Raw genomic sequence first — 55,048 nt, forward strand, 5'->3', positions numbered from 1 at the left:
AGGAGAAGCTGCTCAAGAGCGTGCGGTCCACCCGCACCCGCGTGCAAGACGACCTGAAGCGGGCCCCCGACGGCAGCGCCACCGAGTCGTCGCTCACCGAGGCGCTGGTGCAGCTCCAGCTCAAGGAGTCGGAGGCGACGATCGACCTCGCCCAGTTCGGCGGCGGGGTCCGGTTCGTCGACCAGGCCAACCCGCTGAAGATCACGCCGAGCAAGGTGCCGACCAACATCGCGATCGGCCTCGCGGTCGGCGCGCTGCTGGCCATCGTCATCGCGTTCCTGCGCGCCACCAACCCGATCGGCACGATCCGCGAGGTCACCACCCCGACCGGCCAGCGCCACAAGCCCGCCCAGCCGCGCCGTCCGACAGCGTCCCGGCCCGAGATCAACGGCACGGCCCCGGTCAAGGCCGAATACGACGACCGCCCGACGGCCGCCTTCGAGCGCATCAGCCTGCCCGCCAAACCGCCGGAGCCCGCGACCCCCGCGATCGAGAAGGCGCCGGCGGAGAAGCCCGCGCCGCCGCCCCCGATCCGGAGCTGGCCCGAACCGCCGCCCGCCAAGACCCCCGCCAAGGCGCCCGCCAAGACGCCCGCGTCCAGGAAACCCGCGCCCACGGCGCCCGCCGATCCGCCCGACGACGACGCCGAGCCCGTGGTGACGATCGACACCGGCGCCGCCTCCTGATGGCCGGTTCCCTCCGCAGGCTCGTCGCGCGGGCGGGCGGCTCCGTCACCTCGCAGGCCGTCACCGCGGGCGGCAGCGTCGTCTTACAGCTGATCGCGGTCCGGTTCCTCGGGCCCGAGGCGTTCGGCGCCTACGCGATCATGATGGCCGTGCTGGTCGCGGTCACCACCGTCTTCTCCTCGTGGGTGGGCGACTCGCTCACCGTGTTGGACCGTTTCAATCCACGGGTGCGGGCCGCGTTGTGCGCCTCGATCCTCGGGCTGACCGCCGCCGGGACCGTCGTCGGCGTGGTGTTCGCGCTGGCGCTCCACCTCGCCGACACACCGGGTGTCGTGGCGTTCGCGCTGCTCACGGTGTTGTGGTTGCCGCAGGAGAGCGCGCGGCGGCTGCTCAACGCGCGCCTGGAGTTCGGCCGGCTGGTGCTCAACGACGTCGTCTACGTCGGGGTGACGCTGGCGATCCTCGCCGGGCTCTGGCTGACCGGCGTCCCGTTCACGCTGACGTGGATCCTGGGCGCGATGTGCGCCGGGCAGTTCGTGTCGCTGGGGCTGACGCTGGCGCTGCTGCCGTCGGCGGAGTACCGGCTGCCGCGCCCGAGCCTGGCCGGGCTGGGCGAGGTGACCTCCTTCGCCGCGTGGCGGTCGGCGCAGGCGTCGCTGCGGCCGGTCGCGCTGCTGGTCATGCGGGTGGCGATCGACACGTTCGCGTCGCGTACGGTGCTGGCCGCCGTCGAGGCCGGGCGGTTGCTGATGTCGCCGGCGCTGACGGTCGTCCAGGGCGCGGGCTCCTATCTGCTGCCGACGTTCGTGCGGCGGCGTGACGCCGGGGTGCCGATCCGGCCGCGCAACGCGCTGGCCGCCTCGCTGGTGCTCATCGCCGGCACGCTCGCCTGCGGGGTCGCCGCCATCGCGGTCCTCGGATACGCCGGCCCGCTCATCACCGGCGGCGCCTTCACCCTCGACGCGGTGACCGTGGGCGGCTGGGTGGCCTACACGGTCAGCTTCTCGGCCACGCTGCCGCTGTCGATGATGGCGGCCGCCTACACCCTGTCCCGCCTGGTGTTCATGGTCAGGGCGGCCGAGACCGCCATCGGCCTGGCGGCCATGCTGGTCGTGCTCGCGGTCGCGCCCGAGCTGGCCCACCTGGCGCCCTACTGCATCGGTTTCGGCGGCCTGGCCTCGGGATTCCTCCTATGGTGGCACCTTCGCCGCACGGCCCCCGTCCCGTCACGGAATGAGATCCCCCATGAGACGCACGCTGCTGAGTAGCGCCGTTCTGGCGTTCGCCCTGACGGCGGCGGTGCCCGCGTACGCCGAGCCGGCCCCTCCGGCGCCGCTGAAGGCCGCCTGGAAGCAGGACCGGGTCATCGACAACCCGAAGATCAACGAATCCAGCGGCCTGTACGCCTCTCCGCTCCACCCCGGCGTCGTCTGGACCCACAACGACGGCGCCGGACCGGCCACCCTCTACGCCATCGGCCCCGACGGCTCGACCGTGGCGACGGTCACCATCGAGGGCGCGGCGGCCGTCGACACCGAGGCCATGGGCGGCTTCGTCGACCAGCGCGGCAACGCCCTCATCTACCTGGCCGACACCGGCGACAACGACAAGACCCGCCAGGCGGGGGTGACCCTGTTCGTCCTGCCCGAGCCGAAGGTCCTGGCCGACACGACGGTGACCGCCGAGCGCTATCCGATCGTCTACCCCGACGGCCCGCAGGACTCCGAGGCCGTGCTGGTCAACCCGGCCAACGGCAACCTCTATTTCGTCAGCAAGACCCCGACCGGCGGCGCCGTCTACGGCGCGCCCGCCTCGCTGGTGCCCGATGTGGCCAACCGGCTGGAGCGGCTGGTGGCCGTCCCCCACGTCATCTCCGACGGCCTGATCGGCTACGACGGCCGCATGTACCTGCGCGGTCTCAACAAGATCCGCATCTTCACCGACGTGACCGGTCACGTGGTGCAGACGATCGACGCGCCGAAGCAGCCGCAGGGCGAGTCGATGGCGCTCAGCGCCGACGGCAAGACGCTGCTCGTCGGCAGCGAGGGCGAGAAGAGCGCGGTGTTCGCGTGGGCGCTGCCCAAGGAACTGGTGACCGGCCCGATCCGCAAACCCGGGCCGCAGCCCGACCCCAACGCGATCCAGCAGACCGCCAGGGCCAAGGAGCCGTCGCGGTTGCCGCAGTTCATGCTGGGCGGCGTGGCCGGGCTCGTGGTGCTGATCGGGGCGGGCGCGGCCATCCGTCGACTGAGGCGGTAATCAGGTTCATACTCCGGCCATGCGCAAACGCACGATCCTGGCCGTGTTATCCCTCACGTTCCTGCTGACCGGGCTGCTGGCGGCCCCGGCGTGGGCGGCCGACTACTCGGCCCAGCCCCGCGCCGGCTGGTTGCCGAACGGCCGGGTCCTGGCCATCGCCCATACGGGCGACCGGGTGGTGATCGCGGGTGAGTTCACCAGCCTGCGTCACTCCACGACCGGCGAGACCGTCGGCCGTCAGCGTGTCGCCCTGCTCGACGCCGCCAGCGGCGACCTGATCCGCACCTGGTCGCCCGCGGTGAACGGCGCGGTGCACGTTCTCGCGGTCGCGAACGGCCGGGTGTTCCTCGGCGGCGACTTCACCACGGTGGCCGGGCAGGGCCGCACCCGGCTCGCGGCGATCGACCTGGCCACCGGCAACGTCGTCGGCGGCTGGACGCCCGCCGCCAACAGCACCGTGCGCGGGCTGGCCGTGATCGGCGACACCCTCTACGCAGGCGGGGCGTTCACGCAGGTCGCCGGGCAGAACCGGACCCGGCTGGCGGCCGTCGACCTGGGCAGCGGCGCGCTGCGCGCGTGGAACCCGGGAGCCAACAACACGATCATGGCCATGGCGGCGGCGCCCGACGGCGGCAGCGTGATCGTCGGCGGGCAGTTCCGCACCCTCGGCGGCGCGACGCGGCTCTTCCTCGGGTCGGTCGGCCTCAACGGCGCGGTCACCGGCTGGGCCCCGCCCCCGAGTTGCGACCTGCCGAGCAACCAGTGCTGGGTGCTCGACCTGGCCGCCGACACCGACAGCGTCTACGCCGCCATCGCCGGAGTCGGCGGACGGCTGGCCGCCTACCGCCTGAGCAACGGGTCGCGCCGCTGGGAGCGTACCGCCGACGGAGACGTGGAGTCGGTCGCGGTGCGCGGCTCCTACGTGTACGCCGCCGGCCACTTCTGCCCCGACTTCGCCGGCTTCCAGCGGTGTGACTTCGTTGCCGTCGACGCCGGGACCGGCGCGGTCGACACCGACTTCGCGCCCACGGCCAACGGCCAGGTGTTCGCGTTGCACGCCGGACCCGACGCGCTGCGCGCGGGCGGCGGCTACAGCCAGCTCAACGGGGTCTCCCGACCCAACTACACGGAGTTCCCGCTGATCCCGCCGTCGGGCGACGTGACGCTGGTGTCGGCGGGTTCCTCGTGGCGCTACCTCGACGACGGCAGCGACCAGGGCACGGCCTGGCGGGCGGCCGGGTTCGACGACTCCGGCTGGCCGCAGGGCCTGGCCCAGTTCGGGTTCGGCGACGGCGACGAGCGGCAGCAGGTCGCGCCGGGCCGGATCACCTACTACTTCCGCACGACCTTCGGCGTCGCCGCCGCGTTCAGCCAGGTCACCATGAGCGTGATCCGCGACGACGGCGCGGTCGTCTACCTCAACGGGAACGAGATCTGGCGCGACAACCTGCCGACCGGCACGGTCACCGCCGCCACCCGGGCCCTGTCCACCGTCTCCGGCACGGCCGAGTCGCAGTGGACCGACGTGTCGTTGTCGCCCGGCCAGCTCCAGCAGGGCCAGAACACGATCACCGTGGAGATCCACCAGGACCGGCCCGACTCCAGCGACATCAGTTTCGACCTGCGCCTGCGGGCGCGCTGACGACGGGGCGGACCCGCCCTGGAGGGAGGGGCGGGTCCGAGTTCTTCTGATCGAATTGGGCCCCCAAAAGTGACCATGGTCACCCTTATTGTGGGTCGACACCTTTTGCCCCGATTCGAGAGAAGTCCATGGCCGAAAAGCTCTCACCCGTATTACGCGCCCGGATGCGGGCCCGGGAACTGCTCTCCCGCGCCCTCGTCGTGGTGCCGCCCGGAGTGACGATGAAGACCCGCTCGGGATTCCACTCCTCCTCCGGGGTCTCACGCACCCTGCTCGGACAGGTGGTGAAGGTGCTGCGGCACCGCCCGCTGGGCTTCGTCACCGACTTCGCCCTGCCGGACAACCCCCGCATCCGGCTGGCCGCCGTCGAATCGCGGCTGGTGCGCATCCTGTTCTGGTACGGCGAGCGCGGCTACGAGGGCATGGAGACGGCCTGCTGGCGCGACCTGTGCGCCAAGGCGACCTCCATCCTGGAACTGGGCGCCAACATCGGCTACTACACCGTCCAGGGCGCCGAGGCGGCCGGCACCACGCCGTACGTCGCGGTGGAGGCCAACCCCGAGGCGGCGGCGATCGTGTCGCGCAACGCCGACCTCAACGGGCTCGCCAACGTGAAAGTGATCCAGGCCGCCGTGGTGCCCGACGGCGCCCCCGCCACGCTGGAGTTGTCGCTGCCCGACCAGGAGAGCTACGTCGCCCCCACCGGGGCCTACCTGTCGGAGGGCGGCGAGGGCATCAGCAACCGCCCGGCCTCCCGGACGATCACCGTCCAGACGGTGAGGATGTCGGACCTGGTCGAGGGCGTCGACCTCATCAAGCTCGACATCGAGGGCTACGAGGCCGGCGTGCTGCGCGCGGTCTGGCCGCAGTTGCTGGCCTCCCGGCCCACGATCGTCGTCGAGGTGCTCAGGAACGTTCCCGCGCTCCGCCAGGTGCTGCGCGACCTGCGCGCGGAGGACTACGAGATCCGCGCCATCGGCCACGACGCGCTCCACCTCATCACCGACGCCGAACTGGCCTCCGAGGAGCCGCTGCCGCGCTACGGCTCCCGGGACGTGATCGTCGTACCGGCCGAGAAGGCCGGCGCCCTCTAGAGCTCGGGCCAGGCCTCGTGCAGGGCCTCTCGCCAGTCGCGCATCGGCTTGAGGCCCGCCGACGCCCACGCGCCGTGGGCTAGCACGCTGTTCTTCGGGCGGGGCGCCGGTCGGGGGAAGGCGTCCGAGGCGACCGGCCGCACCCGTGCCGGATCGGCGCCCAGCAGGCGGAAGACCTCCTGGGCCAGGCCGTGCCAGGTGGTGGCGCCGGAGTTGGTGCCGTGGAAGACGCCTCGGGCGCCCGAGCCGACCAGGTCGACGATCCGGCGGGCCAGGTCGTGGGTCCAGGTGGGCTGGCCGTGCTGGTCGTCGACGACGGTGACGACCTCGTGCGACCGTTCGAGGCGGGCCATCGTGCGCACGAAATTGGGGCCGTGGGCGCCGTACAACCAGGCGGTTCTGACGACCGTCCCGTGGTGGGCGAGGACCACCTGCTCCCCGGCCAGCTTGGTGCGGCCGTAGGCGTTGATCGGGCCGGTCGGGGCGTCTTCCGGCCAGGGCTCGGCGCCCTCGCCGGAGAAGACGTAGTCGGTGGAGAGGTGGACGAGCTTGCGGCCCGCCCTCTCGGCGAGCGCGTGCGGCGCGTTGACCCTGAGGGCCGCCTCCTCGTTGGTCTCCGCGTCGTCGACCGCGGTCCAGGCCGCGCAGTTCACGACCACGTCGGCCCAGTCCACGGCCTCGGAGACAGCGGAGACGTCGGTGATGTCGAGTTCGGCCCGGGTGGGGGCACGGACCTCCGCGCCGTCGAGGACGCGTACCAGATCGGAGGCGAGCATGCCCCCGCCGCCGGTGACGAGCCAGCAGGTCACGCCCAGCCCCGCAGCGGCTTCCACCAGGTCGGGTTGTCGCGGTACCAGGCGACCGTCTCGGCCAGGCCCTCGTCGAAGGTCCAGCGGGGGGCGTAACCGAGGGCTCTCAACCGCGAGTCGTCGAGGCTGTAGCGGCGGTCGTGGCCCTTGCGGTCGTCGACGAAGTCGACGCTGTCCCAGGTCGCGCCGCACGCGGCGAGCAGGTGGCCGGTGAGCTCGCGGTTGGACATCTCGGCCGTGCCGGCGATGTGGTAGACCTCGCCCGGTTCCCCGCGTTCGGCCACCAGGCGGATGCCCTGGCAGTGGTCGTCGACGTGCACCCAGTCGCGGATGTTGCCGCCGTCGCCGTAGAGCGGGACCCGCCGGCCTTCGAGCAGGTTGGTCACGAACAGCGGGATGACCTTCTCGGGGTACTGGTAGGGCCCGTAGTTGTTGCCGCAGCGGGTGATCGAGACGTTGAGGCCGTGGGTGACCGCGTAGGCCCGGGCGATCATGTCGCCGCCGGCCTTGGCCGCCGAGTAGGGCGAGCGCGGGTTCACCGCGGCGCTCTCGTCCCAGGAGCCGGACTCGATCGTGCCGTAGACCTCGTCGGTGGAGACCTGCACGACCTTCGGCACCCCGGCGTCGAGGCAGGCCTGCATGAGGGTCTGGGCGCCCAGCACGTTGGTGCGCACGAAGTCGGCCGCGCCGTCGATCGAGCGGTCGACGTGGCTCTCGGCGGCGAAGTTCACCACCAGGTCGTGGCCCGGCACGACCTCCGCCAGCAGATCGGGGTCGCAGATGTCGCCGTGGACGAAGTCGTGGTCGACGCCCTCGATGTTGGCGCGGTTGCCGGCGTAGGTCAGCTTGTCGAGGACGGTGATCTTCGCGTCGGGCAGCGTGCGCACGAAATGGGAGCCGATGAACCCGGCGCCGCCGGTGACCAGGACACGTGTCATGCGGAGATCTGCACCTTACTGTGGTCGCCGAGCACCAGCCGGTGGGCCCGGGGCGTGTTGGGAGCCGGGGTGACCTCGACGTCGTGGCCGATCAGCGACGCCTCGACCCGGCGCACCCCGGTGATGGACGAACGCGCCAGCAGGATCGAATATTCGATCTCGCTGTCGGCGATGACGCAACCGGCCGCCACCGAGGTGAACGGACCGACATAGGAGTCGCGCACGAGCGCGCCCGGCCCGACGACGACCGGCCCGACGATGCGCGACCCGGTCACGACCGCGCCCTCCTCGACGACCACGCGCCCGATGAGCTCGGAGGCGGCGTCGACCTCACCCCGTACCGCCGGGGTGAGGGATTCCAGGACGAGGCGGTTGACCTCCAGCATGTCGGCGACGTTGCCGGTGTCCTTCCAGTAGCCGGAGATCACCGTCGACTCGACGCGGCGGCCGTCGTCGATGAGCCACTGGATCGCGTCGGTGATCTCCAGTTCGCCGCGCGCCGACGGCTTGAGCTCGGCCACCGCCTCGTGCACGGCGGCGGTGAACAGGTAGACGCCGACCAGCGCCAGGTCGCTCTTGGGCTGCCGCGGCTTCTCTTCGAGGGCCACCACCCGGCCCTGGGGATCGAGTTCGGCCACGCCGAACTGCGTCGGGTCGGGGACCTGCGTGAGCATGATCTGCGCGGCCGGGCGGTCGTGTTCGAACCGGGCGACCAGCGAGCGGATGCCGCCGACGATGAAGTTGTCGCCCAGGTACATGACGAAGTCGTCGCCGCCCAGGAAGTCGCGCGCGATCTTCACCGCGTGCGCGAGCCCGAGCGGCGCCTCCTGTCGCAGGTAGGTGACGTTCAGGCCGAAGCGTGAGCCGTCGCCGACCGCCGCCTCGATCTCGGCGTGGGTGTCGCCCACGACGATGCCGACGTCGCGGACGCCCGCGTCGGCGATGGCCTCCAGGCCGTAGAAGAGCACCGGTTTGTTCGCCACCGGTACGAGCTGCTTGGCCGACGTGTGCGTGATGGGCCGCAGGCGGGTGCCCGAGCCCCCCGCCAGAACCAGGGCCTTCATGGTGTCAGTACGCTCCCCGCCCGCCGAACACGGCCGACCACGTCTTCCAGAGAATGAGCACGTCGAGGGTGAGCGACCAGTTCTCGACATACCGCAGGTCGAGCCGCACGGACTCCTCCCACGTCAGGTCGGACCGCCCGCTGACCTGCCACAGGCCCGTCATGCCGGGCTTGACCAGCAGCCGCCGCCGGACGTCGTCGCCGTACTGGGCGACCTCCTCGGGCAGCGGCGGGCGTGGGCCCACGAGGGACATCTCCCCCTTGATGACGTTGATGAGCTGGGTGAGCTCGTCGAGGGAGTAGCGCCGGAGCCACGTTCCGAGCGGGGTGACCCTTGGATCGTTCCTCAGCTTGAAGAGCACCCCGTTGCCGTCGTCGCCGAACGTTCGTAACGTGATCTTCCGGTGTTCGGCGTCGACCGTCATCGTGCGGAACTTGTAGACGGTGAACAGCTCGCCGTCCTTGCCGACCCGAGCCTGCCGGAACAGCGCCGGCCCCGGGCTGCTCACCCTGACCGCCGCCGCGATGACCAGCATGAACGGCAGCAGCATCAGCAGCACCACGCTCGCCACGACCCGGTCGAACACGCTCTTCACGGCCTGCCGCATGCCCCTGATGTCGGGGTGTTCGACGTGCAGCAGCGCGAGCCCGGCGACCGGCCGGATGTTGATGCGCGGCCCGGCCACCTCCATCAGCGCCGTCGCGACGAGCAGCTCGGTGCCGCGCTCCTCCAGCTGCCAGGCCAGCCGCCGCAGCGCGTGGCCGTCGAGCTCGGGACAGGCGAGCACGGCCACGCTGTCGGCCTGCGACGCCACGACCACTTCCGGCACGTTGCCGAAGTCTCCCAGCACCGGGAACCCGTCGACCTGCGCGGGCAACTGCCCGGCCTGGTCGGGCGGCACGCACGCGGCCACGATCCGCATGCCGTGGTGGCGTTCGCGGGAGAACTGCGCGTGCAGGTCGAGCACCGAGGTCCAGTGGCCGACCACGACCACCCGCCGCAGGCACTCGCCGTTGCGACGGCGGTGGTGCAGCCGCTTGCGCAGGGCGTAATGGACGCCGAGCGTGAGCAGCGCGCAGATCGGGATGCCGGCCATGACGTAGGAACGGGCGATCGACGTCTGGGTGACGTACGCGCTGATCGCGACGACCGACGCGAGGATGGCCGCGGAGTGGATGATTTTGCGGTACTCGTCGGCGCCGTCGCCGATGTGGCGGCGGTCGTACCCCCCGACGAGCCCCACCGTGAGCGGCCAGGCGGTGGCGATGGCCAGCCCGAGCGGCACCTCGATGGGATGGGCTTCCCCCAGCGCGAACCGCGCCAGCAGGACGCCCTGAATGGCCACGGCACCACTGACGGTGTCCATGGCGACAGCGGCGCGGATGTAGCGCCGTGACCAGCCGGGATCACTGACCCCGGAACGAACCACCTCTTCAAGAGCAACATCCATGTCGCAGATGCGCCTTTCCCCCACACTTGTTACCTGACGGACGCCCCACCTGTACCGTTGGTTTACCTAGATCACTGACCGATCTTGTTGACCTTGAAGTCTGTGAGCGGTGGAACGATCGTAAGATCGCCGCAACATAGAGGAAAGTTCATCTGAATGTCCACATAAGGCCATTTATACTTCAGGCGCGGCTCTGGACAGCTGCGCTCATACACGCTTCGACCTGGATATTTTCGGCATCTTCGCAGCTCTCCACCCGGGACGTCCTGACGTGAGCCAAACCACAGACGAGCCAGTACCGAAAAAGCGTTCTACACGCAGACGTAACATTTTCATTGTTTCCTTACTGGTTCTGTCACTTCCGCTGGCCGCACTCTTCACCATCGCGATGGAGCGGCAGTACACCTACGACCGCAACATCACCCGCATCGACGACGTCTTCCCGGCCGAGCCGGAACGCCCCGCCAAACCCGTGGGCGACGCCCAGAACTGGCTGCTCATCGGCTCCGACGCCCGCCCTGGGGAGAAGGGCTTCAACCGCGCCGACTCGATCATGCTGGTGCACCTGCCCGCCGACCGGGCCCAGGTCTTCTTCATCGGCGTCCCGCGCGACTCCTATGTCCCGATCCCCGGCCACGGCACCGACAAGATCAATTCCGCGTACGCGTATGGCGGCCCCAAACTGCTCATCTCGACCCTGGAAAAGCTCACCGGAGTGCGCGTCGACCATTTCGCCGCACTCGACTTCAGCGGTTTCATCGCCATGAGCAAGGCCATCGGCGGAGTGGAGGTCGAGGTCTCGAAGGAGACCTACGACTCGGCCAACAAGATCACCTGGCCGCAGGGAACGGTGCACCTGGAGGGCGAGAAGGCGTTGTTGTTCGTCCGCCAGCGCTACGGCCTGCCGGGCGGCGACTTCGACCGCATCAAACGCCAGCAGGCCTTCCTCCGCGCGGTCGCCGACAAACTCATCAACGGCGGCGTGCTGACCGACCCGTTCGCCCTGAACGACTTCCTCGGCGCCCTGACCAAATCCATCAGCGTCGACTCCGGGGTGTCCATCGGCACCCTGCGCGACCTGGCGATCGAACTGCGCGACATCCGCGGCCACAGCCTGGTGGCCTCGACCGTGCCCCTGGCCGGGACCGACACGGTCAAGGGGGCGAGCATCGTCCGCCTCGACGAGAAGGCGGCCAAGACCATGTACGCGGCGATCAGGGACGACAAGCTGGATCAATACTTCGAGGACCACGGCGGCACGTCGAACACCAAACAGGTCAACTGACGGCCCGGATCCGCACCGGTGGCTCCAGCCACCATGAACGCTTCTCCAACACGACGACGCCCGAGGCGACCACAGGCCGTCTTTCGTCGTGGGCCCGAAGCGCGAGCCGGTAGTCGTCGCCCGCCAGCCGCATCTTCACGCGGCGCCGGGTCCGGCCCAGCGACCCGTCGACGACGACGACCCCTTCATCCTGCCCTTCCGCCCGCTCCAAGCGGACGACCTGCCCGACGACGTCGTCCTGTTCCACGACGGGTCGTCGGCGTAGGGCCTCGCGTACGAGTTGTACTCGCTCGGGGTGGGGGCGTCGCAGTACGACACGGCTCGCCGCCTCGGCGGGCTGCGGCTGACTCGGCGACCATCGGAAGGAGACGTCCAAGGCACGCAGGCCAGGGAACTGGCTCATTTTGTCGATGGAGTCGATCAGTTCGGCGCTGGCGCCGTTCTGTACGGCCTCGTCGAGTTCGATCGGCTGATCTTCTTCCAGCAGGTCTCGTGAGGCGGCGAGCCCCGTTGCCAATGTGGTCATCACTCGTCGCGTGTAGGTGCCGATGGCAGCCGTGTCGGAACCGCTCTGGACGGGCAGTTCCTCCGACATCTCCTCGTCGTGCCGGGCGAGGATCGTGAGCACGAAGCTGCCACGCAGGGTGTGCCCCATGCGTACCTCCTCGGCTAGGAACTCCTTCACCGCGTCCGGTCGGCGGCCCTGGTTGAAGGCCCGGGGACGGATGGCGCTGCAGGCCGCCGCCGACAGCATCTGGTTGATCCCTGTCAGCAGGTTCTGGGCCTCGGCCAGGGGAATCGACCCGTCGACCGTCGCCTGGTCGGCCCGGACGAGCAGGATGTCGCTCCTGGCGCCGGCTATCTCCAGTGCGAGGTCCTCGTCGTTCCTGAGTTCGTAGACGTCGGCGATCGTCGTGAGAGCGTCGCGGAGGCGGGCCGGGAAGTCTCGGTAGGAGCGGTCGAAGGGGAGCATCAGACTGGCCCGTTCGGTCGTGCTCTCCCAGATGGAGTAGAGGTTCTCCCGCCAGTCGGTACGCAGCCATCCCCTCACTCGGAGAAACGTCTCGACCGCTGTGGGGGACAGGTCCTCCACCCCCACCAAGGGCCGGGCCGAGAAGTCCCGGGCTGTGGTCATGGCGCCCCTCCGTCACCTACGCGCTGCAGTATCGCCAATAGTTGTCCGACCGTGAAGACACGCTCCCTGGGGAGGACGACGGTCTTCGAGTCGGTGTCGATCGAGGCACCGCCCTCGAGGCACGTCCAGTAGGCGCTTCTGCGGAGCAGCATGCCTTCGTCGCTCACTTCAAGCCACTCCCCCAGCCGCGACGGCACAAGAAGGACCACCAGGATTTTGCGGTTGTAGGTATGCGGGTCCCGCAGCGCGTCGTAGTGGTCGCGGCTGAGCCGCCAGTGCACCCCGTCGTCCTTGAGCACGTCCTGCTCGGTGCATTTCATCTGCACGTCGACCACCGCCGAGGAGTAGACCCGATGGTTGGCCGTCTGGCGGACCGTGAAGTCGACGCGTTCGTCATCCACCCGCAGGTCTGAGATCTTGCACCGGGCGGCCGCGGTGATCGCGTGGACGAACGCGAGGCTGAACTGCTCTTTGCAGTGGGTCATATGCATGGTGCCGTAGGGGGCGCCTTGGGGTGTGCGCAGCTCATCCCAGGGATCCTGCGTGGAAAGCACCACCGATGTTTACCATAGGAAATCAATCGATTACTGAGAGAAAATGGATCTGTGCTCCGCCACGAACCGCTCGACCGTCTGCGCCGGCTGCCGGGTGACGCGGAAGACGTCGTCGGTGGCGCGGTCGTAGCGGTTCTCGCGGTGGAGCCGGGCCATCGTGGCGACGTGCTGCTGGGTGTGCGGCGGCAGGCCCGTCTTCGGCAGGACGTCGGCGATCCACTGGTCGAGCGGGACGTCGCGGTAGGTGACCGAACGGTCGAGCGCCTTGGCGAACTCCTCGGCCACGCCGTGCATGTCGAGGGTGTGCGGGCCGGTGAGCTGGTAGACCTCGCCGACGTGCGGGGACGGGTCGCGCAGGATCACCGCGACCACGCGGGCGACGTCGTCGGAGGCGATGGGTGAGGTGCGGCCCGAGCCGAACGGGAGCGCGATGGTGCCGTTCTCGCGGATCGACCGGGCGGCCAGGGTGGTGAACAGCGGGTTGTCGAGGAAGACGGTCGGCCTGACGTGGGTCACCGGCAGGCCCGACCAGTCGAAGACCCGCTCGGCCAGGTAGTGGAGGCGCTGCTGGTCCGACTCGGCGGTGCTGGTGGCGGTCATCTGCGACACCGTCATCTGCGACAGGTCGACGAGTCCGTCGAGCACCCGCATGTCCTTGGCCACCGACGCCACGACGGCCGCCGCGAGGAGATGGTCGGGCGAGACGGCCATCCCGAAGTACATCCGCGAGACGCCGTCGAGCGCCGCGGCGACCGTCTCGGGCCTGGTCAGATCGCCGATGACGACCTCGACGCCGAGGGCGCGCAGATCCTCGGCGCGCTGGTCGTTGTGGCGCACCATGGCCCGGACGGGCACGTCCATACGGTGCAACCGCTCCAGGACCTTGCGCCCGAGGCCCCGCGACCCTGGGACGAGAACCAGCCTTCCGGCCACCACAACCCCCTTATGTCACTCTCTGTGATCATACGGAAACGAACTTCGGGGGTGTCCGGGGCGTCTACCCCTGCATGATCTCGCCACCGTTGTGCCCGGGGTGCGGCACGGGCCGCCTGGTTCCGATCGCGTACGGATACCCGCACTTCACCGACGAACTGAAGCGGGCCCTTGAAGAGAAGCGGCTCGTGCTGGGCGGGTGTGCGGTCCGCGACGAGAGATGGGCCTGCCCGTCCTGCGAGAACCGCTATCCGGAGCCTCAGGGGGCGGCGTAGACGCCGCCCTCTGAGAGCACGTGGATGATCGCGGGGTAGATCGCCGGGCTCCACGCCGATCCGTCGAGTCGTTCGCGGTGGGCGCGCAGGGCCGTCTCCAGGAGGAACAGCCAGGCCACCAGTGGGCGGGCCTCTCTCGGCACGCCCAGTTCGCCCAGCAGTCGCACCGCCGCGACGCCCGCCGCCGACGACGCCTCGTGCAACGACGCGCCCCGTGCCGACAGGGCGGCGTGGAAGTGCCAGTGGAGGATGTCGAAGCCCAGGGGCACGTCCGGGGCGCTGTGGCCCCAGCCGTCGAGGTGGGGTCGGCCGGCTGACCACAGGACGTTGTCCGGGATCAGGTCGCCGTGCCAGCGGCCGAAGGTCAGGGGGACGTCGCCGTAGCAGCGTTCCAGGCGGTCGGCCAGGCGGTCGGCGACGGTGGCCAGGCGGGGGGCGTCGCGGAGGGCGGTGATCTCGCCGCGCAGGCGTCTCCAGTACGCCGACTCGCCGAGGATCACCCGGCTGCGGGGGCCGCTGAAGGCGATGTCCCTGATGATCTGGGGCGCCGGGGCGGGGTCGCCCTGGCGGTGGGGGCGGCCGGTCCACGAGGTCACGGTCACCGGGTGGCCCTGCCACTGCGACTCGGCGAGCAGGCGGGGGGCCAGCCGGTGGCCGGTCAGGGCCGACACGGTCACGGCCTCGTTGACGGCCAGGACGCTCGTCGCGGTGTTCCAGCCGACCGTCGCGCGGGCGACGGCGCGGCCTCGGGAGTGCAGCCACACGTACGGGCGGTCGGGGCGCAGGGAGAACGTCGCCCGCAGCGGGCCGCGGCCGAGGAGGCCGGTGAGCCAGGAGACGAGCAGCGTCTCGCCGGGGTCGGCGTCGGCGCGGACGCTGACGACCACCGGGTGGAGGGCGAACACGCCGCGTGGACGGAGCTTTCCGCCGCTGTACGAGTAGCGTTCGGCCTCTCGGTAGCCCGGCGGGATCTCTCCCGTGGTGACGCGGACGACGTCGCCGGCCGGTTCCCAGACGCGTGCGATGAGACTGCGCAGATCGCCGTTCATGATCTGAATCCAAACCCAGGTGACAACAGACGCTCTTTGTCACCCTATGTCGGATTCAGGGGTGATCTTGGCTAGTCGTATTCCAAATCTGGAAGCGGATGGGGTGGATCAGGGCTGCGCCAGACCACGACGAAGCCGTCGTCGGCGTTCTCGACGGCCCACGAGAGGCGTTCGAGGTCGAAGTCGGGGAGGTAGCGGAGGCGGGCCAGGAACGTCGCGTCGGTGGCCGAACGGGGCACCACGCAGTTCTCGCCGGCGCGGTCTTCCAGGACGATGAGCACGTCGGACTCGGTGACGCCGCCGACCCTGACCTCTATGACGTCCTCCCACGCCAGCGCCTCGACGGAGCCGTCGGCGTAGTGGCGGGTCACGCCTTCTTCGGTGACGTACACGTAGGTATCCGGCACGTGCATGGGCGCGATTGTGTCGGGCTTTGGGTGGTCCGGCAAGATGGCCTGCCGCCCCGGCCGGCCGCGGCTTGCTCAGATGCGCCAGACGAGGTGGTCGCGGGCAGCTTTCGCCGCTGCCTGCGGGGTTCCCGCTTCCAGTCGTTCGAGCAGTTCGCGGTGCTCTGTCACCATTTCATCTCGATCTGGGTACGCCTCCCGGAGGCGCACCACCCCGAGACGGGTCTCGGCCGACAACGACAGATAGAGGCGCAGCAGCCGAGGGCTCCCGGCGGCTCTGGCGAGGGCCTCGTGGAGGGCCATGTGCTGGGCGACGATGCCGGCCCAGGGGGCGTCGTCGGGGAGCGCGGCCATGGTGTCGAGGGCCCGGCGGGCCTCCTCGATCCGCCGCCCGGCCACGGCGGCGCCGACGAGGTCTTCCAGCGGGCGGCGTACGTAGAGGAGGTCGTCGAGATCGTCTCGGGTGAAGTCGGGCACGTACGCCGACTTGTTGCGCTCCCGTCGCAAAATGCCCTCGTGGACGAGGGTCGCGATGGCCTCCCTGACCGTGGGGCGGGCCACGCCGTAGGTCGCCGAGATCTCCTGTTCGGGGAACTGGGTGCCCGGAGCGACGTCACCCGACAGGATGCGGGTGCGCAGGGCGTCCGCGAGGGCTTCCACGGTGGAGACGGGGCGCAGCTTCACGCCGGAGAGCCTACTTTTTCCGGCCGGGCCACCACGATCAGACTGACCGCGAGCATGGCCAGACCGGCCCATGACGTGGGGCTCAGGGTCTCGCCCAGGACCGCGACGCCCAGCAGGGCCGCGACGGCCGGTTCGGCCAGGGCCAGGGTGCTGGCGGTGGCGACGGGGGTGCCGCGCAGGCCCCGGCCGTACAGGACATAGGACAGGGCGGTCGTGGCCAGGCCCAGGTAGAGGACCGTGGCCAGGCTCGCGGGGTCAGCGAGCCAGGAGAGGTCGCCGGCCAGCAGGACCGGGAGCATGATCAGGGCCGAGACGCCGAACATGACGGCCATGACGTCGTCGCTGGGGTGACCGGCGACGATGGCTCGGGCGGCGATGACGGCGTACGAGGCGTAGATGAAGCCCCCGACCAGGGCCAGGCCGACGCCGAGCGGGTCGACGGTGCCGCCGCCGGGCAGCAGCAGCACGGCGCAGCCCACGATCGCGGCGGCGGTGCCCCACATCCACTGGCGGGAGGGCGCCTGCCGGTCGAGCGCCCACGACAGCAGGCCGGTGAAGACGGGACCGCTGCCGATCAGGATGACGGTGCCGATCGCGACGCCGGTCAGGTTCACCGCGACGAAGAAGCAGAGCTGGTAGAGGGCCACGCACAATCCGCCGAGCAACAGCGTTGGGCTGGGCCGGACCCTCCCCCCGGATCTGAGCAGCACGAACCCGGCCAGCGCCGAGCCACCGATGACCAGCCGCGCGGCGGCCAGCGCGACCGCCCCGGCGGCGGCGAAGGTCCCGGCGGTGCCGGCGGTCCCCCAGAGCACGGCGGCGAGCACGACGAACAGCGCGAGAGGCGGATCGCCGAAACCCGCCCGAGCCCCGCTCATGAGCCCACCCCGGCACCAAGCAGACACAGACGGCCGAAAACCGACCGAGTCCCGCACGGTGAACCCGCCCACGCAGACACGAGACGCCGACCACCACAGCCCGCCCGCGACCCGCCCGCTGAACCCGCCCCACCAGACACGGGACGCCGACCATCACAGCCCGTCCGCGACCCGCCCGCTGAACCCGTCCGAGCAGACACGAGACGCCGACCATCACAGCCCGCCCGCGACCCGCCCGCTGAACCCGCCCGAGCAGACACGAGACGCCGACCTCCGAAGAGGGGCCGTGACCAGCTCGGGGCACCTGCCCCGGAAGACCAAGGAGACGGACGGCCGGAAGTCGGCGCGGCTGGGGAGTCGACTCTGGAAGGGGGCTGGTCTGACCGGGATGATCCGGGACGCCCTGAGATGTGCATGCGTCAGATTGTCTGACAACTAGACACGGGATCGCAAGCGATTTGCCGCCGACTGGCATAGATGACGCGCAGTAAAGATCTGACAGGAATCATTGACTTTCCAGGCCAGAGCCAATGACAATGCACCGAAAAAGCGGTGCATAAGTTAATAGGAACCGTTGTTTTTACCCGGAAGATTCCCGGAGACGTGGGAAGCGCCTCTCTCGGGGAAGACCGCAACCATGTTGAGTCGGTTTGTACGGGCACCCCGGACCGTCGGGGTCGCCACCGCCATCGCCGAGGTCAAGGAGCGGGGAGGCATCCCCCACCCCCTCGACGGCGCCGAGATGGTCACCTCCGCCGCCGCCTTCGAAGCCATCGCCCGCGCCCTCGATTTTCCGGCGGGTTTCGGTCACTGCCTCGATTCCCTCTACGACCACCTGACGGACCTGTCGTGGTTGTCGCCGGGCGAGCACGTCCTCATCTGGTCGCGGCCGTCGGTCCTCCGCAAGATCGACGCGACGGCCTACGACGGGCTCGGCTCCGTCCTCTCGGACGCCGCCACCGACGGCACCAAGGGCGACGCCACCCTCACGGTAGTCATGCTCGACAACTGACCGGATCGCCGGCCAGACGGCCATCCGGAGGTCGCCGCTGACCACATGCGCCCATCACGTAGACCGAAACGTTGCTTTCGGGTGGTGTTCTACCTCACATTCGCAACCGGCGGGTCACACAGCGGAGTGTGACCGCCGTCACCCTCAATGGGCATCGATTTCTTATCGACGCAGGTGGCGAACAGATTCGAGGACGACGGAGCGTCATCGTCGACCGGAACTTCAGTCGGCGCCCCGACACAGAAAGCCGCGAATCGGTGTCAAACCTGAATAGCCCCCATTTTGTTGCGAACGCCACCTAGTTCCACAGCTCACGCGTTGCTATTGTTTCGCCACTATTAACGCATGTGTTCGCCCTCTGCTGAGGTCCCATGGCTGGCCGCAAACGCTCCATCCGGTTCAAGATCTTCGCGGTCTTGCTCGCCCCCGTGACCGCTCTCGCGGTCATCTGGGCGTTGACCGCGGCTATTACCCTCACATCCGGCCGGGAATACCTCCGCGTCGGGATGGTCTATGAGCACATCGTCCTGCCCTCACGCGCCGTGCTGACCGAGTTACAGCACGAGCGCCTGATGTCGGTCACCTACCTCGGTGGCGGCTCCTCCTTCCACGCCGACCTCGACGCCCAGCAGAAGCGCACCGACGAGATCGCGGCCGGCCTCGCCGGGCACGCCGTCTCCGGGCGCGAGTACGCGCCGCCGGCGCTCTGGGACCGCGTACAGGAACTGCTCCGGCAGCTCGACCGGCTCGACGGGCTGCGCAGCCAGGTGGAGAACCGGGAGATCGGCCGCCTCGACGCCCTCACGCAGTACAGCGAGATCGCCGAGGTCGGCTGGCAAGTGTACGACCGCATGATGATCGCCCCCGACCTCGACCTGATCGGCCAGACGAAGGCGGTCGTGCTGGTCGGGCGGGCCCGCGAGATCGTCAGTCAGCAGTCGGCGCTGCTCGCCGGCACCCTGGGCACCGGCCGGATGAGCGAACGCGAGCAGGACGTGTTCGTCGAGATGGCCGCCAAGCGCTCCCTGCTCTACAGCCTCGGCTTCAGCGGCCTCGAAGGCTCGATGCGCGACCCGTACGTGAAGCTGAACGGGTCCCCGGCCTACCTCGACTTCGTGAAGCTCGAAGGGGCGGTCCGCGACAAGATCCGGCCCGAGGCGCCGCTGCCGCCGGAGGCGGGCCGCTGGCAGGCCACCACCGAGGCCCTCTCGATCACCCTCGACAAGCTGGGCGGCCAGGCCAGCGTCGAGATCGGCAACCGCATGCAGCCGGCCGTCATGAACGTGCTCATCCGGCTCGGCGTGCTCGCCGTCGTCGGGTTGATCGCCGTCGTGGTCACGCTGCTGGTGTCGGTCAGGTTCGGCCGCCGGATCTCCGCCGAGCTCGGCGCGCTGCAGAACGCCGCCGTCGACCTGTCGGACCGGCGGCTGCCCGACATCGTGCGGCGGCTCAGCCGGGGTGACGACGTCGACGTCAAGGCCGAGACCCCGCCGGTCGAGGTGCCCGGCAACACCGCCGAGGTCGCCACGGTCACCAACGCCTTCACGTCGGTGCAGTCGACCGCCGTCCAAGCGGCGGTTGGCCAGGCGCAGCTGCGGCAGGGCGTCAACAAGGTGTTCCTGAACCTGGCCCGCAGAAACCAATCGCTGTTGCACCGGCAGCTCGGCATCCTCGACGGCCTGGAGCGGCAGACCGAGGACCCCAACCTGCTGGAGCAGCTCTTCGGCCTCGACCACCTGACCACCCGCATGCGCCGGCACGCCGAGGGCCTCATCATCCTGTCGGGCGCGGTCCCGGGGCGCGGCTGGCGGGAACCGGTCGCCCTGTTCGACGTGGTCCGCGCCTCGGTCGAGGAGGTCGAGGACTATCTGCGGGTGGACGTCAACGTGCCGCACCACGCCAAGCTGGTCGGCCCGGCCGTCACCGACGCCATCCACCTGATCGCCGAACTGGTCGAGAACGCGACGATCTACTCCCCGCCGCACACCCGGGTCACCGTCCACGGCGACCTGGCGGCGCGCGGGTTCGTCCTGGAGATCGAGGACCGGGGGCTCGGGCTGAGCTCCGAGGAGATGGCCGCCATCAACGAGCGGCTGGCCGATCCGCCGGAGTTCGACCTGGCCGACAGCGACCGCCTCGGCCTGTTCGTCGTCGGACGGCTGGCCAAGCGGCACGACATCACGGTCAACCTGCGGCCGTCGCCGTACGGCGGCACCACGGCCATCGTGCTGATCCCGGCCGAGATGGTGGTCGTGCCCGACCCCGCGCAGATCGCGGCGGCCGAGCGCCTGGTGCCGGCCCAGCCGAATGAGGGACCGGTGTTGTCGCCCGTGTCGGGCCGGCACTCGTCGGGCGCCCAGACCACGGCCGAGACCGACCTGCCCCGACGGGTCCGCCAGGCGAACCTGGCGCCACAACTGCGGGAGGAGCAGGGCAAGTCTGACTTGTACTCTTCCTTCCAGGCCGGTTGGCGCCGAGCGGAGGAAGACGAAGCGTGACCGAAGAACCACCTCTGCTGCGGCCGTACACCCTCACCCGGGGGAGGACCCGGCCCACCGGGCCGGAGTTCGAGCTGATGACGATCATCCGGGCGGTGCCGGGAGCGCCGCTCGGGGGGCTCACCCCGGAGGAGCTCCGGATCGTCCGGATCTGCCAGTCGCCCTCGTCGGTCGCCGACCTCGCCTCCGACGTGGGCCTGTCGCTGAACGTGGTCAGGATCCTGCTGAGCGGTCTGCGCGACCGGAACGTCATCAGCGCCCGCGCGCAGGCCACCGTGGCCCAGCTGCCGGAGGAGCGGATCCTGCGTGAGGTCATCCAGGGTTTGCGAGCCCTCTGAGGGCCTCGTCGAGATGCCGTCGTGCCGGTTCGAGCACCTGCTCGGTGTAGTCGCCGAGCAGGTCCGCCGGACCTTCGGGTAACAGAAGTAACTCCTCGCCGTCGAGGTCGACCGTACCGTTCACGGTCCAAACGGGACCGTCGGGGCGAAGCCGCACCTCACAGACCAGTTCGCGGCCGTCGGGAAGGGTGTACGAAACCCCGAGGCGCACCGTGCCCACGAGATCGGTGATCGGCGACCAGCGCCGGACGTCGGGATGGAAGTCGAGGTAAAGGTCGCGACCGGCCTCGGAAAAAGCGCTGGCAGCGGCCATGACGGCCCGGAGAAGATCGTCGTGCACGGCTCGGTTAATCCTCGTTAATACAGGCATTCGCTGTGACCTGAGGGACTCAGGCCGTTTTTGTAACTTCTGTGTACACGATCACGACCCTCTCGGTATGAAAGGGCCTATGCCTCTTCGTTATAGAAGATTCGTCATCTGTTCGCTTGCCGTCAGCGGCGCGATCGGAGTCGACGTGGCCACTCAGGCGATCGCGGCCCCGCCCGCGTCAGACGCGATCCACGTGTCGGCGAGCACGGGCGACGACGCCAACCCGGGAACCGAGGGCGCGCCGCTGCGAACCGTCGCCGCCGCCCTCAAGCGTGCCAAGGGCGGGGTGATGACGACCATCATCCTGCGTGGCGGCGAGTACCGGGAGTCCCTGGGCAGCATCGCCAAGCCGGTGACGATCCAGTCGTCGCCCGGGGAGCAGGCCTGGTTCAAGGGCAGCACCGACATCCCGGCCGCCAAGTTCGTCCGCGACGGCACCGCCTGGCGCCTCGACGGCTGGAACCCGCAGATCTGCCGGAGCGCCTGCGTGTACCCGCCTGACATCACCACGGGCAACACCGTCGGCGGCGACCCGGAGATGGCCTTCTACGGCGGCAAGCCGCTCCAGCAGGTGACCTCCCGCGCGGCCGTCACCGACGGCACGTTCTACTGGGACGGCCGCGGCACCGTCTACGTCGGCAGCGACCCCGCCCGCGCGCGGGTCGAACTGGCCTCCATCCCGTACGCCGTGCACTTCCTGCCCGGTTCGGAGAACTCCGTGCTGCGCGGCCTCGGCTTCGCCCACTACGCGACCAGCCAGGACTACCGCAAGAAGCCGGCCGCGATCATCTCCCAGGCCAGGGGCGTCGTGCTGGAGGACAACACGATCACCCTCAACGCGGCGGCCGGGGTGTCGGCGCTCGCGAACGACATGCGCCTGGCCGGGAACACGATCACCGGCAACGGCTTCACGGGCGTCAGCTCCCACAAGGCCGCCAACCTCACGATGTACGGCAACGTCGTCTCGGGCAACAACACCGAGAAGATCGGCCTGGTGGCGGTCTCCAGCCTCGCCGGGGCCGGGATGAAGGCGACCTTCCTCGTCAACGCCAACATCCGCGACAACGTGTTCGACGGCAACCAGGGCGCGGGATTCTGGTGCGACCTGTCGTGCGAGAACGTGCGGCTGGTCCGGAACGTGGCCCGGGGCAACGCCAAGCACGGCATGTACTACGAGGTGTCCTCGCGTGCGCTGATCGCCTCGAACCTGCTCGCCGGGAACGGGCAGTTCGGGCTCAAGATCAGCGGCTCGAACAAGGTCCGCGTCTACAACAACACCATGGCCGACAACGCCTCGCCCATCCAGGTCGCCGAGGACCCCCGGCCCCATCTCGACCGCTGCAACGCCGACAACTGTCCCGCCCCCGACGCGGTGGCGCGCGGGGTGACCTGGGACACCGCCGACGTGACCCTGATCAACAACATCTTCTCCGGCCGTTCCGGCGGGGGCGCCCTCGTGGACACGGTGGACGCCAACAGCGCGTCGTCCGGCAAGCGGGTCGGCGCGGCGAAGATGATCCCGGCCGGGCAGATGGACAACAACGGCTACTACCGCCCGACGACCGCCTCCCAGGTGGCGAAGTGGGCGCTCCCGGCCGGCAACGACCAGGCGTTCACCAGCCTGACCCAGCTCAGGTCCACCGGCCGCGAGAACAACGCCCACTACCAGGAGGGCACGGAGGGCTTCTTCGCCGGCGGCGACTACAAGCTGAAGTCGGGCTCCCCGGCGGCCTCGGCCGGCGCCCCGCTGCCCGAGGACGTCGCCGCGGCGATCGGCGTCGACCCCGGCAAGAAGGTCCCCTTGGGCGTGTTACGCGGCCCGAGCGTGGCGACCACGCCCCCCACTCCCACACCCACTGCCACGCCCACGCCTACTGCTTCGCCGAGCGCCAGTCCGTCCGTCACGCCGTCGAAGTCCCCCTCGCCGACGCCCTCCCCGTCGCCGTCGCAGACGGTCGCGCCGGTGCTGGATCTGCTGCGCAGGCAGTTGTACGTCGTCACGCACCCCACCGAGGGCCACTCACTGCTGACCCTGAGCAGAGGCGAGGCCGACAAGGCCGTGGCCCGCTACGGCTACGTCGACCAGGGGGTGACGCTGTTCGTCTCCGGGCGCGCGGCCACCGGCCTGGTGCCCATCCACCGGCTGGTCCACCCGACCACGGGTGACCGCCTGTTCGCCCGCAACACCGTCGAACGCGACAACGCGGTGAACCGCTCGGGCTACGTCTACGAGGGCGTCACCTTCTACGCCGTCAACCAGAACACCCCGGGCACGATCGCCGTCTACCGCCTCAGGAAGGGCGCCTACCACAACTACGTCGTCGGCCCGCAGGCCCGCGACGCGGCGGTCGCCGACGGGTGGACGTACGAGCACATCGCCTTCTACGCCCGCCCGGCCTGACGCACTCCGAACAGCTCCCGCAGGTAGGGAACCCGCCGCACGATCTCGTACGCCGCCAGCGTCACCGCGAACGACACCGCGACGACGGCGGCGTACTTGACGGGGATCGGCGCCTGCCACCGCACCACGTGGTAGGCGGCCACCACCACGACGGGCTGGTGGACGATGTAGACGAACAGGGCGGCGGTCATCAGGTAGCCGCCCTGTTCGGTCCAGGTGCGCCGGTCGAGGAAACCCAGGATGGCCACGCACAGGCACCAGGAGGCCGCGCCGTAGAGCGCTCTGGCGGCGACGTGGGCCGGCACCATGTCGGTCATCGGGTCGCCGGGGACGAGCAGGAAGCCGATCGCCCCCACGGGGAAGAGGACGCCGCCGATCAGGGCGGCGAGAGGGGCGTCTCGCCGCATGGCCGCCCTCAGCCGGTCGTCGGCGGCGACGATGTAGCCGTACACGAAGAACAGCAGGTAGGCCCACCGGTTCCAGGCCGCGAACTCCTGCTCAAGGCCGAAGAGGGCGCAGATCAGCGAGATCGGCACGAAGGGCAGCAGGACGAAGCCCCGCCGCGCGAGGAAGCCGTAGTCCGACGGGATCCAGCGCGCGGTCGCGGCCAGGATGAGCGACCAGGCGACCAGCATGACCACGAACCACAGGTGGCCGACCTCGAAGTGCTCGCCGTCCAGCACGAAGGGGAAGTCGGCGAGGTTCAGGTGGACGTCGAAGAACTCCGGCAGGAACGCCCAGTAGCTCTGGGTCATCCCGGACCTGATCCACTGCGGGATCGGCACGATCGTCACGACGGCGACGACGAGCGGCAGGCCGAGGCGCAGCAACCGGTCTTTCACGAAGCCGCCCGCGCCGCGTTTGCGCAGCGAGTGGAAGGCCGCCACACCCGAGACGAGGAAGAGCGCCGGCATCGCCCAGATGACCACGAACCCGGCCAGGATCGTCGTGATGGAGGTGGTGTCGGCGTTCTTCACGTAGAAGTCGTCGTCGGCGTCGAACACCAGCGCCGCGTGGCCGAAGATCAGCCCGAAGACCACGACGGTCCGGATCAGATCGAGTTCCGGTCGTCGGGTGGACGTCTGGGTGACCATGTCCGCCAGTGTCGGCCCTGGAGTGGCCGCGCGCCAGATCAGGGCACGGTGAGAACGATCTTCCCCGTGGTGCGGCCGGACTCGCCCAGTTCCATGGCCCTGCCGAGTTCGTCGAGCGGGAAGACCGCCGCGATCGCGACCCGCAGCCGCCCGGCGTCGATCAGCGCGGCGAGGCTCTTCAGCGCCGACAGGTCGGGTTCGCAGATCATCGACTCGACCCGCACGCCCTGGTCGACGGCCTGATCCCGCAAGTCGGCGACCTCCATGGAGGCGACCAGGGAGACCAGGACACCGCCGGGCCGCAGCACCGTGAGCGACCGCGGCCCGTAGTCGCCGCCGATGGTGTCGATGACGGCGTCGAGCCCGTCGCACACGGTGGTGAAGTCGGTCGACCGGTAGTCGATCACCTCGTCGACGCCGAGGTGGCGCAGGAAGTCGTGCTTGGCCGCGCTGGCGGTGCCGTAGACGTAGGCCCCGCGGGCCTTGGCGATCTGCACCGCCAGGTGCCCGACGCCACCGGCCGCAGCGTGCACCAGCACCTCGTCGCCCTCGCGGACCTTGGCGACGTCGACCAGCGCCTGCCAGGCGGTCAGCCCGGCCAGCGGCACCCCGGCCGCCTGGACGTGGTCGAGCGCGGCCGGTTTGGGGGCGAAGGTGCGGGCCGGCGCGGCGACGTACTCGGCGAAGGCGCCGTGTCCGACGGGGTAGCGCAACATGCCGAAGACCTCGTCGCCCGGCTTGTAGATCGCCACCCCTCTGCCGACCGCCTCGACGACCCCCGAGACGTCCCAGCCGAGGACGAACGGCGGTTCGCCGATCAGATAACCGGTCGAGCGGTGTTTCCAGTCGGTCGGGTTGAGCCCGGCGGCGTGCACCCTGACCAGCACCTCGGTCGTTCCGGGCACCGGTTTGGGCAGGTCGACGGCGTGCAGGACCTCGGGCCCGCCCAGCGTGTCCTGGCTGATCGCTTTCATCCGAGCTCCTCGAACAGGGTGAGTTGCAGCCCGTCGGGGGCGGTCAGCCGGGCGTTGAGCGAGTTCCACGGGGTGCGGGTGGGCGGCGCGAGCACGTCGGCGCCGTGCTCCTCCAGCAGCGCCGTCGTCGACTCGGTGTCGGGGACCTCCAGGGCGACCCTGATGTGCCCGGCCACCCGCCGGCCGACCTCGACGCGGTCGATGAACTGCGCCTGGCGGACGTCGACGATCTCCACGGTGGCCCGGCCCGCCGACAGCAGGCGGACCCGGCCGTCGTCGGAGGAGAAGTCGGCGATCTCGTGGAGGCCGAGCACGTCGCGGTAGAAGTGAAGGGCCTCGTCGTAGTTCTCGGCCGTCACGACCAGCCGCAGTTCCCGAACCTCAGTCACATGATCCACGTTACCCGTCGATGATCTAACGGCGGGTGAAGTCCATGGTCCAGTTGGTCAGCCAGGTCTCGCCGCCGTCCCGGGAGAAGGCCTGCTCCCAGTGGGCCGACTCGGGGGTGATGGCGTTCCAGATGAACCGGGCGTCGATCTCCTCGCCGGCGTAGTGGTCGCGGCCGAAGAACTCGCCCACGCCTCCGGTGAAGGTGCCGACGACGGGAGGCTGGAGCACGCCGTACCGGGAGTTCGACCAGTAGAGGGACCACTCCTTCCTCTCGACGTCGAACAGGCGCAGGGTGATGCCGCTGAAGGTCAGGCAGACCATCTCGTCGATGTTGGCCGAGCCGTCGAACAGCGGGCGGCAGGTCGAGTGGCCGGTGAACTCCTCCCACGCGCTGTCGGGGTCGACGTAGTTCAGGCGGCGGCGGTTGGCGACGGTCCAGTCGCCGATGAGGAAGTCGAAGCCGGTCATCCGGTCATCCCTTCGGGGAGCGAGTCGGTCAGGTAGGCGGCCAGGTCGGGCCGTTCGGGGGCGAGCACGTGCCGTACCCAGGCGTCGCGCTCATGGGTGATCGGCGGCAGTTCGTAGACGCAGCCGATGAAGTCGGGGGCCAGCCGCACGAAGTGGGCCGGGTCGTCGTCGGGGCAGCCGAGGAAGCGCTGGCCCCCGGCCGCGCCGGTGAAGCGCAGGGCGTTGTCCCAGGCCCAGGAGTAGACGTTCAGATAGGCGCCGGTGTCGCCGCCCCGGTGCAGCACCACGAACGAGGCGGGCGGGGTGCCGTCGGGTTCGGGCAGCAGGTCGGGCAGCAGCGCGTAGGCGGCCCTCTCCACGTGGGGTTCCGGGGAGCCCACGTGGTAGCGCTTGACGTGGCGTCCGCCGACCTCGATCGGCGGCGGCACGGTGAGGATCTTCTCCGCGAAAACCATGCCTGGACGATAAGGAGGCTCCACTGCCAAGGTGTGTCAGTGAAGTCGAGCCGACTGCTCGCGATGGTGCTGCTGCTCCAGACGAAGGGCCGCCGCACCGCCGCCCAGCTCGCCGAGGAGCTCGACGTCTCGGTGCGCACCGTCTACCGCGACGTCGAGGCCTTGCACGCCGCGGGCGTCCCGATCTACGGCGACGCCGGCCACCAGGGCGGCTACCAGCTCGTCGCCGGCTACCGCACCCACCTGACCGGCCTGAACCCGGCCGAGGCCGAGGCGCTGTTCCTGTCGGGCCTGCCCGGCCCGGCGGGCGAACTCGGCATGGGCGACGCGCTGGCCGGGGCCCAGCTCAAGCTGCGCGCCGCCCTGCCGCCCGACCTGCGCGCCCAGGCCGACCGCATGCGGGCCCGCTTCCACCTCGACGCGCCCGGGTGGTACGCCAGGGACACCTCGGTCCCGTTCCTCGGCGCGGTCGCCGACGCCGTCTGGCGCGGACGCCTGCTCCACGTGCGTTACCGCAGGTGGAAGGCGCCCGAGGAGGTCGATCGGGTGCTGGAGCCGTACGGGCTCGTGTTGAAGGCGGGCCGCTGGTACCTGGTGGCCGGGCCGGGGCCGCGTACCTACCGGGTCGACCAGATCCTCGCGCTGCGCACCTCGGCCGAGGAGTTCGAGCCGCCGGACGACTTCGACCTCCCGGCCTACTGGCGCGACCATCAGGAACGGTTCCACGCCTTCCTGCAGCAGGGCGAGGCCGTCGTCCGGGTCGACGGCGCCGAGCGGACCGTCCCGATCGAGTCGATCCCGAAGGCGGCCCGCCACTTCCTGTCGCAGGGCCCGTCGGTCGAGGTGCTCGAACCCCGGGAACTGCGCGACGAGGTGGCCCGGCTGGCGGCCGAGGTGGCCGCGCTCTACCGCCCTACCCCGTAGCCCGCGACACCAGCGCCACGATCAGCGACGCCACGCCCCCCTGAACGATCGACAACACGGCGTCCTGCGCGCCGCCCGCGACCGCCGTCGCGAGCGCCCTCAGCCGTCCCGGCTGCTCCTGTACGGCCGCCACCACGGCCCCCGGGTCGGCGACCGACCCGTCGGGGGCGATGGCCCCGGCCCGGCCGAGCTCCGCGATCAGCGCCCGCAGCTCGGCCACCGCCGCGCTCACGTCGACCGAGCCGTTGTTGACGGTCACATTGCCCTGGTCGTGAACGTTGAAGGTGTCGCGACCGTAGTAGGTGTCGCCCATCCCCGGCTCCTAGTTGTTGACGGTCGCACGGCCACTGCCGCTGACGTTGAAGGTGTCCCGCCCGAAGGTGTTGCCGACGTACACGGGGCTGTTGAACGTGTACGACCTCTCCGTGGGCGGCGGGTCCTCGATCGCGGCCACGACGAGACCCTCGATGCGGCGGATCTCCTCCAGGTCGGTGCCCCACAGGGCGGTGTACTGCGTCCCGGCGGTCTCGATCGTCAGCGCGTACCTGTTCCGCCGGAAGATCAGCCGGTAGAGGAACTGAATCGCCAGCAGCCCGCCACAGACCCCGGCGACGGCGAGCGCGACGGGCAGGTACTCCCGCGCCTCGGGGAACACCTCCTCGGCCACGAACGCCGCCGCGGCCGCCAGCGCCGCCACGACCACGAGCTGACCGAGAGGATGGAAGGTGGAGAGCCGTCCCTTGTAGACGATCCGCAACGTCTGCACACGGGAGATGTTCGCCAGCGGATACACCTCGTGCCCGATCCGCACGATCCGCTTGCTGATCCGAATCTCGCCGACCTTTTTCTTGGCCATGCCCGCCATGGTCGGCGCCGTTCTCCTCGGCGCGCTTGAGTAGCCCCCTACTCATCTCGTTCTAGCGTGAACCCGGTGCAGACCTTCCTGCCCTACGCCGACTTCACCGCGACCGCCGAGGTCCTGGACGACCGCCGCCTGGGCAAACAGCGGGTCGAGGCCATCCAGGTGCTGCGCGCGACGTCCATCGACGACTACGGCTGGCGGCACCACCCGGCGGCCAGGATGTGGCGGGGCTACGAGGAGGCGCTGGTCCGGTACGGCCTGGAGATCTGCGACCGATGGTGCTCGACCGGCCGTGCCGACACCTGCGCCGCCACGCTGCGGCAGGACCTCGTCCGATTCACCGGCGTCGAGACCATCCGCTCCCAGGCCGCCCTGGCCGAAGCCGGCGAGCTGCCGCCGTGGCTCGGCGACCCGGGTTTCCACCTGAGCCACCGGTCGGCCCTGCTGCGCAAGGACCCGCTCTTCTACCGCCCGCTGTTCGGCGACGAACCCGACGATCTCCCCTATGTCTGGCCCGATTCCGACCGGCCCTAGCCTGGTGGCGTGACGGAGATCGAACAGGTGGCGGCCCGCCTGCGGGCCTTCGCGGCGGCCCGCGACTGGGAGTCCTTCCACACGCCGAAGAACCTCGCGATGGCGCTGGCGGGAGAGGCGGGCGAACTGCTCGCCGAGTTCCAGTGGCTCACGCCGGAGGAGTCGGCGTCGCTGGGCGAGGAGGAACTGGGCCGGGTGAAGTCGGAGATGGCCGACGTGGCGACCTACCTGATCCGGCTGGCCGACGTCCTCGGCGTCGACCTGATCGACGCCATCCACACGAAGATGTCCGAGGTCGAGATCAGGTATCCGCCGACGGCGTAGTCTGCCGGGCCAGCATCTCGACGACCGCCTTCGGTCCCCGCCGTCCCGCCCGCCGCTGCCGGTCGGCCCCCGTGCCCTCCCGCCGGATCCACTCCAGCAGCCGCCGCGCCTCGCCGATCTCCCCCGACTCCTCCAGCGCGTCGCGTACGTGGGCCAGCAGCCGGTCGGCCAGTTCCGTCGCCGGGACCTCGCGCCCCTCGGCCGGGCAGATACCGGCCCCGGCCAGCCCGTTGCGGGCCGCGTTGAACAGGGCCGCCGTGCAGACGGGCTCGGGCAGGTCGGGGCCTTCCCGGCCCGCCGCCAGGTCGGTCAGCGCGGTCGTCACCAGGGCGCGGGTCAGTAGCGCCTGCATAATCGCGTCGTCCACGGCACCGGCCGCGTCGGCGGCGCGGATCTCGATGGTGGGGGTGCGGACGCCGAGGCGGGCCACCCAGAACGTCATGGCCGGGTCGACCAGGACGCCGCACTCGACGAACTGGGCGACGGTCTCGTCGTAGTGGGCGAGGTCGGTGAAGCGGGGCGGCAGGCCGGCGCCGGGGAATCTCAGCTGTTCGGCGATCCGCCAGCTCGCGAAGCCGGAGTCGCGGCCCTTGTCGTACGGGGAGTTGGCCCCCAGAGCCACGAGCGTGGGCAACCACGGACGGACGTGGTTGAGCACCGCCACCCCGGTCTCGCGGTCGGGCACGCCCACGTGGACGTGGCATCCGCAGCACTGGTAGTCGCTGATCGTCGCCCGGTGGGCCTCGACGATGTCGGCGTAGCGGTCGCCCTCGGAGACGGGCGGGGTGGAGCCGGGGAGCACGGGGGTGCCGACCGAGACCAGGCGCAGGCCGTGGGCGTGGGCGGCCTCGGCCAGGCGGGTGCGGGCGCCCGAGAGCTGGTCGCGCAGGTCGGGGAGGTCGGCGCAGACGCCGGTGGCCGCCTCCACCTGGGTCTGGAACAACTCCGCGCTGAAGGCGCCGCCGGGGCCGGGATGGGGGCCCGCGTCGGCCAGCACCTTCTCGACCTCGGGGGCGGGTTCTCCCGTCACCCCGTCGACCAGCAGGAACTCTTCTTCGACACCGAATGTCCGGCCCATGGCGGTCCCCTACCCCCTCTGCGAGGGTTATGTAACGCGTAACCTATGAGTTACGCTTTTTCGTATGGACCAGGCCGCGGAGGCGATCGCCGACCCGATCAGACGGGCGATTCTGCGTATGGTGCGTGACGAGCGGCTCACCGCCGGTGAGATCGCCGCCCGGTTCCCCGTCAGCCGGCCCGCCGTCAGCCGGCACCTGCGGGTGCTCCGGGAGAGCGGGCTGGTCGACGACGATCTGTCCGGCCGGCACCGCTACTACTCGCTCAACCCCGGCGGCCTCACCGAACTGCACCGATGGTTGACCGACCTCATGACACCCGCGGGCTGGGAGCAGCGCCTCGACGCGCTGGAGACCGAGGTCTACCGGGCCCGCCGCGACAACAGGGAGACCGCGTGAACCCGACCGGCCGCCTTCTCGGCGCCGACCTTCACCTGATCCGCACCTTCAAGGCCCCGGCCGCCGACGTGTGGGCGAGCATCACCGAATCGGAGCGCACCGCCCGGTGGTTCGGCCCCTGGCGGGGCGACGCCGACCCGATGATCCAGATCCAGCTCACCTCCGAGGAGGGGGCGCCCTGGGTCGACGTGCGGGTCGAGGCCTGCGAGCCGCCCCGGCGGCTGGCCCTCTCGTCGCTCGACGAACACGGCGCCTGGCACGTGGAGCTGACCGTCACCGAGACCGACGGGGTGACCGAGTTGCTGTTCGTGCACCAGAGGATCGACCCGGCGAGCGCCGGGGAGGTGGGGCCGGGCTGGGAGTACTACCTCGACTGCCTGGTGGCGGCCCGCGAAGGGGCGCCCGCACCGGATTTCGCCGACTACTACCCGGCGATGAAGCCCTACTACGACGGCCTGGGCTGAAATGAAACAGACGGGGAGCCGCGGCTCCCCGTCTTGGTCGTCTCAGTGGTCCGGTGGTTCCTCTGCCAGTCCGCCGGCCGGCGGTTTCGGGGTGCGCGGTTCACGGACTCCCGCCGAGCCGCCACCGCCGTCTCTCATCCACACCTTGACGGTGCCCCAGCGCGACACCCGGGCGCCGGGAAGTGGTTCCTGTCTGGTCACGATGCCGTGCATGACCGATTCGGGGCCGTCGGGGGACGGGCCGATCAGGAGAACGCCCGCGTCGTGACCCACCAGCCATGCGTTGAGTGCCTGCATGCCCCGGAAGTCCGGGACTTCCACTTCGATCAGGTTCATGCAACCTCCCGAACCCGATCGTAAGTGGCTATTACGAACATGCACCCTTTTTGAGTAGTGGCCCGCCGGTCACCTTGTTGTCACACGCGATGGTGTTTCCGCCGACGGTGTCGTTGATTCCGACACCCTTCGCGCCGGAGAGGTTGATGACGTTCCGCCGGAAGATGTTTCCGGTTCCCCAGCCGTCGACGATCTCGTGGGTCTGGAATCCGTCGAGCGGCGTCCGGCGGCCCCGGTTGTTCTCGATGACGTAGCCGTTGCCCTTGACGTCGACCCAGGAATCGTTGGTGCCGTCGTTCACCAGCGCGGAACCGTCGAAGACGTTGCCGACGATCCAGCCGCCGCTGGTGCCCTCTTTGACGTCGATCGCCTCGGCGGTCGATTTGATCTCGTTGCCGCGCACCCAGTTGCCGTCGCTGCGGTCCATCCGGCCGCCGGTGTATTTCTTCCAGTTCGACTCGGCGGTGCCGATGTAGACGCCCTCGCCGAATTTCGGTTTACGCAGACCGGTGTTGTAAATGCGGTTGTACTGGACGATGTTCTTGGTGCTGAAATCGCGCAGGTGAATGGCCTCGTCGCCGATGGAGTGCACGGTCAGCGACTGGATGACCGAACCGCGGGTGCGGTCGGCCATCACGCCTTTCTGGCTGTTCCTGACGGTGAAGCCGATCAGGCGCCAGTAGTTCCCCTTGTTGATGTGGAAACCGTAACCGCCCTTCGGGCCGCCGCCCTCGATGACCGATCCGGCGGTGCCGCAGACGAAAATGGGGCGGCTCTGCGTGCCCGATTTCTGGGCGACGAAATTGCCCCGGTAGAGGCCGGGCCGCAATTTGATCACCTCACCCGGCCGCGCCTTGGCGAGCGCGGTCTTGAGCTGGCTCGCGGTGCCCACGGTCTTCGTCGCGGGCGGGCATTTCACCATCCCCGGGCCGGTCGGCGCAGCCTGAGCTGGGCCGGCGACTAAAACACCACTGGCGGCCACGAGCAACGCGCCCACCGCATATCTGATCTCCACCTTGACCATCCTGTCAGTGGAGTCACAGGTGTCACAAGTTTCGCCGGCCCGCTCTAATGATCAAAAGCCGGGGAAAACCTGTCGGAGTTCCGCCAAAGTGATCGAACCGGTGAGTTCGACGACCGGCGGGGTGTGCTCGGGCGCGTGCCGCCCGGTCACCAGCCGCAACCACCATTCGGCCGGGGCGGTCAGCACCGCGTCGGGCTCGGCCGGGACGTCCACGATCTCGGCCTGCTCCCCGATCACCAGGCCGAACGACCGCTCGGGCGCGGTCACGTGGACGGCCAGCGTGGCCGCGCGGCCCAGCCGGTCGGGCTTGGCGGTCCAGCCCAGCATGCCGCCGATCCGGTCGAGCAGGATGTCGGTGGCGTCCGGGCGCAACCCGGCGGCCTGGTCGAAGGTGACCTGGACGTCCCAGGCGTGCAGGGCGAGCTCGCTCAGCCGGAACTTGGCGAAGGTCTCCACGTCGAGCGGGTCGATCGGGAACCACAGGGCGATGCGCAGGCTCTCGCGGGTCGCCGGGTCGAGGCCCTCCAGGCGAGCGATGTGGTTCTCGTTGGCGTCGAGGAAGGCGTTCGCGCGCTCCGCGGGCGACATCGCGTCCCAGCGGGCCCAGATGGCGCGGATCGTGTCGTTCTCCGGGGAGCCGGTGCCGTTCAGGGCGCCTTCGAGGGCGGCGAGGTTGATCTCGGCGCCGCTGCCGAGATGGCTGAGCACCTGGGAGACGTCCCAGTCGGAGGCACCCGACTGGCGGACGAGGTCCTCCGGGGCGAAGGCGCGGACCTGCGCGGCGAGCTCGTCGAAGGTGGAACGCAGGGTCTTGGTCGCCTGGTCGGTCATGAGTGGGGTTCTCCGTGTACGCGGGGTAAGTGGCGTCGACAACGCGAACGCCACGAACCTCACGGATCATCCCTGTTTCACCGTCCGAGGGCGGCGCCGATCTTCGCCCGGGGGTCGGCCGCCCCCGCCAGCACGCCGGAGGGCAGCACGTCGATCAGGTGGGCGTGCCCGAACCCGTCGCCGTAGTTCTCCCGCACGGTCCGATGGCCCCGCTCGGCCAGGCCCGCCTCCCAGGGGGCGCCGTCCTCGACCTCGACGACCTGCTCGGTGCTCCGCCAGGTCTCGAAACCGGTCTCCGAGCCGAGCACCCAGCGCGGGGCGTCGATGATCTCGCCGGGGGTCTGGTCGTGGACGAGCAGCCGCGTCACCAGTTGCAGGAGGATCTGCGGCTGGGCGTCGCCGCCCATGGTGCCGATGACCGTGCGCAGCGAGCCGTCGGGGCGGGTGATCAGGGCGGGCGCGAGGGTGTGCGGCGGACGGCGTCCGGGGCCGTACTCGGCCGGGTGGCCTTCGGCCAGGGAGAAGCCGATGCCGCGGTTGTGCAGGTTGATCCCGGTCGACGGTTCGAACAGGAGGCTCCCGAACCCGGCCGCGTTCGACTGGATCAGCGAGACGCCCATGCCGTCCGCGTCGACGGCGCAGAGGTAGGTGGTGTCGCCCTTCTTCGCCGGAGCGGTCAGGCCCGGAGTGCCGACCAGGGCCCGGCGGGCCTCGGCGGTGTCGAGGGGGGCGGTGGCGTTCTCGTACAGGACGTCGAGCCGGTCGTGCCCCGCGGCCACGGCCACGTCGATCAGCAGAGCGGCCCAGGCCGGGTCGGCGGGGTCGGCCGGGACGTCGAGGCCCTCCAGGATCTTGAGGGCGAGCGGCAGCAGGTAGCCCTGGGAGTTGGGCGGAATGGTGTGGACGCCGTGGCCGAAGACGCCCGCCGACAGCGGCGTCACCCATTCGGCCTGGTCCCGCGCGAGGTCGTCGGGTGTGTACTCGCCGTCGCCGAGCCGCAGCAGGCCCTCACCGAACTCGCCCTGGTAGAAGCCCGCCCGGCCGGTCTCGGCGACGGCCTCCAGCACCCGGGCCGCGCCCGGCCTCCTGATCGGGTCGCCGACGTTCCGCACGTGGGCGTAGTCACTCTGCATCGTGCCGATGAACGAGGCGCCGGGGGCCAGCAGCGGCGAGGCCGGGAAGCCGTCGGCCGCCAGGCGGATCGCCGGGGCCAGCACCTCGGCGAGCGGCAACCGGCCGAACCTGCCGTGCAGGGCGAGCCAGCCGTCGACGCATCCGGGCACGGGGACCGATCTGATGTCGTACAGGTGCGGCATCCGGTCATGCCCCTCCGCCCGCAACCGGGCGGGGTCCGCGCCGCTGCCGGCGCGTCCGGAGGCGTTCAGGGCGTGCACCCCCGATCCGTCGTGGACGAGGGCGAACAGGTCACCCCCCAGGCCGCACATGTGCGGCGCGGTGACCGCCAGCACCGCGTTCGCCGCCACCGCCGCGTCGGCGGCGCTCCCGCCCTTCTCCAGTACGACCAGACCCGCGGCCGACGCGAGGTGGTCAATGGTGCAAACCATGCCGTTTGGTGCATACCGGGTGGAAGTCATAGCAGGACTCTACGATGCGCCCCTGCAAGAGAAACGGGCCCGGCGGAGAACCGCCGGGCCCGCCCACCGCTCCGGTGCTACTGGACGGTGATCTTGTCGACTTCCACGGTGACGCCCTTGACCTGGTCGGTGACGACCGAGGTCGTCACCGAGCCGACGCCGGTGATGGCGCCCTTGACCTTCATCGTGTAGGTGAGGGTCTCGCCCGGGGCGCCGGGCGTGCTGGTGATGGTGTAGTCGGACGTCACTCCGGTGCCCGCCGGGATCTGGCTGCCGGCGGTGCCGTCGGAGTTCTCCGCGCCCACGGTCAGGCCGTAGGCGTCACCCGGGTAGGGCAGCGGGCCCGGGTAGGCGAAGCTGATGTCCTCGACGCCGTTGACGCCGATCCACGCCTGGAAGGTGCGGAGCGTGTTGGTGCCGTAGAGGCGCAGGCGCCACTCGACCACGATCCAGTCGGACACGCCGTCGGTCAGCGTGGTCGCGTAGACACCGGGGGCGCCGGTGCCGTCGAGGTCGGTCCAGAACGGCGCGAGCACGCCGTTCGGGCGGGTGTCGTCGGGCAGCGTCTGCGGGCTGAACTGGATGTCCGCCGAGCCGTTGGTGCCGCCGGCCACGAGGTAGCCGTTGGACGTGATGCCGATCCGGGTGAACGTCTGACCGGCGAACCGGTAGGCCGGGACGTTGTAGTTCACGGCCTGCTCGTCGCCCACCGGCGTCGGCGTGGTGCCGAACGCGTCGAGCGGGAGGTAGCCGAACAGACCGCCCGGGGTGATCACCGGCGCGTCGGGCTGGCGGCCGTCGAGCGTGGTGGTGACCGTGGCCTCCTGGCTGTTCACCTGGGTCGCGCCGGTCACGCTGTTCAGCCGCAGGCGGCCGTCGAGCACGCTGGTGGCGGTGACCTCGGTGTCGTTCAGGGTGCCGTTCGAGACGGTGACGGTGCAGGTCGACTCGGCGTTCTTGGCGATGGTCGAGGGGGCGCAGGTCTGGTCGACCGGGATCGCGCCCTCCTGGCGGTAGAAGGCCACCGGGATGCGGTGGTCCTTGTTGCCGTCCTCCTGGCGGAGGTCGATCTCACCGAAGTACTGGCCGTCCGGGACGTCGGGGGCGCTGATCGTGATGGTCAGCTCCTTGGTGCCGCCCGCGGGGACGGTGAAACGCTCCGGCGTGACGGTGATGTGCGTGCCGGCGGTGGTGGTCTTGCCGCGCGAGGTGTACTCGACCTCTTCGCCAGTGACGTTCTTGACGGTGCGCGTGGTGGTGATCTGGCCCGGCATCGTGGGCGCGTTCACCGACGGGATGTTCAGGTCGATGCGGTTCAGCGGGTCGTCGGCGGAGATCGCGAAGTCGGCCGCGGTCTCGTCGATGGTCAGCACCGAGTTGTACGCCTGGCTCAGGTCGATGCGGCCGCCGCCCATGTCGAACGGGTCGGCCGGGGTGACCCGGTCCTGCTTGGTGACGTTGGTGCGGGCGGTGGTCTCCAGGGCCGACTTGACCTGGCCGGGGGTCCAGCCGGGGTTGGCCGCGAACACCAGCGCCGCCGCGCCCGCGACGTGCGGGGACGACATCGAGGTGCCGGCGATCACCTGGTAGAGGTTCCCGGGCGGGCCCTCCAGCGGGGACTCGGGGGTCGGGGTGTGACCGGCGAGGATGTGCAGACCGGGCGCGGTGACGTCGGGCTTGAGGAAGTCGCCGCCGGGGCCGCGCGAGGAGAACGTGGTGATGACGTCGCGCTGCCAGTTGGTCTTGGTGCCCTGCGTGAAGGTCGCCGTCGCCCCGGGAGTGGCGGCGAGGTGGGCGAGCAGGACGTCGGTCGCCGGCTTGTCGATGTGGACGGTCGGCAGCCAGTGGTTGTCGGTCATGACGTCGAGCGGCGTGCTGTTGTACAGGATCATGCCGACCGCGCCGCCCTGCTTCACGTTGAAGCCCTTGAGCACCCGGTTCGGGCCGCGCTCACACGCCACGATCTTCCCGCTGAACAGGCCGGGAGGCGCGGGGGTGAGGCAGAGCGCGTCGCTGTACGGCGGCGCCGAGGCCAGCACCACGGGGGTCGCCGAGGGAACGCCGGCGGTGATCGAGGCGCCCTTGATGGTCGGGCCGCCACCGCTGAAGGTGATGGTCGACTCGAAGGTGCGCTTCTGGGTGTTGGCCGCGACGGTGGTCACCCACGGCGAGCGGTGGTCGGTCGTGGCCGCGCCGGGACCGGCGTTGCCGGCCGAGGCGGCGACGAACACGCCCGCGGCATAGGCGTCGAGGAACGCGAGCTCGACCGGGTCGGTGTACGGGTTCGCGCCACCGGAGATCGAGAAGTTGATCACGTCGACGCCGTCGAGGATGGCCTGGCCGACGGCCGCGGCCGAGTCGGTCTGGTAGCAGCCCTCGGCGCCGCAGACCTTGTAGACGGAGACGTGCGCGGCCGGGGCGATGCCGTGGGTCGCGCCGCGTGAGATGCCGAGCGGGTTGGCGTCCGCGACCGGACCGCCGGCGGCGGTGGTGGCGGTGTGGGTGCCGTGGCCGTTGGAGTCACGCGCCGAGTCGGGGTAGACGTCGCCGCCGACCACGAGGTTGTACGTGTCCAGGAACGGCTCGCCGCCGATCAGCTTGTTGTTGCAGACGAAGACGTCGGCCGCCGGGGTCAGCGGGTTGTCGCCGAAGTCACAGGTCCGCGGGGTGCCGTCGGCCTTGGCCGGGGGCGTCGGGAGGCCGGGCCTGTCGGCCATCATGGGGTGCTCCGGCCAGAGGCCCGAGTCGAGGATGCCGACGATGACGCCCTTGCCCGAATTCGGCGCACCGCCGAGGCTGTTGTAGACCGGCGTGGCGTCGATGGCCTCGCTCTCGTCGGTCGACAGCGGCTGCTCCAGGCCGTCCCGCTGCACCGCCGCCACACCGGGCAGCTTCAGCAGGTCCTTGGCCTCGTTCTCCGGGACGGTCAGCGCGACGCCGCCGTAGACGGTGCGGAGCTTCTGGCCGACCTTGGCTCCCGCGACCTCGCCCGGCAGCGCGGCCAGGAACTTGTTCTCGATTCCCTCGATGTGCTTGACGTACTTCTCGGCCGCGGCGCTCTCGGGGTCGAGCCCCTTGCCGGTGGCGCTGGGGCTGGTCGCGGCGTATCCGCTGACCCCGCCCTTGTAGGCGGCGAGCGAGTCGTAGTCGAGCTTGACGACGACGTTCACCGGTTTCGTCGAGGTCGCCTTGAGCAGCGCTTCGTCGCTCTTGGCGAGCTGGCCGGTCAGCGACTTGGCCCCGGTGACCACCTCGGGGTCGGTCAGCGGGACGGCGGTGAACGAGGGCGTGGGAGTCGGGGTGGGTTCGGCGATCGCCGAACCCGCCGGGACCAACGCAGCCACCAGGCCGACTGCGGCGGCCGTGGCGACGGTCAGTCTTAACCTTGACACGAAACCTCCATGGGTGCTGGGGGACTCGTCACCGCACAAGGAGGAATCGCGCCACCCCCCGGGCAGCGTCCGAAAATGGACGCGCAAAAGGGCTGCAACCCTCCCCGGTTGGTTGACGATAACCGGACCGTTCGGCTTAGAACGTTCCGATCTGTCAGGGAGTTTAGTTAGCTCTTATTTGTCCCGCTAGATGAGATATTGCCAAGTGGGCTGTCCAGATTGGGACGCCGCGCGCTTTAGCTGATAAATGGCCTTCCACCTGCGGTTCGGTGGTCGACCAGGGCGGTGTGTCGGCCACTGGGGGGACACGCCGACCGGCAGCATTGGACCGTGAGCGAGCGAGGTAATGAGCAGAACCTGCCGAGGCAAGAGTGCGCGGCGACGGTTCTGGGCGGTCCGACGACCGTCATCGACATGGGTGGCCTGCGGATAGTCGTGGATCCCACTTTCGACGCTCCCGGACCGCACGGCTACCTGACCAAAACCCTTCCCCCTGTGGTCGATGAGACGGGACTGGGTTTCGTCGACATGGTGCTGGTCAGCCATGACGCGCATCCTGACAACCTTGACGACCGGGGCCGCGCCTTCGCCTCCGAGGCGGTCCTCACGCTGACGACGCCGGGCGCCGCCGTCCGGCTGGGCGCGACCGGCCTCGCGCCCTGGACGACCTTCACCGTGCCGCGTCCCGACGGCGGCGGCGACCTGTTCGTGCTGGCGGTGCCGGCCGTCCACGGCCCGGAGGACGGCGAACGCGACGCCGACGGCTTCGTCAACTGCGAGGTGACCGGGTTCGTGTTGTCGGGCCGGGGCCTGCCGACGGTCTACGTGAGCGGCGACAACGCCTCGATGCGCACCGTGGGCGAGATCGCCCGCCGGGTGCCGGAGATCGACGCCGCGGTGCTGAACGCGGGGGCGGCGCGGGTGACGGGCAAGTTCCGGGAACGCCCGGTGTCGATGGACGCCCGGCGGGTCGCCGCGACCGCCGCCGTGCTGGACGTCGACGTGGTGCTCCCCGCCCACTACGACGGGTGGACGCACTTCACCGAGGGCCGGGCCGAGGTGGAGACCGCCTTCGACGAGGCCGGCCTGTCGGCCGTGCTCCGCGTGGCCGGCCACGGCGCCTGGTCGTCGTTGCGGAAGTGACGGGTGCTCAGCCCCGGCGCGGGGCGGTGCTCCCCCGGACCACCAGTTCGGTGCCGAGTTCCACCCGCCGCTGGAGGAGGGGCTCCCCCTCGGCGAGGTGGATCAGCATGAGCGCTGCCGTCGCCGCCATCTCGGTCAACGGCTGGCGCACGGTCGTGAGCGGCGGGATGGCCCACCTCCACGGAGGCATGTCGTCGAAGCCGACCACGCTGAGGTCGTCGGGGATGCGCAGGCCCAGCCGGTGGGCGGCGTGGTAGACGCCGATCGCCTGCCCGTCGTTGGCGGTGAAGATCGCGGTGGGCGGCTGCGGCAGCTCCATCAGCCGCTGGGTGTGCACGACGCCGTCGTCGACCTGGAAGTCGCCGTGGCAGATCAGGTCGGGATCGACGGGCACGCCGGCGGCGTCGAGGGCGGCGCGGTAGCCGTCGAGGCGGGCCCGGCTGGAGAGGGCGAAGCCGGGGCCGGTGATCATGGCGATCCGCCGGTGCCCCAGTTCGAGGAGGTGGCGGGTGGCCTCCAGCCCGCCGCTCCAGTTGGTCGCGCCGACCGACGGCACCCCCCGGCCGGGGTCTCCGGCGGGGTCGAGCACGACCAGCGGGACCTCACGGGTCGCGAGCAGCACACGCTGCTCCTCGGTCGGCCCGGAGAAGACCGTGATGACACCGGCGGGACGGCGGCTGAGCACGTCCTGGATCCACTGCTGACCGGGGACGTGCCGACCGCCGAGCTCGGAGACCACCACGCTCAGGCCGTGTTGCCCGGCCACCGACTTCACGCCCTTGACGATCTCTATCGGATAGTCGCCCGCCAGTTCGTGGAAGACGAGCTCGATCAGGCCGGCGGGCTTCACCCGGCGGCGCTGCCGCCGGAAACCGTGTTCCCGGATGAGGCGCTCGACCAGCGCCCGGGTGTCGGAGCCGACCTCGGAACGTCCGTTGACGACTTTGGAGACGGTGGCGACCGAGACGCCGGCCATCTCGGCGAGTTGTGAGAGAGTCAGGGCTTCGGAGGACGCCGGACCGGCGTGGGGGGCATCGTCGGTCGAGGTCATAGCGGAATTCTATGGGTGTTTTCGGACGTCACGCGGCGTCGTTTGCGCTGCTGGTGCCAACCGTTCCCATCGCCGCGAGGCCCGTCGGCCGAAACTTTTCGCAATTTGCCTGAAACTTTTTAGCGACCTGCCCGGACCCTCCCTGACATCCGTCCGAACCCTCGCGGAAATCTACGGTTGCCAACTGGTAACTTCTATGAAATTTTCACATGCACGGACCGAAAGGTGCGGCCCCCCTCAGGGCGAATGAGCAGGCCGGGCGCTGTCTTGCCGGTAATGCCCAGCTCAGCGAGGGTGGCGGCACTGTTGACGCCGAATCGGCAGTTGGGTGTACTCAGGCGACCCGCGAACCCCCGCAGGAGCAGACCATGGATCTCTGAGATCACGAATGTTAGCGATAACAGATTTTCGGTGATCATCTGCGTCGTCCCGACCGCCCTACCTGCTGACTCCTCACCCCCCAAGGAACCGGCATGCTCCCCACCGCGATCCTGACCATCGCGCCCTCTTCACGACGAACCCCCAGCCTCGCCGTCATCCACGCCCGCACCGCCGGCGTCCCGGCGACCACCCCGCCGACCGGCGGTTATCTCCGCGCCACCCCCGCCACAGACAGGCGGGGCGACTCGGCGGACGCACACCAGGCCGCCGCCGAGACCGGCCCCGAGACGGTCCCCGAGCGCGACGCGGCCACGCCGGCCACGTTCGCACCCCACCGGTGCAGGCGCTTCCGCGTCTGAGCGCCGCACGAACGGCAATATTCCGCCGGGCGCTTTCCGGCGCTGAATGTTATCGCTAACAGAATTCACCGGCCACCACCCGGCCTGACCAGGTGAAAGCCGACGACCGGTTGTGAGGACCACCAACCCGCCGGTCGTCTCACCCCATACCCGAGGAGCTCCCCCATGTCCTTGAGCCGTCGCCAGCTCTTCCAGGCCGCGGGCGCGACCGTCGCGTTCTCGGCCGCCGGCCAGGTGATCGGCGCCTCCGCCGCCCAGGCCGCACTTCCCTGGGCGCGCGCCGACATCGGCGTGTCCGCCTACGAATTCGACCTCGGCCAGGTGCGGCTCACCTCCGGCCGCTGGCTCGACAACCAGAACCGCACCCTCGCCTACCTGCGGTTCGTCGACGTCGACCGGTTGCTGTACGTCTTCCGCGCCAACCACGGCCGATCCACGAACGGGGCCGCGTCCAACGGCGGGTGGGACGCCCCGAACTTCCCCTTCCGCTCCCACATGCAGGGCCACTTCCTGACCGCCTGGGCGCAGGCCTACGCCGTGCTCGGCGACACGACCTGCCGGGACAAGGCCAACTACATGGTCGCCGAGCTGGCCAAGTGCCAGGCGTCCAACGGCTACCTGTCGGGCTTCCCCGAGTCGGACATCACCGCGGTGGAGAACCGCACGCTGTCGAACGGCAACGTGCCCTACTACTGCATCCACAAGACGCTCGCCGGGCTGCTGGACGTGTGGCGGCTGATCGGCAACACCGAGGCCAGGACGGTGCTGCTCAACCTGGCCGGCTGGGTCGACACCCGGACCGCGCGGTTGTCGTCGAGCCAGATGCAGTCGATGCTCGGCACCGAGTTCGGCGGCATGAACGCCGTGCTGACCGACATCTACCAGATGACCGGCGACTCCCGCTGGCTGGCCACCGCCCAGCGGTTCGACCACGCCGCCGTCTTCAACCCGCTGGCCAACAACCAGGACCAGCTCAACGGCCTGCACGCCAACACGCAGGTGCCCAAGTGGATCGGCGCGGCCCGCGAGTACAAGGCCACCGGCACGACGCGCTACCGCGACATCGCGTCCAACGCCTGGACCATGACCGTCAACGCGCACAGCTACGCCAACGGCTCCAACAGCCAGGCCGAGCACTTCCGCGCCCCCAACGCCATCGCCGGCTACCTGAGCCGCGACACCGGGGAGGCGTGCAACACCTACAACATGCTCAAGCTCACCCGGGAGCTCTGGCAGCTCAACCCGGCGCGGGCCGACTACTTCGACTTCTACGAGAACGCGCTGATCAACCACCTGATCGGGCAGCAGAACCCGGCCGACGCACGCGGCCACGTCACCTACTTCACCCCCCTCAACCCCGGCGGGCGGCGCGGCGTCGGCCCGGCCTGGGGCGGCGGCACGTGGAGCACCGACTACAACTCCATGTGGTGCTGCCAGGGCACCGGCATCGAGACCAACACCAAGCTGATGGACTCGATCTACTTCCACAACGGCACCACGCTCTTCGTGAACCTGTTCCAGCCCTCGACGCTCAACTGGTCGCAGCGCGGCATCACGGTCACCCAGACCACCTCCTACCCGGTCACCGACACCACGTCGTTGCAGGTCACCGGCAACGTGAGCGGTTCGTGGACGATGCAGATCCGCATCCCGGGCTGGACCCTGGGCGCGACGATCAGCGTCAACGGGGTGCAGCAGAACATCACCACCACCCCGGGCACCTACGCGGCGCTGACACGCAACTGGACCTCGGGCGACACCGTGACCGTGCAGCTCCCGATGCGCGTGGTCATGAAGGCCGCCAACGACAACCCGAACCTCCAGGCGATCATGTACGGCCCGGTCGTGTTGTCGGGCAACTACGGCAACACCTCCCTGTCGGCGGCCCCGGCCCTGACCCCCTCGACGATCACCCGCACGAGCACGTCGTCGCTGGCGTTCACCGCCAACGGCTCGATCAACCTCGGCCCGTTCTACGACGCCCACAACCACAACTACGTCGTCTACTTCGCCACCAGCGGCGGGGGTGGCGGCGGCTCGGCCAGCTTCCGCCTGATCAACGCGGCCAGCGGCCTGGCGCTCGGCATCCAGAACATGTCCACCGCCGACGGCGGCCTCGCGTTGCAGTGGACCGACAACGGCACCGCCGACCACGACTGGGTGCCCATCGTCGACGGCAACGCCCTGCGCTTCCGCAACGTCAACAGCAACAAGGTGCTGGGCGTGGAGAACATGTCGACGGCCGACAACGCCCGCGTGCTCCAGTGGGCCGACAACGGCACCGCCGACCACCGCTGGACGATCACCGACAACGGCGACGGCGCGGTCAAGATCCGCAACGTGAACAGCTCCAAGCTGCTCGGCACCCAGAACGGCTCCACGGCCAACGGCGCGCAGGCCGTCCAGGACTCCGACAACGGCAGCGGCGACAACCTGTGGCGGTTCGTGCCGAACGGCGCGCGGCGCATCCAGAACGTCGGCACCGGCATGGTCCTGGGCGTCACGAACATGTCCACCGCCGACGGCGCGCTCGTCGTGCAGTGGGGCGACACCGGCACCGCCGACCACCTGTGGACGGCGATCGTCGACACCGGCGGCTACCTGCGCCTGCGCAACTCCAACAGCCAGAAGGTGCTCGGCGTGGAGAACGCCGCCACCGCCGCCGGCTCCCGCGTCGTGCAGTGGGCCGACAACGGCACCAGCGACCACCGCTGGCGCCTGCGGTACGGGTCCAACGCCGCCTTCCGCATCCAGTGCGCCAACGGCGGCCGGGTCCTCGGCCTCAGCGGGACGGCGCAGGGCGCACAAGTCGTGCTCTCGGACGACAACGGCTCGGCCAACAACCTCTGGAGGTTCCTGTGAGACGCCTGCTGGCGATCCTCTCCTCGTTACTGCTGGTGGGTGCCTTCATCACCACCCAGCAGGCGTCGGCCGCGACGGTCGACACCAACGCGTGGTACGTGCTGATCAACCGCAACAGCGGCAAGGCCCTCGACGTCTACAACCTGGCGACCAACGACGGGGCCCGCATCACCCAGTGGACCCGTAACAACGGCAACCAGCAGCAGTGGCAGTTCGTCGACTCCGGCGGCGGCTACTACCGCGTGAAGTCGCGCCTCAGCGGCAAGGTGCTCGACGTCTCCGGCGTCTCCACCGCCAACGGCGCGGCCGTCGTCCAGTGGACCGACCTCAACGGCACCAACCAGCAGTGGCGGCTCGCCGACTCCCCCGACGGCTACGTCCGGCTGATCGCGCGGCACAGCAACAAGGCCCTGGAAGTGCAGAGCGCCTCCACGGCCGACGGCGGCAACATCGTCCAGTACGACGACTGGGGCGGCGCCAACCAGCAGTGGCAGTTCGTGCCGGTCGGCGGTGCCACCCCGACCCCCACGCCCACTCCCACGCCCAACCCCGGCGGCAACTACACCAACCCGGTGGTCTGGCAGGACTTCGCCGACGGCGACATCATCCGGGTCGGCGACGCCTACTACTACTCCGCCTCGACCATGCACTACTCGCCGGGCGCGCCGATCCTGCGCTCCTACAACCTGGTCGACTGGGAGTACGCGGGCCACTCGGTCCCGCGCCTCGACTTCGACTCGAACGCCTACGACCTCAACGGCGGGCGCGCGTACGTGAAGGGCATCTGGGCCTCGACGCTGAACTACCGGCCCAGTAACAGCACCTACTACTGGTACGGCTGCACCGAGTTCAACCGCACCTACGTCTACACCGCCTCGGCCGTCGACGGCACGTGGACCAAGCGGGCCCGGATGAACCAGTGCTACTACGACGCCGGCCTGCTGATCGACACCAACGACACGATGTACGTCGCCTACGGCAACGGGACGATCAGCGTCGCCCAGCTCTCGGCCGACGGCCTCAGCCAGGTGCGCGCCCAGCAGGTCTTCCAGACCCCGAGCAGCGTGGGCACCCTGGAGGGCGCGCGCTTCTACAAGCGCGGCAACTACTACTACATCTGGCTCACCCGCCCCGCCAACGGCCAGTACGTGCTGCGCTCCACCTCGCCGTGGGGCCCGTACACGATGCAGCAGGTGCTGCTCAACATGCCCAGCCCGATCTCCGGCGGCGGCACGCCGCACCAGGGCGGGCTGGTCCAGACCCAGAGCGGCGCCTGGTACTACATGTCGTTCGTCGACGCCTACCCGGGCGGCCGGGTGCCGGCGCTCGCGCCGATCAACTGGGTGAACGACTGGCCGGTGATCCAGACGGTGAACGGCGGCTGGGGCGTGAACTACCCCAAGCCGAACATCCAGACCAACCGCACGGTCGCCTCAATGATCGGCCCGGACACCTTCTCCGGGAGCAGCCTCGGCCACCGGTGGGAGTGGAACCACAACCCCGACACGAGCCGCTTCTCCACCGGCAACGGCCTGCGCCTGCAGACCGCGACCGTGACCAACGACCTCTACAACGCCCGCAACACCCTGACCCACCGCATCCAGGGACCGACGTCCACGGCGACGATCGAGCTCGACTACTCGCAGATGGCCAACGGCGACCGGGCCGGCCTGGCGATGCTGCGTGACCAGTCGGCCTGGATCGGGGTCAGACGCGACAACGGCGCCTACCGGGTCTCGATGACCAACGGGCTGACCATGAACAGCAGCTGGGCGACCACCGGCACCGGCAGCGAACAGGCCGGCGCGAACATCTCCGGCGGCAAGATCTGGTTGCGGGTGAACGCCGACATCCGGCCGGGTTCCGGACGCACCGCCCGCTTCTCCTACAGCACCGACGGGACGAACTTCACCACGCTCGGCCCGGCCTTCACGTTGAACAACGCCTGGCAGTTCTTCATGGGCTACCGGTTCGGCATCTTCAACTACGCCACCAGCGCGCTCGGCGGAGCGGTGACCGTGAACCGCTTCGACCTCACCACTCCCTAGCCGTTCTCAGCCGCCCGGTCCGTTCGTGGCAGGACGACGGACCGGGCGACCGGGCGACCCCCCTACCCAAGAAAGGCGACCCCGTTCATGAAACGAATCTTGTCCTTGGTCACCGCGGCGCTGCTCGGCGCCGGCCTGTCGGTGACGCTCACCGGGCCGGCCGACGCCGCCTCGACACTGGGCGCCTCGGCGGCCGAACGCGGCGGGCGCTACTTCGGCGCGGCCATCGCCGCGGGCCGGATGGGCGACTCGACGTACATGAACATCCTGAACCGGGAGTTCAACCAGGTCACCGCCGAGAACGAGATGAAGTGGGACGCGACCGAACCCTCGCGCAACAGCTTCAACTTCAGCAACGGCGACCGGATCGCCAACCACGCGATCGCGCGCGGCATGAAGATCCGCGGCCACGCCCTGCTCTGGCACCAGCAGCAGCCGACCTGGGCGCGCGGCATGGAGGGCTCCGACCTGCGCAGCGCGATGATCAACCACGTCACGCGGGTCGCCACCTACTACCGGGGGAAGATCCACTCCTGGGACGTCGTCAACGAGGCCTTCGCCGACGGCGGCAGCGGCGGACGCCGCGACTCCAACCTCCAGCGCACCGGCAACGACTGGATCGAGGCGGCCTTCCGGGCCGCGCGGGCGGCCGACCCCGGGGCCAAGCTCTGCTACAACGACTACAACACCGACGGGATCAACGCCAAGAGCACCGGCATCTACAACATGGTGCGCGACTTCAAGGCGCGCGGCGTCCCGATCGACTGCGTCGGCTTCCAGTCCCACCTGGGCACCTCGATCTCCGGTGACTACCAGGCCAACCTCCAGCGCTTCGCCGACCTCGGCGTCGACGTCCAGATCACCGAACTGGACGTCGCGCAGGGCTCCAACCAGGCCAACATCTTCGCGACGGTGACCCGTGCCTGCCTGAACGTGGCGCGGTGCAACGGCATCACGGTGTGGGGCATCCGCGACAGCGACTCATGGCGAACCGGCGAGAACCCGCTGCTGTTCGACTCCTCGGGCAACAAGAAGGCCGCCTACAACTCGGTCCTGAGTGCGCTCAACAACGGCAACACCCCGTCCCCGACGCCCACCCCGACGCCGGGCGGGCCGATCAACACCAGTGCGTGGTACGTGCTGCTCAACCGCACCAGCGGCAAGGCGCTCGACGTCTACGGCCTGTCCACGGCCGACGGCGCCCGCATCACCCAGTGGACCCGCAACAACGGCAACAACCAGCAGTGGCAGTTCGTGGACTCGGGAAGCGGCTGGTACCGGCTCAAGTCCCGCCTGAGCAACAAGGTGCTGGACGTCTCCGGCTTCTCCACCGCCAACGGCGGGGCGATCGTCCAGTGGACCGACCTCAACGGCACGAACCAGCAGTGGCGTGTGGCCGACAGCGGCGGATACGTCCGCCTCGTCAGCCGGCACAGCAACAAGGTCCTGGAGGTTCAGGGAGCCTCCACGGCCGACGGCGCCAACATCGTCCAGTACGACGACTGGAACGGCGCCAACCAGCAGTGGCAACTCGTCCAAGTCGGATGAAATCGGAGTAAAACGTGAAGTTCAAACCCATTGCCGTCATCGCCGCTCTGGTGGCGGCGCTGTTCGTGGCCTTACCGTCGGCCAACGCCGCCACCGTCGACACCAACGCCTGGTACGTCCTGGTCAACCGCAACAGCGGCAAGGCCCTCGACGTCTACAACCTGGCGACCAACGACGGCGCCCGCATCACCCAGTGGACCCGCAACGACCAGAACCAGCAGCAGTGGCAGTTCGTCGACTCCGGCGGCGGCTACTACCGGATCAAGTCCCGCCACAGCGGCAAGGTGCTCGACGTCTCCGGCGTCTCCACCGCCAACGGCGCGGCGATCATCCAGTGGAGCGACGGCAACGGCACCAACCAGCAGTGGCGCCTGGCCGACAGCGCGGGCGGCTACGTGCGCTTCATCGCGCGCCACAGCAACAAGGCGCTTGAGGTGCAGGGCGCGTCCACGGCCGACAACGCCAACATCGTCCAGTACGACGACTGGGGCGGCAACAACCAGCAGTGGCAGCTCGTCCAGGTCGGCGGCGGCAACCCGAGCCCGTCGCCCTCGCCGACGCCCACCGGCGGCTGCAACCTGCCCACGACCTACCGCTGGACCTCGACCGGCGCGCTGGCGCAGCCGCGTTCGGGCTGGGTGTCGCTGAAGGACTTCACCGTCGCCCCGTACAACGGGCAGCAGCTCGTCTACGCCACCACGCACGACTTCGGGTCGAGCTGGGGTTCGATGAACTTCTCCCTGTTCACCAACTACTCGCAGATGGCCTCGGCCACCCAGAACCCGATGAACTCGGGCACGGTCGCGCCGTCGTTGTTCTACTTCGCGCCCAAGAGCATCTGGGTGCTGGCCTACCAGTGGGGCGGCGCGGCGTTCTCCTACCGGACCTCCTCCAACCCGACCAACGCCAACGGCTGGTCCTCGCCGCAGACGCTGTTCTCGGGCAGCATCTCCAACTCGGCCACCGGCCCGATCGACCAGGCGCTCATCGGCGACGACCAGAACATGTACCTGTTCTTCGCCGGTGACAACGGCCGCATCTACCGGGCCAGCATGCCGATCGGCAACTTCCCGGGCAGCTTCGGCACCAGCTACCAGACCATCATGACCGACACCACGAACAACCTGTTCGAGGCGGTCCAGGTCTACAAGCTGGCCGGCCAGCAGCGCTACCTGATGATCGTCGAGGCGATCGGCTCGCAGGGCCGCTACTTCCGCTCCTTCACCGCCACCAGCCTGGGCGGCACGTGGACCCCGAACGCCACCACCGAGTCCAACCCGTTCGCGGGCAAGGCCAACAGTGGCGCGACCTGGACCAACGACATCAGCCACGGTGAGCTCCTGCGCACCAGCGCCGACCAGACCATGACGGTCGACCCCTGCAACCTGCAGCTGCTCTACCAGGGCCGCAACCCCAACTCCAACGGCGTCGACTACGGCCTCCTGCCCTACCGGCCGGGCCTGCTGACCCTCCAGCGCTGACGACGTGACCACGGTGGGCCCGGCGCACGGCCGGGCCCACCGTCCCCACGTGGAAAGGAGCACCATGAGAGCCCGGCTGGCCTGGATCACGGGCCTGCTCTGCCTGACGGCCCTGCTGCCCGCCACGTCGGCCAGGGCCGACAACCCGATCGTGCAGACGATCTACACCGCCGACCCCGCGCCGCTCGTCCACAACGGCCGCGTCTACCTCTACACCGGCCACGACGAGGACGGCTCCACCTACTTCACGATGCGCGACTGGCGCGTCTACTCCTCCTCGGACATGGCGAACTGGACCGACCACGGTTCGCCGATGAGCCTGGCCACCTTCTCCTGGGCCGACGCCAACGCCTGGGCCGGCCACGTGGCCTATCGCAACAACAAGTTCTACTGGTACGTCCCGGTCCGCCAGCGCTCCACCGGCCGCATGGTCATCGGCGTGGGCGTCTCGAACAGTCCCACCGGGCCCTTCACCGACGCGCTGGGCCGACCGCTGGTCGACAACAACGAGATCGACCCCAACGTCATCATCGACGACGACGGCCAGGCCTACCTGTACTGGGGCAACCCCCGGCTGGCCTACGTCCGGCTGAACAGCGACATGATCTCCTACTCCGGCGGGATCAACTACGTCTCGCTGACCGCCGCCGGGTTCGGCGCGCGCAGCGGCAACGCCCAGCGGCCGACCCTCTACGAGGAGGGGCCCTGGGTCTACAAGCGGAACGGCCTCTACTACAACGTGTTCGCGGCCGAGTGTTGCTCGGAGTTCATCGCGTACTCGACGGCTCCGAGTGCCACCGGGCCGTGGACGTACCGGGGAACGGTCATGCCGCGCCAAGGGGCGAGCTTCACCAACCACGCCGGGGTCGTCGACTTCGCGGGCGGGTCGTACTTCTTCTACCACAACGGCGCGCTGCCGGGCGGCAGCGGTTACACCAGGTCGGTGGCGGTGGAGAAGTTCACCTACAACGGCGACGGCACCATCCCGACCATCAACATGACCACCGCCGGGCCGCCCCAGGTGGGCACGCTCAACCCCTACGTGCGCCAGGAGGCCGAGACGATCGCCTGGTCGTCGGGTGTGGAGACGGAGGTCTCCTCCGAGGGCGGGATGAACGTCGGGTTCATCGAGAACGGCGACTACATCAAGGTCAAGGGTGTGGCCTTCGGCACCGGGGCGTCCTCCTTCACCGCCCGGGTCGCCTCCGGCACCAGCGGCGGCCGGATCGAGGTCCGGCTCGGCTCCGCCACCGGCACGCTCGTGGGCACCTGCAACGTCGCCGGGACCGGCGGCTGGCAGAACTGGAGCACGGTCACCTGCCCCATCTCGGGCGCGACCGGCACGCGTGACCTCTACCTGCGCTTCGCCGGCAACAGCGGCTACCTGTTCAACCTCAACTGGTGGCAGTTCACCGGCGGAGGCGGCAGCGGCGGCAACCTGCTGACCAACGGCGCCATGGAAGACGGCACCACGGGCTGGACCTCCTCCGGCGGTTCCCTCTCCTCCGCGACCAACGTGGCCCACGCCGGCAGCCGGTCGCTGCTCAACTCCGGGCGTACCGCCTCCTGGCAGGGCCCGCACCAGAACGTGACCGCGCAGCTCACCAACGGCAAGAGCTACACCACCAGCGTCTGGGTGCGCTCGCAGAGCGGGACCCCGAGCGCGAAGGCGACGCTGACGCTCACCGCCAACGGCACGACGAGCTACCTCCAGCTCACCCCCGCCCAGACGGTCAACACGAACGGCTGGACCCAGCTCACCGGCACCGCGACCGTGTCGTGGACCGGCACCCTGACCAACGCCTCCTTCTACGTCGAGACGGCCGCCGGGACCGACGGGCTGTACATCGACGACGCCTCCTTCCAGTGACAGGAGCTCCCATGAGCAGGAAAACCACCCGCGCGCTGCTGGCACTGACGGTCGTGGCCGTGGCGCTGACCCCCGTGAGCCAGGCGCAGGCGTTGAACAACGGAGTAGGCCGCACCCCGCCGATGGGGTGGAACACCTGGAACACCTTCGGGTGCAACATCAACGAGACGCTGATCAAGCAGACCACCGACGCGATGGTCGCCAACGGCATGCGCGACCTCGGTTATCAGTACGTCGTCGTGGACGACTGCTGGATGGACCCGAACCGCGACTCCGCCGGGAACCTCCAGCCCAACCTGTCGCGCTTCCCCAGCGGCATGAAGGCGCTGGGTGACTACATCCACGCCCGCGGCATGAAGTTCGGCATCTACCAGGCGCCGCTCGACAAGACCTGCGCGCAGTACTTCAACTCCTACCCCGGCGCGACCGGCGCCCTGAACCACGAGGTCCAGGACGCCCGCCAGTTCGCCGCCTGGGGCGTCGACTACCTCAAGTACGACTGGTGCTCCCCCACCGGCACCATGGACGACCAGGTCAGGGCCTTCGCCAAGATGCGTGACGCGCTCGCCGCCACCGGCCGGCCGATCCTGTACAGCATCAACCCGAACAGCATCCACGACAAGACGGGACCGCGCCGCAACTGGGGTGACGTCGCCAACATCTGGCGCACCACCGAGGACATCACCAACACCTGGAACTCGGGCCAGACCAACGGCTACCCGATGGGCATCCAGAACATCGTCAACGTGAACGCGCCGCTGTCGGGCTACGCCGCGCCCGGCTCGTTCAACGACCCCGACATGATGGTGGTCGGCCGGGGCGGGATGACCGACACCGAGATGCGCAGCCACTTCGCCCTGTGGGCGATCATGGCCGCGCCGCTGATCGCGGGCAACGACGTCCGGAACATGGACAACGCCACCTCCACGATCATGAAGAACGCCAACCTGATCGCCATCAACCAGGACACTCTCGGCCTGCAGGCGCTCCAGATCAGCAACGACGGCACCCGCCGCATCCTGGCCAAGCGCCTCAGCAACGGCGACGTCGCGGTGGCCCTGTTCAACCAGGGCGGCAGCACCACCACGATCAGCACCAGCGCCGCCGCCATCGGCCTGTCGGGCACCTCCTTCAACCTGCGCGACGCCTGGACCAACGCGGTCACCAGCACGTCGGGCACCATCTCGGCCAGCGTGCCCGCCCACGGCACGGTCGTCTACCGCGTCAGCGGCGGCACGCCCACCTCGCCGTCGCCCTCCCCGACGCCCACGGCCTCGACCAGCCCGCTGCGGGGCGTGGCCTCGAACCGGTGCGTGGACGTCACCGGCGCCTCCCAGGCCAACGGCACCGCCGTGGTGCTCTGGGACTGCAACGGCCAGAGCAACCAGCAGTGGACCTCCACCGCCGCCGGTGAGCTGCGCGTCTACGGCAACAAGTGCCTCGACGTGAACAACAACGGCACCGCCGACGGCACCGGCGTCCTCATCTGGGACTGCAACGGCCAGAACAACCAGAAGTGGCGCTTCAACGGCGACGGCAGCATCACCGCCATCGGCGCGAACAAGTGCCTGGACGTGTCGGGAGCCTCCACCGCCAACAACGCCCGGATCCAGATCTGGACCTGCACCGGCGCCTCGAACCAGCGCTGGACCAGGGGGTAGGGAATGTCCGACATCTCCCGCAGGAAGATCCTTCAGTTCGGCGCCGCGGGCGCCGGAGCGGCCCTGCTCCCTTTCCAGTGGACGGCGGTCGCCAGGGCCGCCGCCGCGCCCCCGGCCGAGGCCGGTGACCTGGCCCTGTGGTACGACGAGAGCGCCGGCACCGACTGGCTGCGCGCGCTGCCGATCGGCAACGGCCGGCTGGGCGCGATGGTCTACGGCAACGTCGACGTCGAACGTCTGCAGCTCAACGAGGACACCGTCTGGGCGGGTGGCCCCTACGACCAGAGCAGCGGCCGTAATTCGGGCTCGCTGAGCCAGATCCGGAATCTGGTGTTCCAGAACCAGTGGAGCCAGGCCCAGAGCCTCATCGACCAGAACATGCTCGGCCGCCCGGCCGGGCAGCTGGCCTACCAGACCGTCGGCAACCTGCGGTTGTCCATCGGCAACACCAGCGGCGTGTCGGAGTACAACCGCTATCTGGACCTGACCACGGCCACCACCGTGACCACCTACGCCCAGAACGGCATCCGCTACCGGCGTGAGATCCTCGCCAGCGCGCCCGACCAGGTCATCGCGATCCGGCTGACCGCCGACCGCGCGAACTCGATCAGCTTCTCGGCGACCTTCGACAGCCCGCAGCGGGTCACCCGCAGCAGCCCCGACAGCACCACCGTCGCGCTGGACGGGCTCTCGGGGGACTTCGAGGGCATCCCGGGGCAGGTGCGTTTCCTCGCCCTGGCCAGGGTGGTGGCCGACGGCGGGACCGTGACCAGCTCGGGCGGGACCGTGCAGGTCCGCCAGGCCAACAGCGTGACCGTGCTGGTCTCCATCGGGTCCAGCTACAAGAACTACCGCGACGTCACCGGCGACTACCAGGGCATCGCCCGCGGGCACCTGACCGCCGCCGCGGGCCGCACCTGGACCGACCTGCGCGGCCGGCACATCGCCGACTACCAGACGCTGTTCAACCGGGCCACCCTGGACCTGGGCCGCACCTCGGCCGCCGACCAGCCCACCGACGTGCGCATCGCCCAGCACAACAGCGTCAACGACCCCCAGTTCGCCGCCCTGCTGTTCCAGTTCGGGCGTTACCTGCTCATCTCCTCCTCCCGGCCCGGCACCCAACCGGCCAACCTGCAGGGCATCTGGAACGACTCCCTGACCCCGTCGTGGGATTCGAAGTACACGATCAACGCCAACCTGCCGATGAACTACTGGCACGCCGACACCACCAACTTGTCGGAGTGCTTCGACCCCGTCTTCAAGATGATCAGCGACCTGACGGTCACCGGCGCCCGCACCGCCCAGGCGCAGTACAACGCCGGCGGCTGGGTCACCCACCACAACACCGACGCCTGGCGTGCCACCTCAGTCGTCGACGGCGCCTTCTGGGGCATGTGGCAGACCGGCGGCGCCTGGCTCGCCACCCTGATCTGGGAGCACTACACCTTCACCGGCGACCTGGACTTCCTGCGCACCTACTACCCCGCCATGAAAGGCGCCGCCCAGTTCTTCCTCGACACCCTCGTCACCGAACCCAGCCTCGGCTACCTGGTCACCAACCCCTCCAACTCCCCGGAGCTGGGCCACCACAACGGGGTGTCGGTCTGCGCGGGGCCGACGATGGACAACCAGATCCTGCGCGACCTGTTCAACGGCTGCGCCCAGGCCAGCCAGACCCTCGGCGTGGACGCCACCTTCCGCACCCAGGTCCTGGCCGCCCGCGACCGGCTCGCCCCGA

General features: G+C 69.7%; 50 protein-coding genes (1 of these 50 cut by a window edge). 24 read left to right on the forward strand and 26 right to left on the reverse strand.

The window, feature by feature from the left end:
* The 5 genes from QSK34_RS20225 to QSK34_RS20245 all read left to right on the forward strand — a co-directional run.
* Positions 1-686: the 3' portion of a GumC domain-containing protein gene (locus QSK34_RS20225; RefSeq protein WP_285585794.1), read on the forward strand. 481 nt of this gene lie to the left of the window's left edge; only the last 686 of its 1,167 coding nucleotides appear in the window; the start codon falls outside the window, past its left edge; its stop codon occupies positions 684-686.
* Positions 686-1,954, forward strand: a complete 1,269-nt coding sequence (locus QSK34_RS20230; protein WP_285585795.1) for an MATE family efflux transporter — start codon at positions 686-688, stop codon at positions 1,952-1,954. Before QSK34_RS20225 ends, QSK34_RS20230 begins: the two co-directional genes overlap by 1 nt.
* Positions 1,932-2,945, forward strand: a complete 1,014-nt coding sequence (locus QSK34_RS20235) for a YncE family protein (protein WP_285585796.1) — start codon at positions 1,932-1,934, stop codon at positions 2,943-2,945. The genes QSK34_RS20230 and QSK34_RS20235 overlap by 23 nt, the downstream gene beginning before the upstream one ends.
* 19 nt (positions 2,946-2,964) lie before the next feature.
* Positions 2,965-4,587 (forward strand): outer membrane protein assembly factor BamB family protein, encoded by a 1,623-nt coding sequence (locus QSK34_RS20240; protein WP_285585797.1) that lies wholly within the window; start codon positions 2,965-2,967, stop codon positions 4,585-4,587.
* Between the two features lie 128 nt (positions 4,588-4,715).
* Entirely contained in the window at positions 4,716-5,681 is a 966-nt protein-coding gene (locus tag QSK34_RS20245) for an FkbM family methyltransferase (protein WP_285585798.1), read from the forward strand.
* On the opposite strand, the gene rfbD is transcribed toward QSK34_RS20245, so the two are convergent.
* Genes rfbD through QSK34_RS20265 form a run of 4 tightly spaced genes read right to left on the reverse strand, consistent with a single transcriptional unit; the run spans position 5,678 to position 9,858 of the window.
* A complete protein-coding gene (gene rfbD / locus QSK34_RS20250; protein WP_285585799.1) occupies positions 5,678-6,514 on the reverse strand; it encodes a dTDP-4-dehydrorhamnose reductase in 837 nt (278 codons plus the stop codon). The genes QSK34_RS20245 and rfbD overlap by 4 nt on opposite strands.
* A complete protein-coding gene (gene rfbB, locus QSK34_RS20255; RefSeq protein ID WP_285585800.1) occupies positions 6,487-7,428 on the reverse strand; it encodes a dTDP-glucose 4,6-dehydratase in 942 nt (313 codons plus the stop codon). Before rfbB ends, rfbD begins: the two co-directional genes overlap by 28 nt.
* On the reverse strand, positions 7,425-8,492 hold the full coding sequence (locus QSK34_RS20260) for a glucose-1-phosphate thymidylyltransferase (RefSeq protein ID WP_285585801.1): 1,068 nt from the start codon (positions 8,490-8,492) through the stop codon (positions 7,425-7,427). The genes rfbB and QSK34_RS20260 overlap by 4 nt, the downstream gene beginning before the upstream one ends.
* Before the next feature lie 4 nt (positions 8,493-8,496).
* Positions 8,497-9,858: a sugar transferase gene (locus tag QSK34_RS20265; RefSeq protein WP_285585802.1), complete on the reverse strand. Its 1,362-nt coding sequence runs from the start codon at positions 9,856-9,858 to the stop codon at positions 8,497-8,499.
* A 472-nt stretch (positions 9,859-10,330) separates the two neighbouring features.
* On the opposite strand from QSK34_RS20265, the gene QSK34_RS20270 reads away from it, so the two are divergent.
* Positions 10,331-11,227: an LCP family protein gene (locus QSK34_RS20270; RefSeq protein ID WP_161482270.1), complete on the forward strand. Its 897-nt coding sequence runs from the start codon at positions 10,331-10,333 to the stop codon at positions 11,225-11,227.
* Here the strand turns inward: QSK34_RS20270 and QSK34_RS20275 are convergent.
* The 7 genes from QSK34_RS20275 to QSK34_RS20305 all read right to left on the reverse strand — a co-directional run bounded on the left by QSK34_RS20275 (position 11,220) and on the right by QSK34_RS20305 (position 17,142).
* A complete protein-coding gene (locus tag QSK34_RS20275) occupies positions 11,220-12,362 on the reverse strand; it encodes a hypothetical protein (protein ID WP_285585803.1) in 1,143 nt (380 codons plus the stop codon). The two genes, QSK34_RS20270 and QSK34_RS20275, sit on opposite strands and share 8 nt — an antisense overlap.
* Positions 12,359-12,919, reverse strand: coding sequence for a DUF4365 domain-containing protein (locus QSK34_RS20280; protein WP_285585804.1), 561 nt, complete (start codon positions 12,917-12,919; stop codon positions 12,359-12,361). Before QSK34_RS20280 ends, QSK34_RS20275 begins: the two co-directional genes overlap by 4 nt.
* A gap of 27 nt (positions 12,920-12,946) precedes the next feature.
* Positions 12,947-13,849 carry an NmrA family NAD(P)-binding protein gene (locus QSK34_RS20285; protein ID WP_285585805.1) on the reverse strand — a complete coding sequence of 301 codons (903 nt, stop codon included), beginning with the start codon at positions 13,847-13,849 and terminating at the stop codon, positions 12,947-12,949.
* 259 nt (positions 13,850-14,108) lie between these two features.
* The gene (locus QSK34_RS20290) at positions 14,109-15,173 is read right to left on the reverse strand and encodes an aminoglycoside phosphotransferase/kinase family protein (protein ID WP_285585806.1); all 1,065 of its coding nucleotides are present in this window, start codon (positions 15,171-15,173) and stop codon (positions 14,109-14,111) included.
* Between the two features lie 71 nt (positions 15,174-15,244).
* The gene (locus QSK34_RS20295) at positions 15,245-15,586 is read right to left on the reverse strand and encodes a hypothetical protein (RefSeq protein ID WP_161482263.1); all 342 of its coding nucleotides are present in this window, start codon (positions 15,584-15,586) and stop codon (positions 15,245-15,247) included.
* A 69-nt stretch (positions 15,587-15,655) separates the two neighbouring features.
* On the reverse strand, positions 15,656-16,264 hold the full coding sequence (locus QSK34_RS20300) for a GntR family transcriptional regulator (protein ID WP_285585807.1): 609 nt from the start codon (positions 16,262-16,264) through the stop codon (positions 15,656-15,658).
* Positions 16,261-17,142: an EamA family transporter gene (locus QSK34_RS20305; RefSeq protein WP_285585808.1), complete on the reverse strand. Its 882-nt coding sequence runs from the start codon at positions 17,140-17,142 to the stop codon at positions 16,261-16,263. Before QSK34_RS20305 ends, QSK34_RS20300 begins: the two co-directional genes overlap by 4 nt.
* 637 nt (positions 17,143-17,779) lie before the next feature.
* Here QSK34_RS20305 and QSK34_RS20310 point away from each other — a divergent pair.
* The 3 genes from QSK34_RS20310 (at position 17,780) to QSK34_RS20320 (ending at position 20,990) form a co-directional block, all read left to right on the forward strand.
* The gene (locus QSK34_RS20310; protein ID WP_285585809.1) at positions 17,780-18,154 is read left to right on the forward strand and encodes a barstar family protein; all 375 of its coding nucleotides are present in this window, start codon (positions 17,780-17,782) and stop codon (positions 18,152-18,154) included.
* Positions 18,155-18,525: 371 nt separating this feature from the next.
* Positions 18,526-20,652 carry a sensor histidine kinase gene (locus tag QSK34_RS20315; RefSeq protein WP_285585810.1) on the forward strand — a complete coding sequence of 709 codons (2,127 nt, stop codon included), beginning with the start codon at positions 18,526-18,528 and terminating at the stop codon, positions 20,650-20,652.
* Positions 20,649-20,990 (forward strand): DUF742 domain-containing protein, encoded by a 342-nt coding sequence (locus QSK34_RS20320; RefSeq protein ID WP_285585812.1) that lies wholly within the window; start codon positions 20,649-20,651, stop codon positions 20,988-20,990. Before QSK34_RS20315 ends, QSK34_RS20320 begins: the two co-directional genes overlap by 4 nt.
* On the opposite strand, the gene QSK34_RS20325 is transcribed toward QSK34_RS20320, so the two are convergent.
* Positions 20,965-21,330 (reverse strand): hypothetical protein, encoded by a 366-nt coding sequence (locus QSK34_RS20325; protein ID WP_285585813.1) that lies wholly within the window; start codon positions 21,328-21,330, stop codon positions 20,965-20,967. The genes QSK34_RS20320 and QSK34_RS20325 overlap by 26 nt on opposite strands.
* A 175-nt stretch (positions 21,331-21,505) precedes the next feature.
* On the opposite strand from QSK34_RS20325, the gene QSK34_RS20330 reads away from it, so the two are divergent.
* The gene (locus QSK34_RS20330; RefSeq protein WP_285585814.1) at positions 21,506-23,761 is read left to right on the forward strand and encodes a right-handed parallel beta-helix repeat-containing protein; all 2,256 of its coding nucleotides are present in this window, start codon (positions 21,506-21,508) and stop codon (positions 23,759-23,761) included.
* On the opposite strand, the gene QSK34_RS20335 is transcribed toward QSK34_RS20330, so the two are convergent.
* Genes QSK34_RS20335 through QSK34_RS20355 form a run of 5 tightly spaced genes read right to left on the reverse strand, consistent with a single transcriptional unit; the run spans position 23,743 to position 27,142 of the window.
* Positions 23,743-24,855 carry an acyltransferase family protein gene (locus QSK34_RS20335; RefSeq protein WP_285585815.1) on the reverse strand — a complete coding sequence of 371 codons (1,113 nt, stop codon included), beginning with the start codon at positions 24,853-24,855 and terminating at the stop codon, positions 23,743-23,745. The genes QSK34_RS20330 and QSK34_RS20335 overlap by 19 nt on opposite strands.
* Positions 24,856-24,893: 38 nt before the next feature.
* The gene (locus QSK34_RS20340) at positions 24,894-25,829 is read right to left on the reverse strand and encodes an NADP-dependent oxidoreductase (RefSeq protein ID WP_285585816.1); all 936 of its coding nucleotides are present in this window, start codon (positions 25,827-25,829) and stop codon (positions 24,894-24,896) included.
* Positions 25,826-26,218 (reverse strand): VOC family protein, encoded by a 393-nt coding sequence (locus QSK34_RS20345; RefSeq protein WP_285585817.1) that lies wholly within the window; start codon positions 26,216-26,218, stop codon positions 25,826-25,828. The genes QSK34_RS20340 and QSK34_RS20345 overlap by 4 nt, the downstream gene beginning before the upstream one ends.
* Positions 26,219-26,243: 25 nt before the next feature.
* A complete protein-coding gene (locus QSK34_RS20350) occupies positions 26,244-26,687 on the reverse strand; it encodes a hypothetical protein (RefSeq protein ID WP_285585818.1) in 444 nt (147 codons plus the stop codon).
* Entirely contained in the window at positions 26,684-27,142 is a 459-nt protein-coding gene (locus tag QSK34_RS20355; protein WP_285585819.1) for a hypothetical protein, read from the reverse strand. The genes QSK34_RS20350 and QSK34_RS20355 overlap by 4 nt, the downstream gene beginning before the upstream one ends.
* A 39-nt stretch (positions 27,143-27,181) precedes the next feature.
* Between QSK34_RS20355 and QSK34_RS20360 the strand changes: the two genes are divergently transcribed.
* Positions 27,182-28,066, forward strand: a complete 885-nt coding sequence (locus tag QSK34_RS20360; protein ID WP_285585820.1) for a helix-turn-helix transcriptional regulator — start codon at positions 27,182-27,184, stop codon at positions 28,064-28,066.
* On the opposite strand, the gene QSK34_RS20365 is transcribed toward QSK34_RS20360, so the two are convergent.
* On the reverse strand, positions 28,056-28,379 hold the full coding sequence (locus tag QSK34_RS20365) for a hypothetical protein (protein ID WP_285585821.1): 324 nt from the start codon (positions 28,377-28,379) through the stop codon (positions 28,056-28,058). The two genes, QSK34_RS20360 and QSK34_RS20365, sit on opposite strands and share 11 nt — an antisense overlap.
* Before the next feature lie 9 nt (positions 28,380-28,388).
* A complete protein-coding gene (locus QSK34_RS20370) occupies positions 28,389-28,922 on the reverse strand; it encodes a DUF6232 family protein (RefSeq protein WP_161482248.1) in 534 nt (177 codons plus the stop codon).
* Positions 28,923-28,988: 66 nt separating this feature from the next.
* On the opposite strand from QSK34_RS20370, the gene QSK34_RS20375 reads away from it, so the two are divergent.
* Positions 28,989-29,462 carry an MSMEG_6728 family protein gene (locus QSK34_RS20375; protein WP_285585823.1) on the forward strand — a complete coding sequence of 158 codons (474 nt, stop codon included), beginning with the start codon at positions 28,989-28,991 and terminating at the stop codon, positions 29,460-29,462.
* Positions 29,463-29,471: 9 nt separating this feature from the next.
* Positions 29,472-29,786, forward strand: a complete 315-nt coding sequence (locus tag QSK34_RS20380; protein WP_285585824.1) for a nucleotide pyrophosphohydrolase — start codon at positions 29,472-29,474, stop codon at positions 29,784-29,786.
* Here the strand turns inward: QSK34_RS20380 and QSK34_RS20385 are convergent.
* A complete protein-coding gene (locus tag QSK34_RS20385) occupies positions 29,764-30,864 on the reverse strand; it encodes a carboxylate-amine ligase (protein ID WP_285585825.1) in 1,101 nt (366 codons plus the stop codon). The two genes, QSK34_RS20380 and QSK34_RS20385, sit on opposite strands and share 23 nt — an antisense overlap.
* A gap of 64 nt (positions 30,865-30,928) precedes the next feature.
* Between QSK34_RS20385 and QSK34_RS20390 the strand changes: the two genes are divergently transcribed.
* Together QSK34_RS20390 and QSK34_RS20395 are read left to right on the forward strand one after the other, a co-directional pair.
* Entirely contained in the window at positions 30,929-31,261 is a 333-nt protein-coding gene (locus QSK34_RS20390; protein WP_285585826.1) for a metalloregulator ArsR/SmtB family transcription factor, read from the forward strand.
* Complete coding sequence (locus QSK34_RS20395; RefSeq protein WP_285585827.1) at positions 31,258-31,725, forward strand: SRPBCC family protein; 468 nt, start codon at positions 31,258-31,260, stop codon at positions 31,723-31,725. Before QSK34_RS20390 ends, QSK34_RS20395 begins: the two co-directional genes overlap by 4 nt.
* Positions 31,726-31,767: 42 nt before the next feature.
* Here QSK34_RS20395 and QSK34_RS20400 read toward each other — a convergent pair whose 3' ends face one another.
* The 5 genes from QSK34_RS20400 to QSK34_RS20420 all read right to left on the reverse strand — a co-directional run bounded on the left by QSK34_RS20400 (position 31,768) and on the right by QSK34_RS20420 (position 38,903).
* Positions 31,768-32,061 (reverse strand): PASTA domain-containing protein, encoded by a 294-nt coding sequence (locus QSK34_RS20400; protein ID WP_285585828.1) that lies wholly within the window; start codon positions 32,059-32,061, stop codon positions 31,768-31,770.
* Positions 32,062-32,092: 31 nt separating this feature from the next.
* On the reverse strand, positions 32,093-33,085 hold the full coding sequence (locus tag QSK34_RS20405; protein ID WP_285585829.1) for a right-handed parallel beta-helix repeat-containing protein: 993 nt from the start codon (positions 33,083-33,085) through the stop codon (positions 32,093-32,095).
* Between the two features lie 51 nt (positions 33,086-33,136).
* Complete coding sequence (locus tag QSK34_RS20410; RefSeq protein WP_285585830.1) at positions 33,137-33,916, reverse strand: maleylpyruvate isomerase family mycothiol-dependent enzyme; 780 nt, start codon at positions 33,914-33,916, stop codon at positions 33,137-33,139.
* A gap of 77 nt (positions 33,917-33,993) precedes the next feature.
* Complete coding sequence (locus QSK34_RS20415; protein WP_285585831.1) at positions 33,994-35,481, reverse strand: gamma-glutamyltransferase family protein; 1,488 nt, start codon at positions 35,479-35,481, stop codon at positions 33,994-33,996.
* A gap of 107 nt (positions 35,482-35,588) precedes the next feature.
* The gene (locus tag QSK34_RS20420) at positions 35,589-38,903 is read right to left on the reverse strand and encodes a S8 family serine peptidase (RefSeq protein ID WP_285585832.1); all 3,315 of its coding nucleotides are present in this window, start codon (positions 38,901-38,903) and stop codon (positions 35,589-35,591) included.
* Between the two features lie 330 nt (positions 38,904-39,233).
* Here QSK34_RS20420 and QSK34_RS20425 point away from each other — a divergent pair, with 330 nt between their 5' ends.
* The gene (locus QSK34_RS20425; RefSeq protein WP_285585833.1) at positions 39,234-40,046 is read left to right on the forward strand and encodes an MBL fold metallo-hydrolase; all 813 of its coding nucleotides are present in this window, start codon (positions 39,234-39,236) and stop codon (positions 40,044-40,046) included.
* A gap of 7 nt (positions 40,047-40,053) precedes the next feature.
* On the opposite strand, the gene QSK34_RS20430 is transcribed toward QSK34_RS20425, so the two are convergent.
* Positions 40,054-41,097: a LacI family DNA-binding transcriptional regulator gene (locus tag QSK34_RS20430; protein ID WP_285585834.1), complete on the reverse strand. Its 1,044-nt coding sequence runs from the start codon at positions 41,095-41,097 to the stop codon at positions 40,054-40,056.
* A gap of 473 nt (positions 41,098-41,570) precedes the next feature.
* On the opposite strand from QSK34_RS20430, the gene QSK34_RS20435 reads away from it, so the two are divergent.
* From QSK34_RS20435 to QSK34_RS20470, 8 genes are all read left to right on the forward strand, one after another.
* Positions 41,571-41,837 (forward strand): hypothetical protein, encoded by a 267-nt coding sequence (locus QSK34_RS20435; RefSeq protein ID WP_285585835.1) that lies wholly within the window; start codon positions 41,571-41,573, stop codon positions 41,835-41,837.
* A 165-nt stretch (positions 41,838-42,002) separates the two neighbouring features.
* Positions 42,003-44,699, forward strand: a complete 2,697-nt coding sequence (locus tag QSK34_RS20440; protein WP_285585836.1) for a beta-L-arabinofuranosidase domain-containing protein — start codon at positions 42,003-42,005, stop codon at positions 44,697-44,699.
* Positions 44,696-46,747 carry a family 43 glycosylhydrolase gene (locus tag QSK34_RS20445; protein WP_202610542.1) on the forward strand — a complete coding sequence of 684 codons (2,052 nt, stop codon included), beginning with the start codon at positions 44,696-44,698 and terminating at the stop codon, positions 46,745-46,747. Before QSK34_RS20440 ends, QSK34_RS20445 begins: the two co-directional genes overlap by 4 nt.
* 87 nt (positions 46,748-46,834) lie before the next feature.
* Positions 46,835-48,295 (forward strand): glycoside hydrolase family 10 protein, encoded by a 1,461-nt coding sequence (locus tag QSK34_RS20450; protein ID WP_285585837.1) that lies wholly within the window; start codon positions 46,835-46,837, stop codon positions 48,293-48,295.
* 14 nt (positions 48,296-48,309) lie between these two features.
* Complete coding sequence (locus tag QSK34_RS20455) at positions 48,310-49,776, forward strand: non-reducing end alpha-L-arabinofuranosidase family hydrolase (RefSeq protein WP_285585838.1); 1,467 nt, start codon at positions 48,310-48,312, stop codon at positions 49,774-49,776.
* A gap of 64 nt (positions 49,777-49,840) precedes the next feature.
* On the forward strand, positions 49,841-51,646 hold the full coding sequence (locus tag QSK34_RS20460; RefSeq protein WP_285585839.1) for a family 43 glycosylhydrolase: 1,806 nt from the start codon (positions 49,841-49,843) through the stop codon (positions 51,644-51,646).
* 11 nt (positions 51,647-51,657) lie between these two features.
* Entirely contained in the window at positions 51,658-53,307 is a 1,650-nt protein-coding gene (locus tag QSK34_RS20465) for a glycoside hydrolase family 27 protein (RefSeq protein ID WP_285585841.1), read from the forward strand.
* A 3-nt stretch (positions 53,308-53,310) separates the two neighbouring features.
* A partial coding sequence (locus QSK34_RS20470; RefSeq protein WP_285585842.1) for a glycoside hydrolase family 95 protein occupies positions 53,311-55,048 on the forward strand: 1,738 nt, incomplete at its 3' end.

The organism is Herbidospora sp. NBRC 101105, from assembly GCF_030269205.1.
Taxonomy (GTDB): Bacteria; Actinomycetota; Actinomycetes; order Streptosporangiales; family Streptosporangiaceae; genus Herbidospora; species Herbidospora solisilvae.

Coding starts and splice junctions, on each gene's coding strand:
- QSK34_RS20230 (WP_285585795.1), top strand. CDS start 686: ATGGCCGGTTCCCTCCGCAGGCTCGTCGCGCGGGCGGGCGGCTCCGTC.
- QSK34_RS20235 (WP_285585796.1), top strand. CDS start 1,932: ATGAGACGCACGCTGCTGAGTAGCGCCGTTCTGGCGTTCGCCCTGACG.
- QSK34_RS20240 (WP_285585797.1), top strand. CDS start 2,965: ATGCGCAAACGCACGATCCTGGCCGTGTTATCCCTCACGTTCCTGCTG.
- QSK34_RS20245 (WP_285585798.1), top strand. CDS start 4,716: ATGGCCGAAAAGCTCTCACCCGTATTACGCGCCCGGATGCGGGCCCGG.
- rfbB (WP_285585800.1), bottom strand. CDS start 7,428: ATGACACGTGTCCTGGTCACCGGCGGCGCCGGGTTCATCGGCTCCCAT.
- QSK34_RS20260 (WP_285585801.1), bottom strand. CDS start 8,492: ATGAAGGCCCTGGTTCTGGCGGGGGGCTCGGGCACCCGCCTGCGGCCC.
- QSK34_RS20265 (WP_285585802.1), bottom strand. CDS start 9,858: ATGGACACCGTCAGTGGTGCCGTGGCCATTCAGGGCGTCCTGCTGGCG.
- QSK34_RS20270 (WP_161482270.1), top strand. CDS start 10,331: ATGGAGCGGCAGTACACCTACGACCGCAACATCACCCGCATCGACGAC.
- QSK34_RS20275 (WP_285585803.1), bottom strand. CDS start 12,362: ATGACCACAGCCCGGGACTTCTCGGCCCGGCCCTTGGTGGGGGTGGAG.
- QSK34_RS20290 (WP_285585806.1), bottom strand. CDS start 15,173: ATGAACGGCGATCTGCGCAGTCTCATCGCACGCGTCTGGGAACCGGCC.
- QSK34_RS20295 (WP_161482263.1), bottom strand. CDS start 15,586: ATGCACGTGCCGGATACCTACGTGTACGTCACCGAAGAAGGCGTGACC.
- QSK34_RS20305 (WP_285585808.1), bottom strand. CDS start 17,142: ATGAGCGGGGCTCGGGCGGGTTTCGGCGATCCGCCTCTCGCGCTGTTC.
- QSK34_RS20310 (WP_285585809.1), top strand. CDS start 17,780: ATGTTGAGTCGGTTTGTACGGGCACCCCGGACCGTCGGGGTCGCCACC.
- QSK34_RS20315 (WP_285585810.1), top strand. CDS start 18,526: ATGGCTGGCCGCAAACGCTCCATCCGGTTCAAGATCTTCGCGGTCTTG.
- QSK34_RS20335 (WP_285585815.1), bottom strand. CDS start 24,855: ATGGTCACCCAGACGTCCACCCGACGACCGGAACTCGATCTGATCCGG.
- QSK34_RS20340 (WP_285585816.1), bottom strand. CDS start 25,829: ATGAAAGCGATCAGCCAGGACACGCTGGGCGGGCCCGAGGTCCTGCAC.
- QSK34_RS20350 (WP_285585818.1), bottom strand. CDS start 26,687: ATGACCGGCTTCGACTTCCTCATCGGCGACTGGACCGTCGCCAACCGC.
- QSK34_RS20355 (WP_285585819.1), bottom strand. CDS start 27,142: ATGGTTTTCGCGGAGAAGATCCTCACCGTGCCGCCGCCGATCGAGGTC.
- QSK34_RS20365 (WP_285585821.1), bottom strand. CDS start 28,379: ATGGGCGACACCTACTACGGTCGCGACACCTTCAACGTTCACGACCAG.
- QSK34_RS20370 (WP_161482248.1), bottom strand. CDS start 28,922: ATGGCCAAGAAAAAGGTCGGCGAGATTCGGATCAGCAAGCGGATCGTG.
- QSK34_RS20385 (WP_285585825.1), bottom strand. CDS start 30,864: ATGGGCCGGACATTCGGTGTCGAAGAAGAGTTCCTGCTGGTCGACGGG.
- QSK34_RS20390 (WP_285585826.1), top strand. CDS start 30,929: ATGGACCAGGCCGCGGAGGCGATCGCCGACCCGATCAGACGGGCGATT.
- QSK34_RS20400 (WP_285585828.1), bottom strand. CDS start 32,061: ATGAACCTGATCGAAGTGGAAGTCCCGGACTTCCGGGGCATGCAGGCA.
- QSK34_RS20405 (WP_285585829.1), bottom strand. CDS start 33,085: ATGGTCAAGGTGGAGATCAGATATGCGGTGGGCGCGTTGCTCGTGGCC.
- QSK34_RS20410 (WP_285585830.1), bottom strand. CDS start 33,916: ATGACCGACCAGGCGACCAAGACCCTGCGTTCCACCTTCGACGAGCTC.
- QSK34_RS20415 (WP_285585831.1), bottom strand. CDS start 35,481: ATGGTTTGCACCATTGACCACCTCGCGTCGGCCGCGGGTCTGGTCGTA.
- QSK34_RS20430 (WP_285585834.1), bottom strand. CDS start 41,097: ATGACCTCGACCGACGATGCCCCCCACGCCGGTCCGGCGTCCTCCGAA.
- QSK34_RS20435 (WP_285585835.1), top strand. CDS start 41,571: ATGCTCCCCACCGCGATCCTGACCATCGCGCCCTCTTCACGACGAACC.
- QSK34_RS20440 (WP_285585836.1), top strand. CDS start 42,003: ATGTCCTTGAGCCGTCGCCAGCTCTTCCAGGCCGCGGGCGCGACCGTC.
- QSK34_RS20450 (WP_285585837.1), top strand. CDS start 46,835: ATGAAACGAATCTTGTCCTTGGTCACCGCGGCGCTGCTCGGCGCCGGC.
- QSK34_RS20460 (WP_285585839.1), top strand. CDS start 49,841: ATGAGAGCCCGGCTGGCCTGGATCACGGGCCTGCTCTGCCTGACGGCC.
- QSK34_RS20465 (WP_285585841.1), top strand. CDS start 51,658: ATGAGCAGGAAAACCACCCGCGCGCTGCTGGCACTGACGGTCGTGGCC.